At 42.7% G+C, this 57,671-nt stretch carries 56 protein-coding genes and 1 pseudogene (1 of these 57 running past the window's edge); 28 read left to right on the top strand and 29 right to left on the bottom strand.

Going from position 1 to position 57,671, the window contains the following annotated elements:
- On the bottom strand, window positions 1-15 hold the 5' portion of the coding sequence (locus GSY63_RS01550) for a glycoside hydrolase family 130 protein (protein WP_166584058.1). It extends 1,149 nt beyond the left edge of the window; only the first 15 of its 1,164 coding nucleotides appear in the window; it begins with the start codon at window positions 13-15; its stop codon lies off the left edge, out of view.
- Between the two features lie 144 nt (window positions 16-159).
- The gene (locus GSY63_RS01545; protein ID WP_166584057.1) at window positions 160-1,023 is read right to left on the bottom strand and encodes an ROK family protein; all 864 of its coding nucleotides are present in this window, start codon (window positions 1,021-1,023) and stop codon (window positions 160-162) included.
- A gap of 325 nt (window positions 1,024-1,348) precedes the next feature.
- Here GSY63_RS01545 and GSY63_RS01540 point away from each other — a divergent pair, with 325 nt between their 5' ends.
- The gene (locus GSY63_RS01540) at window positions 1,349-2,371 is read left to right on the top strand and encodes a LacI family DNA-binding transcriptional regulator (protein ID WP_166584056.1); all 1,023 of its coding nucleotides are present in this window, start codon (window positions 1,349-1,351) and stop codon (window positions 2,369-2,371) included.
- 91 nt (window positions 2,372-2,462) lie between these two features.
- On the opposite strand, the gene GSY63_RS01535 is transcribed toward GSY63_RS01540, so the two are convergent.
- Window positions 2,463-2,897, bottom strand: coding sequence for a hypothetical protein (locus GSY63_RS01535; RefSeq protein ID WP_166584055.1), 435 nt, complete (start codon window positions 2,895-2,897; stop codon window positions 2,463-2,465).
- Window positions 2,898-3,058: 161 nt separating this feature from the next.
- Window positions 3,059-4,192: a S1/P1 nuclease gene (locus GSY63_RS01530; protein WP_166584054.1), complete on the bottom strand. Its 1,134-nt coding sequence runs from the start codon at window positions 4,190-4,192 to the stop codon at window positions 3,059-3,061.
- Window positions 4,193-4,285: 93 nt separating this feature from the next.
- Between GSY63_RS01530 and GSY63_RS01525 the strand changes: the two genes are divergently transcribed.
- Window positions 4,286-4,564, top strand: a complete 279-nt coding sequence (locus GSY63_RS01525) for a hypothetical protein (protein WP_166584053.1) — start codon at window positions 4,286-4,288, stop codon at window positions 4,562-4,564.
- 131 nt (window positions 4,565-4,695) lie between these two features.
- On the opposite strand, the gene GSY63_RS01520 is transcribed toward GSY63_RS01525, so the two are convergent.
- The 3 genes from GSY63_RS01520 to GSY63_RS01510 form a co-directional block, all read right to left on the bottom strand.
- The gene (locus GSY63_RS01520) at window positions 4,696-6,855 is read right to left on the bottom strand and encodes a hypothetical protein (protein ID WP_166584052.1); all 2,160 of its coding nucleotides are present in this window, start codon (window positions 6,853-6,855) and stop codon (window positions 4,696-4,698) included.
- A gap of 443 nt (window positions 6,856-7,298) precedes the next feature.
- Entirely contained in the window at window positions 7,299-7,862 is a 564-nt protein-coding gene (locus GSY63_RS01515) for a hypothetical protein (RefSeq protein WP_166584051.1), read from the bottom strand.
- 1 nt (window position 7,863) lies between these two features.
- The gene (locus GSY63_RS01510; protein WP_166584050.1) at window positions 7,864-9,303 is read right to left on the bottom strand and encodes a hypothetical protein; all 1,440 of its coding nucleotides are present in this window, start codon (window positions 9,301-9,303) and stop codon (window positions 7,864-7,866) included.
- Window positions 9,304-9,591: 288 nt separating this feature from the next.
- Between GSY63_RS01510 and GSY63_RS01505 the strand changes: the two genes are divergently transcribed.
- On the top strand, window positions 9,592-10,476 hold the full coding sequence (locus GSY63_RS01505; RefSeq protein WP_166584049.1) for a glycogen-binding domain-containing protein: 885 nt from the start codon (window positions 9,592-9,594) through the stop codon (window positions 10,474-10,476).
- A gap of 109 nt (window positions 10,477-10,585) precedes the next feature.
- Here GSY63_RS01505 and GSY63_RS01500 read toward each other — a convergent pair whose 3' ends face one another.
- Together GSY63_RS01500 and GSY63_RS01495 are read right to left on the bottom strand one after the other, a co-directional pair.
- The gene (locus GSY63_RS01500) at window positions 10,586-10,825 is read right to left on the bottom strand and encodes a hypothetical protein (protein WP_166584048.1); all 240 of its coding nucleotides are present in this window, start codon (window positions 10,823-10,825) and stop codon (window positions 10,586-10,588) included.
- 500 nt (window positions 10,826-11,325) lie between these two features.
- Window positions 11,326-11,916: an ATP-binding cassette domain-containing protein gene (locus GSY63_RS01495; protein ID WP_166584047.1), complete on the bottom strand. Its 591-nt coding sequence runs from the start codon at window positions 11,914-11,916 to the stop codon at window positions 11,326-11,328.
- Window positions 11,917-12,577: 661 nt separating this feature from the next.
- Between GSY63_RS01495 and GSY63_RS01490 the strand changes: the two genes are divergently transcribed.
- Entirely contained in the window at window positions 12,578-14,356 is a 1,779-nt protein-coding gene (locus GSY63_RS01490) for a carboxypeptidase-like regulatory domain-containing protein (RefSeq protein ID WP_166584046.1), read from the top strand.
- A gap of 300 nt (window positions 14,357-14,656) precedes the next feature.
- Here the strand turns inward: GSY63_RS01490 and GSY63_RS01485 are convergent, their stop codons facing one another.
- The 3 genes from GSY63_RS01485 to GSY63_RS01475 form a co-directional block, all read right to left on the bottom strand.
- On the bottom strand, window positions 14,657-15,235 hold the full coding sequence (locus tag GSY63_RS01485) for an LLM class oxidoreductase (RefSeq protein WP_166584045.1): 579 nt from the start codon (window positions 15,233-15,235) through the stop codon (window positions 14,657-14,659).
- Window positions 15,236-15,802: 567 nt separating this feature from the next.
- The gene (locus tag GSY63_RS01480; protein WP_166584044.1) at window positions 15,803-16,573 is read right to left on the bottom strand and encodes a DNA-formamidopyrimidine glycosylase family protein; all 771 of its coding nucleotides are present in this window, start codon (window positions 16,571-16,573) and stop codon (window positions 15,803-15,805) included.
- Window positions 16,574-16,585: 12 nt separating this feature from the next.
- Window positions 16,586-16,834 (bottom strand): hypothetical protein, encoded by a 249-nt coding sequence (locus GSY63_RS01475; protein WP_166584043.1) that lies wholly within the window; start codon window positions 16,832-16,834, stop codon window positions 16,586-16,588.
- A gap of 51 nt (window positions 16,835-16,885) precedes the next feature.
- On the opposite strand from GSY63_RS01475, the gene GSY63_RS01470 reads away from it, so the two are divergent.
- Window positions 16,886-17,776, top strand: coding sequence for a DUF72 domain-containing protein (locus tag GSY63_RS01470; RefSeq protein ID WP_166584042.1), 891 nt, complete (start codon window positions 16,886-16,888; stop codon window positions 17,774-17,776).
- Window positions 17,777-18,097: 321 nt separating this feature from the next.
- Here GSY63_RS01470 and GSY63_RS01465 read toward each other — a convergent pair whose 3' ends face one another.
- Window positions 18,098-18,451: a hypothetical protein gene (locus GSY63_RS01465; RefSeq protein WP_166584041.1), complete on the bottom strand. Its 354-nt coding sequence runs from the start codon at window positions 18,449-18,451 to the stop codon at window positions 18,098-18,100.
- A 186-nt stretch (window positions 18,452-18,637) separates the two neighbouring features.
- On the opposite strand from GSY63_RS01465, the gene GSY63_RS01460 reads away from it, so the two are divergent.
- The 5 genes from GSY63_RS01460 (at window position 18,638) to GSY63_RS01440 (ending at window position 21,956) form a co-directional block, all read left to right on the top strand.
- Entirely contained in the window at window positions 18,638-19,105 is a 468-nt protein-coding gene (locus tag GSY63_RS01460; protein WP_166584040.1) for a low affinity iron permease family protein, read from the top strand.
- Entirely contained in the window at window positions 19,105-20,310 is a 1,206-nt protein-coding gene (locus GSY63_RS01455) for a DUF2252 domain-containing protein (RefSeq protein ID WP_166584039.1), read from the top strand. The genes GSY63_RS01460 and GSY63_RS01455 overlap by 1 nt, the downstream gene beginning before the upstream one ends.
- Entirely contained in the window at window positions 20,297-20,806 is a 510-nt protein-coding gene (locus tag GSY63_RS01450) for an inorganic diphosphatase (RefSeq protein WP_166584038.1), read from the top strand. Before GSY63_RS01455 ends, GSY63_RS01450 begins: the two co-directional genes overlap by 14 nt.
- A 69-nt stretch (window positions 20,807-20,875) precedes the next feature.
- On the top strand, window positions 20,876-21,361 hold the full coding sequence (locus GSY63_RS01445) for a DUF421 domain-containing protein (RefSeq protein ID WP_166584037.1): 486 nt from the start codon (window positions 20,876-20,878) through the stop codon (window positions 21,359-21,361).
- 52 nt (window positions 21,362-21,413) lie between these two features.
- On the top strand, window positions 21,414-21,956 hold the full coding sequence (locus GSY63_RS01440; protein WP_166584036.1) for a YciE/YciF ferroxidase family protein: 543 nt from the start codon (window positions 21,414-21,416) through the stop codon (window positions 21,954-21,956).
- Window positions 21,957-22,118: 162 nt separating this feature from the next.
- On the opposite strand, the gene GSY63_RS01435 is transcribed toward GSY63_RS01440, so the two are convergent.
- Window positions 22,119-22,514: a response regulator gene (locus GSY63_RS01435; RefSeq protein WP_166584035.1), complete on the bottom strand. Its 396-nt coding sequence runs from the start codon at window positions 22,512-22,514 to the stop codon at window positions 22,119-22,121.
- Window positions 22,515-22,828: 314 nt separating this feature from the next.
- Here GSY63_RS01435 and GSY63_RS01430 point away from each other — a divergent pair, with 314 nt between their 5' ends.
- The 4 genes from GSY63_RS01430 (at window position 22,829) to GSY63_RS01415 (ending at window position 25,305) form a co-directional block, all read left to right on the top strand.
- Window positions 22,829-23,137 carry a hypothetical protein gene (locus tag GSY63_RS01430; protein ID WP_166584034.1) on the top strand — a complete coding sequence of 103 codons (309 nt, stop codon included), beginning with the start codon at window positions 22,829-22,831 and terminating at the stop codon, window positions 23,135-23,137.
- Between the two features lie 437 nt (window positions 23,138-23,574).
- Window positions 23,575-24,105, top strand: a complete 531-nt coding sequence (locus tag GSY63_RS01425; RefSeq protein ID WP_243749125.1) for a DUF1003 domain-containing protein — start codon at window positions 23,575-23,577, stop codon at window positions 24,103-24,105.
- Window positions 24,054-24,551, top strand: a complete 498-nt coding sequence (locus GSY63_RS01420) for a (2Fe-2S)-binding protein (protein ID WP_243749124.1) — start codon at window positions 24,054-24,056, stop codon at window positions 24,549-24,551. The genes GSY63_RS01425 and GSY63_RS01420 overlap by 52 nt, the downstream gene beginning before the upstream one ends.
- A 22-nt stretch (window positions 24,552-24,573) precedes the next feature.
- The gene (locus tag GSY63_RS01415) at window positions 24,574-25,305 is read left to right on the top strand and encodes a DUF72 domain-containing protein (protein ID WP_166584032.1); all 732 of its coding nucleotides are present in this window, start codon (window positions 24,574-24,576) and stop codon (window positions 25,303-25,305) included.
- A 248-nt stretch (window positions 25,306-25,553) separates the two neighbouring features.
- On the opposite strand, the gene GSY63_RS01410 is transcribed toward GSY63_RS01415, so the two are convergent.
- Window positions 25,554-25,709 carry a lmo0937 family membrane protein gene (locus GSY63_RS01410; protein WP_166584031.1) on the bottom strand — a complete coding sequence of 52 codons (156 nt, stop codon included), beginning with the start codon at window positions 25,707-25,709 and terminating at the stop codon, window positions 25,554-25,556.
- A 177-nt stretch (window positions 25,710-25,886) separates the two neighbouring features.
- Window positions 25,887-26,000: pseudogene (locus GSY63_RS01405) on the bottom strand (ATP-binding protein); the annotation flags it as partial.
- 187 nt (window positions 26,001-26,187) lie between these two features.
- Here GSY63_RS01405 and GSY63_RS01400 point away from each other — a divergent pair.
- A complete protein-coding gene (locus GSY63_RS01400; protein ID WP_166584030.1) occupies window positions 26,188-26,397 on the top strand; it encodes a DUF2188 domain-containing protein in 210 nt (69 codons plus the stop codon).
- Window positions 26,398-26,463: 66 nt separating this feature from the next.
- Window positions 26,464-26,712 (top strand): hypothetical protein, encoded by a 249-nt coding sequence (locus GSY63_RS01395; RefSeq protein ID WP_166584029.1) that lies wholly within the window; start codon window positions 26,464-26,466, stop codon window positions 26,710-26,712.
- A gap of 122 nt (window positions 26,713-26,834) precedes the next feature.
- On the opposite strand, the gene GSY63_RS01390 is transcribed toward GSY63_RS01395, so the two are convergent.
- Together GSY63_RS01390 and GSY63_RS24655 are read right to left on the bottom strand one after the other, a co-directional pair.
- Window positions 26,835-27,446, bottom strand: coding sequence for an alpha-ketoglutarate-dependent dioxygenase AlkB family protein (locus GSY63_RS01390; RefSeq protein ID WP_166584028.1), 612 nt, complete (start codon window positions 27,444-27,446; stop codon window positions 26,835-26,837).
- Window positions 27,447-27,455: 9 nt separating this feature from the next.
- Window positions 27,456-27,596, bottom strand: a complete 141-nt coding sequence (locus GSY63_RS24655) for a hypothetical protein (protein WP_208094419.1) — start codon at window positions 27,594-27,596, stop codon at window positions 27,456-27,458.
- 209 nt (window positions 27,597-27,805) lie between these two features.
- On the opposite strand from GSY63_RS24655, the gene GSY63_RS01380 reads away from it, so the two are divergent.
- From GSY63_RS01380 to GSY63_RS01355, 6 genes are all read left to right on the top strand, one after another.
- The gene (locus tag GSY63_RS01380) at window positions 27,806-28,102 is read left to right on the top strand and encodes a hypothetical protein (protein ID WP_166584026.1); all 297 of its coding nucleotides are present in this window, start codon (window positions 27,806-27,808) and stop codon (window positions 28,100-28,102) included.
- Between the two features lie 10 nt (window positions 28,103-28,112).
- Window positions 28,113-28,838: an ImuA family protein gene (locus GSY63_RS01375; RefSeq protein ID WP_208094417.1), complete on the top strand. Its 726-nt coding sequence runs from the start codon at window positions 28,113-28,115 to the stop codon at window positions 28,836-28,838.
- Window positions 28,831-30,333, top strand: coding sequence for a Y-family DNA polymerase (locus GSY63_RS01370; RefSeq protein ID WP_166584024.1), 1,503 nt, complete (start codon window positions 28,831-28,833; stop codon window positions 30,331-30,333). The genes GSY63_RS01375 and GSY63_RS01370 overlap by 8 nt, the downstream gene beginning before the upstream one ends.
- Entirely contained in the window at window positions 30,330-33,539 is a 3,210-nt protein-coding gene (locus GSY63_RS01365) for an error-prone DNA polymerase (RefSeq protein WP_166584023.1), read from the top strand. Before GSY63_RS01370 ends, GSY63_RS01365 begins: the two co-directional genes overlap by 4 nt.
- Window positions 33,540-33,647: 108 nt before the next feature.
- Complete coding sequence (locus GSY63_RS01360) at window positions 33,648-34,634, top strand: hypothetical protein (protein ID WP_166584022.1); 987 nt, start codon at window positions 33,648-33,650, stop codon at window positions 34,632-34,634.
- 10 nt (window positions 34,635-34,644) lie between these two features.
- On the top strand, window positions 34,645-35,673 hold the full coding sequence (locus GSY63_RS01355) for a hypothetical protein (RefSeq protein ID WP_166584021.1): 1,029 nt from the start codon (window positions 34,645-34,647) through the stop codon (window positions 35,671-35,673).
- A gap of 186 nt (window positions 35,674-35,859) precedes the next feature.
- Here the strand turns inward: GSY63_RS01355 and GSY63_RS01350 are convergent, their stop codons facing one another.
- From GSY63_RS01350 to GSY63_RS01325, 7 genes are all read right to left on the bottom strand, one after another.
- Entirely contained in the window at window positions 35,860-36,783 is a 924-nt protein-coding gene (locus GSY63_RS01350; RefSeq protein WP_166584020.1) for an SOS response-associated peptidase, read from the bottom strand.
- Entirely contained in the window at window positions 36,756-37,031 is a 276-nt protein-coding gene (locus GSY63_RS01345) for a hypothetical protein (protein ID WP_166584019.1), read from the bottom strand. Before GSY63_RS01345 ends, GSY63_RS01350 begins: the two co-directional genes overlap by 28 nt.
- Window positions 37,032-37,171: 140 nt before the next feature.
- Complete coding sequence (locus tag GSY63_RS01340) at window positions 37,172-38,800, bottom strand: NHL repeat-containing protein (protein WP_166584018.1); 1,629 nt, start codon at window positions 38,798-38,800, stop codon at window positions 37,172-37,174.
- A gap of 475 nt (window positions 38,801-39,275) precedes the next feature.
- A complete protein-coding gene (locus GSY63_RS24650) occupies window positions 39,276-39,554 on the bottom strand; it encodes a hypothetical protein (protein WP_208094415.1) in 279 nt (92 codons plus the stop codon).
- Window positions 39,555-40,323: 769 nt separating this feature from the next.
- Window positions 40,324-40,539 (bottom strand): hypothetical protein, encoded by a 216-nt coding sequence (locus tag GSY63_RS01335; RefSeq protein ID WP_166584017.1) that lies wholly within the window; start codon window positions 40,537-40,539, stop codon window positions 40,324-40,326.
- A 226-nt stretch (window positions 40,540-40,765) separates the two neighbouring features.
- The gene (locus GSY63_RS24755; protein WP_262887322.1) at window positions 40,766-41,008 is read right to left on the bottom strand and encodes a helix-turn-helix domain-containing protein; all 243 of its coding nucleotides are present in this window, start codon (window positions 41,006-41,008) and stop codon (window positions 40,766-40,768) included.
- Between the two features lie 453 nt (window positions 41,009-41,461).
- The gene (locus GSY63_RS01325) at window positions 41,462-42,475 is read right to left on the bottom strand and encodes a mechanosensitive ion channel domain-containing protein (protein ID WP_166584015.1); all 1,014 of its coding nucleotides are present in this window, start codon (window positions 42,473-42,475) and stop codon (window positions 41,462-41,464) included.
- A 72-nt stretch (window positions 42,476-42,547) separates the two neighbouring features.
- On the opposite strand from GSY63_RS01325, the gene GSY63_RS01320 reads away from it, so the two are divergent.
- Together GSY63_RS01320 and GSY63_RS01315 are read left to right on the top strand one after the other, a co-directional pair.
- Window positions 42,548-42,913: an antibiotic biosynthesis monooxygenase gene (locus GSY63_RS01320; protein ID WP_317168526.1), complete on the top strand. Its 366-nt coding sequence runs from the start codon at window positions 42,548-42,550 to the stop codon at window positions 42,911-42,913.
- 185 nt (window positions 42,914-43,098) lie between these two features.
- Entirely contained in the window at window positions 43,099-43,752 is a 654-nt protein-coding gene (locus tag GSY63_RS01315) for a TMEM175 family protein (protein ID WP_166584062.1), read from the top strand.
- Between the two features lie 188 nt (window positions 43,753-43,940).
- Here GSY63_RS01315 and GSY63_RS01310 read toward each other — a convergent pair whose 3' ends face one another.
- Window positions 43,941-45,128, bottom strand: coding sequence for a glutathione-independent formaldehyde dehydrogenase (locus GSY63_RS01310; RefSeq protein ID WP_166584014.1), 1,188 nt, complete (start codon window positions 45,126-45,128; stop codon window positions 43,941-43,943).
- A 1,888-nt stretch (window positions 45,129-47,016) separates the two neighbouring features.
- Between GSY63_RS01310 and GSY63_RS01305 the strand changes: the two genes are divergently transcribed.
- The 3 genes from GSY63_RS01305 to GSY63_RS01295 all read left to right on the top strand — a co-directional run bounded on the left by GSY63_RS01305 (window position 47,017) and on the right by GSY63_RS01295 (window position 50,414).
- Window positions 47,017-48,192 carry a hypothetical protein gene (locus GSY63_RS01305; RefSeq protein WP_166584013.1) on the top strand — a complete coding sequence of 392 codons (1,176 nt, stop codon included), beginning with the start codon at window positions 47,017-47,019 and terminating at the stop codon, window positions 48,190-48,192.
- Between the two features lie 92 nt (window positions 48,193-48,284).
- Window positions 48,285-49,136, top strand: a complete 852-nt coding sequence (locus tag GSY63_RS01300) for a hypothetical protein (protein ID WP_166584012.1) — start codon at window positions 48,285-48,287, stop codon at window positions 49,134-49,136.
- A 42-nt stretch (window positions 49,137-49,178) separates the two neighbouring features.
- The gene (locus tag GSY63_RS01295; RefSeq protein ID WP_166584011.1) at window positions 49,179-50,414 is read left to right on the top strand and encodes a hypothetical protein; all 1,236 of its coding nucleotides are present in this window, start codon (window positions 49,179-49,181) and stop codon (window positions 50,412-50,414) included.
- Between the two features lie 13 nt (window positions 50,415-50,427).
- On the opposite strand, the gene GSY63_RS01290 is transcribed toward GSY63_RS01295, so the two are convergent.
- Window positions 50,428-52,956 (bottom strand): S8 family peptidase, encoded by a 2,529-nt coding sequence (locus GSY63_RS01290; protein WP_166584010.1) that lies wholly within the window; start codon window positions 52,954-52,956, stop codon window positions 50,428-50,430.
- Entirely contained in the window at window positions 52,957-53,934 is a 978-nt protein-coding gene (locus GSY63_RS01285) for an AAA family ATPase (protein WP_166584009.1), read from the bottom strand. It abuts the gene before it with no gap.
- 296 nt (window positions 53,935-54,230) lie between these two features.
- Here GSY63_RS01285 and GSY63_RS01280 point away from each other — a divergent pair, with 296 nt between their 5' ends.
- Window positions 54,231-56,015 carry an NERD domain-containing protein gene (locus GSY63_RS01280; RefSeq protein WP_166584008.1) on the top strand — a complete coding sequence of 595 codons (1,785 nt, stop codon included), beginning with the start codon at window positions 54,231-54,233 and terminating at the stop codon, window positions 56,013-56,015.
- A gap of 562 nt (window positions 56,016-56,577) precedes the next feature.
- On the opposite strand, the gene GSY63_RS01275 is transcribed toward GSY63_RS01280, so the two are convergent.
- Window positions 56,578-57,177 (bottom strand): hypothetical protein, encoded by a 600-nt coding sequence (locus tag GSY63_RS01275; RefSeq protein WP_166584007.1) that lies wholly within the window; start codon window positions 57,175-57,177, stop codon window positions 56,578-56,580.
- Window positions 57,178-57,671 lie beyond the last annotated feature (494 nt).

Below are 57,671 nucleotides of genomic sequence, written 5' to 3'. Positions count from 1 at the left end.
TCGAATGGTATTCATTAAGATGTATTTTAGGTTTATATAGAAGCACCGGTAATTATTGGCTGCAAAACCGGTTTTATATTGTTGACAATATTAATTAATAAAACCGGTTTTGCAAACTATTTAAAAAGTTTTTTTTGACTATCCCAATCAAACGGCTTGTTATCTCACAATTGCAGCCGCGCCAATCAATGGCGCATATTCGCCTAATTCAGAAAGCGATAACGATATTGAATTGATGTTTTTAGCTAAACGGGGCAAGAAAAATCGCGAAGCTTTGGCAATACTTCCGCAAAGCAGCAACGCTTCCGGTTCCAATTGAAAAACCGGTTTTTGAATAAATTCAGCAAGATTATCTGCAAATTCATAAAAAATTCCCCTGGCCAATTCGCTTTTTTCTGCCAGACCGGCCAATTCCTTTACGCCATCGGTCAGGTTTTTACCAGTTAACTGCAGATAACGTTTATGAAACCAACGTGTAGAAAAATAATCATCGGCAATACTTTCCCGAAAAGGATTGCTACCCAGGTTTAAATCCAGCACATTTTTTTCATCAGCGAAGGCCGAACCGAAGCCGGTGCCCAGGGTTATGCCGATTAATCGCCTGTAATTTTTACCAGCACCGGCCAACACCTCCCCTGCTATGGTTGATTCTGCGTCATTCCGGAAATAAATCGAGCTCGTTTTGATAGCCAGGGCTTCGGCTAAATAATTTTTGATATTGATACCAAATATCGATTCGTACTTGCTCAGGCCTTTAATGTAGGAAATGCCGTTAACGTAATCAAATGGCCCCGGCATCGCAATAGCCAACCCGGAATTAGCTAATCGGCTCTGCTTTGCGGCACGCAGGGCATTTTGCCATACATCCATTATTTCATACGCGCTTCCATTACTGTTGACTTCCATGCGTACAAAACTCTCTGCCAAAACGAATTTAGTTTCTGTATCATAGAGCCCTGCGGTGATGTGAGAACCGCCGATATCGGCAGTCAGAATGTAGCTGGATGTAAGATCAACTGGCATAAGTACCCTGATTTTGAGGATAGCGCATCGCCTGCATCCGGCGCTTTCTGAACCCGGTGCGAAAAATTGCTGATTAACTATCGGTAAATAATTGGTTTATAACACGCTGCAAATGGTTTCTTGGAATTTATTTGCAAACCTGTTTACAATAATAATTAATAAAACCGGTTTTGCAAATTCAAATAATTACATTTGAAGCATAAGTTTTTTAAAGAGCAGGTAGCCCGACTATAGACTTAAATAATTGTTTAGCGGCTTTAAACAACCAAATAGATTAAATTTGCTATTTAGCACAGTTCGTAAAGCCAACCAACACCTTAAATAAATGAAGAAGAGACTATCCATAAACGATATCGCCAGTCAACTTAATGTTGCGAAATCAACGGTGTCGTTTATTTTAAATGGTAAAGCTAAAGAGAAACGGATAAGTAACGAGCTTACCGAGCGCGTGCTAAAGTTCATTGAAGAAAACGGTTATCAACCTAACCAACTTGCCAAAAGCCTGAGCACCGGCAAAACAAAGATGATATGCCTGTTAGTAGAGAAAATATCTGATTACTTCTTCTCCCACATCGCTTACCATTTAGAGGCCCTTGCCTATAAAAACGGTTACAAAATAATTTACTGCAGTACGGAGAATGACCCCGAAAAGACGAAGGAACTGATCAACCTCTTGCGTGCACGCCATGTTGATGGCTATATCATCACCCCGCCTAATGGGATCGAAGCGGAAATCAAAGCACTAGTAAACGACAATTTGCCTGTGGTATTATTTGACCGTTTCCTGCCTGGTACGCCCACTGATTATGTTGGGCTCGACAATTATAACGGCACATTTGAAGCCGTGGAGTTTTTGATCAGTACTGCCGCAAAAAAAATTGCGCTGGTTACTTTGGATTCCCAACAAACGCAAATGCTGGAGAGGCGCGACGGCTATCTTGCTGCTTTAAGGAGGCACCATATCGATCCCTTTATCCTGGAGATTCCTTTTGAGAATGACGTCGACACCACGGTATCGCAATCGCTTGACTTTATCAAAAGCAATCCCGATTTACAAGCTATCGTGTTTGCCACCAACTACCTGGCGCTAAGCGGCATCAAAGCCATTACAGAAGCCGGTTTACATATACCCTCAGATATTTCTGTCATTGCATTTGATGACCACGATGTCTTCAAAATTTTCAACCCATCGATCAGTGCGATCGCGCAGCCACTTGATGAAATGGCTGAACAGTTATTCAAGATACTTTTGGACAAACTGGAGAACAAAGTCCGTTTAAAAGATCTTCATAAAGTAATCATTCAACCGGACCTTATTTTACGGAAATCCACCAAGACCAGGACCTGAATAAGGTCCGGTCATTCAGGTAACTGCGACCTGACCCGCTAACGGATCTTTATTTTATCTTGAACCTTGACCTTTTCTTTAAGGTTTATCTTTAGGCACAGGAAGGCAACTCATCAGGATTGATAACAAGCCTGTGATGACGACCGCTATAAGTCAAATACTGTTCCTGCTCCGTTTTGGAAAGCTCCCGATATAAAAAATCTCTTAAAAGTTCATTGCGCTTCGGTGGCCTGGTATCATAAAACCATTCGATCAGATCAAGTCTGGTCACCCCTTCCGGCCATTCCCTAAAATCATAAGATTCCAGGAAGTGCAGAAATTCATATCGCATAGCGATGATCGAAGAAGGCACGACGACGTTATTCACGATTTTAAAAAAGACAATCTTCCCATTTAACTCGCTTTGGCCAAAGCCCGCTTCCTTAAACCATCGGTAAAGGTTCGCTTGTTGTTCTTCCGAATTGATCGCGACCTTACCATTTGCTGATAAGGTCACAAAGTTATTTATTGAATACTGTTTTTCCATTTAAAAGCCCCATCCGGAAACGCTATCGCTAAAATAGGAACGCCAGATTAACTTGACCTAATTGTTGAAAAGTTAACCTAATGTGGAAATCATCATTGTGCAAATACGAGATTGCTTTCTTTGGCAAAAAACAGGATTTGGATTTTCCATGAACAGCGCTTTTATTTACCGTCGGATTCAGCCGATGGCAAGATCGAAATCTTTGCAACTTCCGTTACCACAATCTCAGGCTTGCCCTTATAGTCAATCACTTTACCCTCAACACTAATGTACTTGCCGGTCAATTCCTTAGCCAGGCTTTTGGATTCCCCTCTTAACATAACGGTAAGCAATTGATTAGGATATTCCCCACCCAGATTGACCAACACAAAGCTACCCATATCACGTCTGCCTGATACTTCACCTTTGGTAACAACAGTTTCGTTAAGATGCTTGCTGATATCTTTAAGCTCAATATACCGTGCTATTTGATCCTTGTCTTTAGAAGTTGAGTCTATCGCGTTAGCTTTTAAAGAAGCTACCTCAACATTTTTAAACAGCTCGTTTAGCAAACCGGCTAATCTAATGCCTGCTTGCTCTATACGTTCGTCAACAATACCGATGTGTGTTTGATAGTATTCTTCACCCAGCTTGCTGCCAGGTTTAGCTTCAGCGTAAAGTCTGGTGGCGATCTGATAACTTTCCCATATCCATTGCATTAAGCTGTCAGACTGCCACTGTTTGATTTGGTCAGGGGTAGCCTGGTCGAGCTGCGCTACCATTTCAGATGATTTCAAACCCTGCTTGTCTATCAGCCTGGAATCCCAGAGGGAATGCAGGTTTGTTCCTTTATCTTCAAACCGGACCTGAATCTTGTTACCGCCCAGGTCTTCTTTGCGGGATACATGAAAAGGCTGGTGGAGGTCACCTACAAAATGCACGATAAACTTTAAGGCTTTCTGTTTATCCTCATGTGATGTCATCACACTTTTAAGAATAGCCTCATTAGCAAGGATCGCTTTGTAAACGTTATCCTGCGGTTGACTTATCACCTCCTGTTCAAACTGGGAACGGGTTAAACCCAAGGGGGCGTTAATGAAGTGTTCCGGAAATGTTTTGTCATCCCTGATCTCATCCGCCCAACTGGCTATATCACCTATAGATTGATTGCCTAACAATGTTTTAACAGCTTCCTGGGCTTGAGGCGTTAAATGCTTCTCTGCAATTAAAGCGACCGTTTGATGACCAACATATCCCCAGGATACTAATATAACAGCGCATAGGGCGAACACGAACGATAACAAATATTTCTTCATGCGGCGAAGTTAAACGATTGATGTTACCTCTGTGTAAACATCTGATGCAAACATTATTTGGCGGCATAGCGCAGCGTGTCAAGCCAAACTCACATGACAGCCATGGGCACCTATTTCATTAAAGTGTTCATTGCCATATCAACTATATCTCTCACATTAATGCTAAGAATTGCCGACTCTAAATCTAACAACAGTGATAGCAATGTTATCGTAAGATTAGATGACCTCACTCCGATACTTTACGGAATACCTTCGGAGCGCCTGGAAAAGAATCACGGTAAAAGTCAAGGTATTTTCTTATCGGTGCTGCTTGATGGTAGATATTCCGTTATATCTATGCTATCCTGGTCGAGCTCTGTCTTAAGCAGTTGATATACCGCGCTGTAAAAATCTATATCAATCCGCCTCCAACTGGCCCAGCCGATTTCAGATTTTGTTGAAGTTGGTGTATGATAAAGAACGTATTCTGTTTGTTTTAAATCGTTTTTAACCAAGGCAAAATCCTAATGTTTGTACTTGGCGATCTGATCAGCTCTTTCGGAATTAAAGGCATAAATGCGAAATCTGTCTTTATTTAAATGTTTTAATTGCTGTTGCGCACCAGGTGGGAGGTCATTAAAGAACCTAAGAAATTGGCCTTGTACCGTCTCAATATATAATCGGTTTACGTTTGACGTATTTTTAAAAAAATTCTCCAGAGATTCTTTGCTGTTCAGATTTTCCAGAAAAGCAATTCCGCAAACAGTATAAACGTTCATATTTCGATACAACTCAAGAAAATATTCAAACTCGATGTGATCATTTTCACGGTAACGAAAGAAAAGTTTCTTTTCATAAAAACGATTCAGGCGTCCTATCAAAGTAAAATATTCCAATATGGTGCGGTTTTCGAGTTTGCAATTTTCAATACTGTTAGGAATGTCAAGAATTACCCTCTCTTTCGGACCAACCTCCACCTTGATGTCAAATTGATCTTCGTCTCTGGTCTGTAAGCGCGCTTCAAATTCTTTTTTGAGGTATACAAGTACTTCATTCTGGCGTTTAAATGGCACTCTTTTTTTAAACTCCCCACGACGAAGATCAATCGAAATTTCTTCTTTCGTAAAGATGGCATTCATCCATTTCACGATAAATTCACCTGCTTCCTGTTGACTACTACCCGTGTATATTTTCCAAAACTCGATGCGCTTGTAATAATTAATATTGTCGATTCCGAGGGTCAATTCAGTAGTCGCCGCACTGACAGTTTTATCCTCCGTTTCGGTGGAGTCCTTCCTAGAGCTATATAAACGGGCGAAAAGCCATTTGACTTTACCATCAAATCCCAAGCCGCGTTCCAACACCTTTTCATGTTTAGATGCAATTTGAACAGTATCTTCCAACTTTATTTTTGGCGGACTAAACACATTTTCAGGAGTTAACGCCCGTACTTCTCTTCTTCTTAATCGAAAAAGCAAGACGGAATCGCTATTCAATTGATTGATTACACTTTCAAATAGACGCAGGATACCAATCTTCATCAGGCGAATCTGTAATAGTAAGAAAAGAATCAATCCAGAAAACAGGCCGTCCGCCAAAAAACAGTATCCCAGCCTGAGTGAGGTTACCCATTGGAACGGTAACCTGCCCAGTATTGAGTTGTCTGGAATACTAGCCTTTCTAGATAACGTAAAGGGACTTGGGCAAGTAAATTCCTTGCCATTATCATAGAATAAGTCTAGACATGCAAAAAATCTTATTTTAGGATTCAAATTAGGAACTGTGAAGGAACAGACAAAAGTTCGATCCAGCACCGTTGTCGTTGTTGTTGAAATATCATTGTATAATCCCGTTAATCCGTATAACGCATCATAATACCTGTCTGCTCGTCGATAGTGTAGCGGAAATTTTCGACTAAACGCTGCTTTATACCACGGTCGTTCTGGAACAACCAGTCCACTGAATGTATTGTTGTAATACGCGGGGTAGACGGCCATGCTATAATTCATATTACTTGATTGCTCTTTCGATGGAGCTTGGCTTGCGATAAAGAATCGATGAATCTTGATGTAGGGAGCAACTAATATAAAATCACGATAATTTTTAGCCAAAATGCGATGCATCAAACTATCGCTGTAATTTTCAAACGAATTTCGGGAAGTATCCCTGTATTTGAGTAAAAACGGGAAACTGGCCTGGATATAGTCAACATATGCATTAAACACCCGGTCGCTAAACTGATCGGGCGGGTTCATCTTATTTAATAATTGCCCTCTGTTGTAATTAACCTGATCAATGTTGTCAACATCTCGCGTGATCTGCCATCGACCATTGTAATTCTTCACCACGGAATCCAACTTATTTTTATATTTCGAAAGTGTATCGATATTGTAAGCCTGCTCCAAAAAGCCGTCAAACCATTCCTTAAAATTGTCGTCAAGTAAAATACCCGTAAAATCTTCTATGTCTTTATAAGCGGTCTGTACATATTCAGGATAATGTTCAGCCACCTTGATTTCCCTATTGGCGTTGGACTGCCATGCCTGATTTAAGCCTATAACCTTATTATGCACATTCGTTCGATAGGTTTCAAATTCGACCGCAAAACAAAACACACCCGCCAATATCGAGAGTACGATACAAATTTTGATATAACGGGATGAAATGAGTGAACCGTTTACCATGATTCGCAGGTTAGGTATTGTTGATCCTCCCTTATTCTAACCTTTAACCCGCCTAATTTAATGACTGTATCAATGGCAGCTTTCCAGTTCGAACTTTGTAAGCATATCTAATATAAACTATAAAATACTGATTACCAAACTTATAATAGGGAAGCCGCTTTTTAAAGGCAACGTTTAACGAAAGAACCAAAGAAATAAATTAGTGTTCTAATCTTTTGGTCGATATCGATATCATTCAAAATATGGGAACAGATTGAAATAAGCAGTATTTTGAAAGCGACTTTTCATTTACAAAGTTTACGTCTGAAGAAAATTTAGAATTATGTTTCAAAAAAACTGTGCAAAAGAATGTGTAATTTTCGAACAATTAACACTGCAACCATGTTCGAGGATGACTCTTTTTATGATTTCAATCGATCATCTAATCGTTATCCAGAGAAAAACTATTGTACCTGTTTAAGTTTATAAAAGTAAATAATGTATGATTTAGTGATGAAATTGAAGGTCGTGTAAGCAGGTGCCCCAATGCCCGGAATTTTGTCTTGATTAAAGGTGGCAGTTATTTCGCTTTTTATCCTGTCTTCAATCTTTTCAAAGATGCGCGGAGTTATAGTAGAGGTCTGCTGAGTTGAAAATGTGACATCAAGTACGCTACCATCTTGTTTAAAATTTATGATCAGGCCTACGTAATTCTGAGGGTTAGCGGCTAATCGCTGAAGAACCGAAGGCTCAATTTCTTCCTTAAAAATATTGTTTAAAGCGGTATTGTTTATTTTCACGCCCAAGAGTACCGGATCAACATAATCGAGCCGATTGCTTTTCATGCGCTGCCCACTTGTTTTATTTTGAGTATTCGCAATAGATACAAGGGGGTTGTTTGACGGAAAATCTCTTGTCTTGACAATATAGGTGTGATTGACACCTTGAACTGTTCCAGTCGAATAAATTTGCTGAGCGTGCGTGGTGGTGGCTATAGCTATAAATAGAATGGTTAATATCGTTTTCATTTTACGGGCATTTTGAAAGATTAGTGACTTCTAACAGAGCGGTTGGTTTAAGCGAATTATCGACAACGCCATGATGGCTACTTCCGGTTCCATATTGATTATTGTAAGCATTTACCAGGCTGAAATAGGAGGCCTCATCCTGAGGAGTTGGCATAATATCACTCATTGTTTTTGGGTAACCTGTGTTGTTTGCGGTTATCCTATCCAGAAATGCTCTATATCTATCCTGATCTTCACTGCTGGCTAAATGCAGCGCATCGTAAGCATGATCTGTCATGTCGCGGAGCAAGGCAGCCTCGAATTCAACATTCGCATGCGATGCATTTGTGCCGTAATAATCGAACTGCACCTGGTGAAAGAGCTCTTCTTGCAAAGTACCCGCATAGAAAACTAAATTTTGGTTCCAAACCAAATTACCTGGTGTGGATTGCGCGATAGCTGATGGATCTGACATTGCTCCTATACAAACATTGATTTCTTTCCCCTCTATTTTGACAGTCAGCGCCTGCTGTAAACAATTGCCCGTTGTCAAATAGTTATAAGTTGATTGAAAGTCCGCTATCTGTTGTACGGACAGACCATTACAAAGGTTAAACTTAACCTTGGGTGGCTCTACCGTGCAAGGATCTCCCGCAGCAAGAATCAGCTTATTATTTTTAATACTTGAACCCTGGTGAATGCATCCCGGACTGTCCCCACCATCTCCCGGGCTTCCTGGGCCACCGCCGCCGCCGCACAATGTTTTAACAGAAAGAATGCCAATTTTGTCACGTGAAGCAATAACGCCACCGCAGGTACATGTACTTCCCAAATAGGTCGACGTCGCAGTACCATCCGTATAGTTTACATTAAGCCACCAATCGGTACAGACATCATTGACTTGCTTGCCCGAGCTGAGAATCGCCTTAGGAGCGCTACTTGTTTTTTTATAGATTTTGGAGTAAGATTTGAGCTTGCCGGAAACGTAACTGGTGCTTTCTATAAAGTCCCCGCTGATAGTAAATTTGGAAAGGTCTCCTTCATAACTAAAGCTCATATTAATATTGGCAAATCCCTTTATTAACTCTTCTTTATGTTGATCAAATTCTTTGGCTGATGCAAGTACCTCTAGTAAATAGCCTTGCGATTTATCTGACTGGGCTTCAACTATCAAAAACCTGCAGATTTTTTTTGGGCTATAGTTTTCATCAGAGCCGGTAACGGGTACTGCATAATAATATAAATTGCTATCCCCGGCCAGTGTAAGTGCTTCAGCCCATTTAATATGGCTTGTTAATTCGCCGACGTGAGTAGAATCTTTTTGAAGCGCCAGCCAATTTCTTATTTCAACGCCTGCATTATCCGTATGTAAATGAGTTGAGGTAGAAGAGTCCTTTTTACAACTGAAGATTGTCAGGAAAAGAACTATTAGCCACAGACGTGGTTTGAAAAAACAATTCATAGTGACAGGTTTGGTTATCGCAATATAATTAATTATTTGCCAATATCAATACCTCGCATAAACACCCTTACTTAAAATAATCCTTAAAAGTCAAGTTTGTTCGCAATGATTTTGCAACTTCACCAGTTTTTTGAATCTCTTAAATTCTCACAACACCGTGCTAAATACTTTGCCAACACTTTCCTATTTCGCGGCCGAGATTCATGGATTTAATTTGGTAACTTCAACGTAGCTTTAATTAGAGTTGAGACCAGTTTGTGCAAAGCTTTACTTTAAATCTAAATAATCATGGCTAATAATTTTGCAACACTAAAGGCTTATTTGAGTCAATATCTTAAACCGGAGAGCGTAGAAGTAAATGCTGGCCCTTTAAAATTCAAATTCCAGGAAGGGCTGAAAAAGGATGCTATAGAAGTAATCAATAGCCTAAAATCGAAAAATGTACTCTTCGCAAGTATGAATAACGAGATTTGGGAATACGTTTTTCTCTCGCTCAAAAACATTCAAACCGAAATTATCACCTTAAATAATGGCGTCAAGTACAGAGGCTCAAATGAATTATCAGAAGCTTTGGACTTTATGATAGAAGCAATAGCGTTATATCGTCAAGCCTACGAAACAAACTATATTTTTTTCATGCGGGCACCGAACAGGCTAAATCTCGGGGGGCCACATCTTGAACGTAATTGGCCTTCTTTAGGAATTGCTGCAAAAGACTTACTAGCATTACGTCAATTGCTTTATCATTCAATCAAACAAATAAGCGATTTTGCAGACAGCGGCGAAGTTAGTGAATGGTTACCTCCGGAGACCCATATGGCTAAGTTTTGGGTTAATTATGCTGACGGCAGGAGGCTTTGTGAAAAATGTGGATTTAACCTCTATTACAGTCCTACGGAGGAATGTCCGTATTGTTTCGAGGGAACTACATTTAAACTCCAGTGGTTTGGTGCCAGTGAAATCATGATTTCAGGAACTTTTAACAACTGGAATAAAAATGAATGGAAAATGGGTCAACACCCTTACGGCCAATGGGCTTATCAAAAAAAACTTGATCCCGGAAAATATTTATATAAATTTATCATAGATGGCGTGTGGACCCTTGATCCTGAGAATAAAAAAATTGAAACTGATGAGCAGGGTAATAGCAATTCAATATTGATTGTTGATTAGGTTTTATAACACTGTTAATGGCTCAATCTATCAAACGAAAAGATAATTGTTATAAATATTTGATCCGCAACCGCCATTCGCTATTCGTCGACAGTTATATTGGATCTAGCTATCTAACTGAACTTAAAAGCTTTTGCATTAAGCTTTTATTAGAGAGAATAGCTATACCTTGCCCCATCATACCGCTCGTAACCTTTAAATGAAAATTTATTGAAGTTTCAAATTGACTATCAAACGCGATTAGGCCAACATATAACGAATCATTGGCGGGATTATCTGACACTTTAATCAACGTTCCGTTGAGATAACCAAAATCTTTAAATGGATAGGCATCCAGTTGAACGAACACAGGAATTCCAATTTTTAATTTTGTAAAAAAAGTTTGATTGAACCGCATTTCTCCGAGTAATTGAGAAACAGGTTCTGATGGACTTTTCCTATGGTAAAGATAATAGGATTGAGTAAACTCCTTAATTATGATGCGTCCAAATAATTTTTCAGGAAGCTTTATACGCGTGGAAAAAAATAAAAAATAGCCAGAAAACTATCAAAATCCACCACCTGAATAACCAGTGTGGTGCTTTTGAAATAATAGCTTGGACACTTTCGGCGTATTCGGTATGACTAAAACTTTTTTTTTCATTGAGTTTTAAGCTAAGACCTCTAGTTGTGATCTTAACAAGTTAAAATAAATTCCCTTTTGCGAAATTAACATTTCATGAGTTCCAATTTCGGCAATTTCTCCTCTTTCGATGACTACAATTTGATCTGCGTTTTTTACGGTACTAAGACGATGTGCAACGACTACGACTGTCTTATCCTTAAAAACGTCATTGATATTTTTCAAAATTAAGAGCTCATTGAAAGAATCCATCGCATTGGTCGCTTCATCAAAAAACAAGTACTCCGGTTTTTATAAATAGCTCTTGCAATTAAAAGGCGTTGTTTTTGGCCTTGGCTTAACCCATTTCCTTCCAATCCAATTTTTGTATATAATCCTAACGGGGGTGAATTGATAAAATCATCAAGTCTGGCCATTTCGATCGCATTCCATAATTCCTTCAAATCAGGATTATCTTCTCCAGGTGCGATGTTGTTTATCACCGTATCTGAAAAAATAAATCCTTCTTGCATAACAACTCCGCACTTCTTTCTCCATATAGTAGGAAGAATTTGATTTATTGTCACGTCATCAATTTTAATTTCACCTTTAGTGGCTGAGTAAAAACCCAGAAGTAGCTTAAGTACAGTAGTTTTTCCACTGCCGCTCATGCCAACTATAGCAGTTGTCTCTTTGGCTGGAATCGTTAGATTAATATTTGATAAGACATCGTTATTTCCTGCGCCCGGGTATTTGAAACAAATGTTCTTTAGCGTTAAGTCACTACATGGCGCAATTGTTCTAAAATATTGGGCTGATGGTGACTCCTCGCCCTCCATCTCATGTATTTCATTTAATCGATTCAATCATACGCAGGCATCTTGGTCCGCAATTCATTGTATCTAATTGCAAATAAAATGGTAAAGGTTTCAAAGGCTGTTATTTAGGTTTTCTAAAGATCTGGAAGATTATTCTCTTCATGCTAATTTAAAACATAGGGGTCATATATTTATATATATTAATAAATTCCTATATTTAAAATAATGTTATAGAATATAATCATTTTCCGTTGCAAACGACCTGGAGATACTAATAATTGGCCTAAACCCCTCAATATGTTGACCGTCAAAAATTTCTCTTTGTTATTTACTATCGTTAACCTTCAGATTTGTAGTTTAGTGAGAGGTCCCATCGAGGATATTTTTAGTGCTTTAAAGCGATTTACCGAAAATTTTTTCCCAAGAAAAGGTTTACCTGCATTTAGACAAACCATATTATATTGCTGGTGATACAATTTGGTTTAAGGCGTATGTAATAAATGCGGAGAAGAATGAGTTGACTGAGCGAAGTAAAGTGCTATATGTTGACCTATTCAATGACAAAGGTTCTTTAGAGAAGTCCATTATATTACCCGTTCAGTCTGGCCTTTCGTGGGGTAACCTCGCTTTATCTCCACGCTTACAAAAGGGCAATTATCAAATAAAGGCTTACACCAAATGGATGAGAAACTTTGAAAAAGACTTTTATTTTCACAAATCCATTTTTGTTGGCAGCACGGTAACTGTTAAACAAAATTCTGTTTCGGACCAACAACAAATAAACTCGAACACATTCGTTAAATTTCTTCCGGAAGGAGGAAATCTTGTCCCGGGAGTAGTAAACCGAGAGGCTTTCCGTGCAGTCGGCCCCAATGGAACCGGTACGATTATCAAAGGTATTGTCAAAGATGAAAACAATAAAATAGTCGCAGAGATCAAAACAGAACACTTAGGGATGGGATCATTTTTGCTTAAACCAGAACCTAACAGGTCCTACCATTCGATGGTCACAACGCTTCACGGTGAAATAAAAGACATTCCGATCCCATTGTCCAGTCCAAACGATTTGGCGTTACTATGCGACAACTCAGATGCTAATTATTTAAAGATATCACTCGCCTCTAGAAAATCGGCGTATCCAGTTGTTATTATTGCTCAATCAAACGGGTTGATTTTCTATGCAGTACAAGATCAACTTTCAAATGGGGCACTAACTGGCATTATTCCCAAAAGAAGACTTCCAACAGGAATTGTCCAACTCACAGTATTCTCTATAAATAATCAACCACTAGCGGAAAGACTGGTATTTATAAACAACGATGGTCTTAATATTGGCATAAAAACAGACAAGCTTGCCTATACTTTAGATGATAAGGTTAAAATCTCAATTGATGTTTCGGATTACAACTTTAAACCTGCGATCGGTAGCTTTTCGATATCCGTTACCAATAAAAGCCTCCTCCCCTTTAATGACGACACCGAAGAAACCATATTTTCCAACCTTTTGCTTACTTCTGACTTAAAAGGGTTTGTTGCGGAACCGAGTTATTATTTCGCCGATACTACAAATTTAAGAAGGGCGAATCTCGATCTTTTAATGCTAACACAAGGCTGGCGACGTTTTGACTGGAAGAAAACGATTGCCAATTCTTTTACAAAATTGAGTTTCGAACCAGAAAAAGACTTAAAAGTGAGCGGAACAGTAATCGGATTGGATGGCACTCCTATAAAAGCCGCACAAGTTACCATAGTTTCCATAACGGGAAGCCCATTGTTTCTGACTACATCTACTAATGATTTGGGTCACTTTGAGTTTAGTAAATTAGATTTTATTGATAGTGCGAAGTTTGTTGTGAGAGCCGTCTATTTGCCGAACAAAAACAAAGTTAAAGTCATCCTGGACGGCGACGAACAATTCGAAAATAGATACGGAATCGGCAATACCTTGTCGCCTGATTCAATATCAAGTACGGCTCTAGAAAAATCATACAGCAAACGCGAAGCGGATACAGGATGGAATGTAAAAAATTCGCCGATGTTGAAGGAAATTGTTATCAAAGGCAAAACAATGAAAGCCCAAAATTCTGCGAACCTTAATGGTGCTGGAAATGCTGATGCGGTTATTGGAGGTGAAAGGCTTAAAAAATATCGCACACTAGCAGAAGGCATAATTTATAATCTGCCATCAGGCTTTGGCGAGAGTCACGGGGCTTTTTATTCGACGAGAGGAGCTGGCTCTGTGCAAGTAGTTCTGGACGGGATATACGCCGACCAGTCTGAGTTATATCGTCTAAACCCCGCAGATGTAGAATCAGTGGAGATAATTAAAGCTGGATCGCTAGCTTATGTTTATGGAGAAAAAGGTAATGGCGGTCTGTTCATTGTTACAACTAAACAAAGAAAGAGCGGCGACGCGCCATCTAAGAATGTTCCCGCACCCAATACAGTTATTTTTACCTAATCTGGCTATGAGTTGGTAAAAGAATTTTATACCCCTCCCCGTCTATCAAAGGGCATCGCAAATGGTAACTATGAAGAAACTATTTACTGGCACCCTCAAATATTATCAGATAATAACGGACATGCGTTTTTTGAGTTTAACACCTTCAGTTCACCAGGCGTTTATCATATCGTTATAGAAGGAATTAGTAGTGACGGTATGTTAGGCCGAAAAGCTTTAGACCTTAAGATACAATAGACCTTATAGTGATGCATTCAATTAAACACGCTATCTAAAAGGCGATAACAGGTCATTCTAGACTCATGATCTGTGATTAAATCCTGAAACATAATCTCGTCCACCTTTCCGATCCCTTTTTAATTTTTTCTGAATTAAACTGATAATTTGCCCTGGGGTGCCGGCGAGTATTTGGGGAAAGCCGTTCTTTAATGAATTGTTAGTTTTAACCGTTGGTATGCTACCAAGCAATGCAATTGCATCTTCCGGATATAGAAGGTTGATAAAATTACTTTCAAGAATTTGTCGATACATTAAATGAACAGGCGCCAGCAACCTTCTGACCTGCTCATCAGTCTCTGCACAGATGATTCTAAAACACAAGGTGATTTCCTGCCGCGCATCATCACCGCGAAATTTCGGCTTTTTAAATTCTTTTCTATAGATTTTAATTGCCTTTTCAGTTATTACCGGATGAAAGAAATCAGCAAATACGTATGGTAAACCTTGTCGAGCTGCTGACTCAGCACTCGATAATGTTGATCCTAATACGTATAGCCCCAAAGGCTTTTTATTTCTAAATAGATGAATGTCTGAAAACGCTGAATTTTCTGAAAATCCGTTGTCGATCCAGTTGGATATTTCTATCAATTTGGTTTCCATATCACTTTGGGTTAATTGATCCCTGTTTGGCTGTAATGCGACACCACAGAATGCCCGCTGCTAAACAGGATATTATCAGTCGACTTTTTATTTACTTTGTTTTTAGATAAATAATTGATAAATGTAATTCAAGTCAGAAATAGAAAGAGTACCGACAAGAATACCAAGATATTAAAAACGGCAAAAGCGGGTTAAAAATCAGTAAATCACGATAAAGATTCGAATCCTGTTGAGCGCACAGATTAGACAAATTCTACAACTTGAAACCCCTTGAGTCAACGATTTAAGGGGTTTTTCATTAATGATCCCTCACCAACCTTCTTTAAAGTCAAGGAGGCTGTTTTCTATTCGACTACCTGTATTTTGTTCGTAATTTAGGTGACGCAAAATCGTTTAATAAATTAAAACACAGATTAGTTGAACTAAATTGTGGAAATGCTTTAGGTCCAGAATTACGCTGATATATTCTGTTTTTCTTAATTAACAAACCTCTCGCACTCGCCGCAAAAGGGTTATGCTCTACCTTTATATTGTTTGTTTCTCTATGACAAACATTCACAAATGAGGTTATTCAAATAGCTCCTGGCCTTTCGTGTAATAAGTTTTTCGCGCTGCGATTTCTGCTACCAAAATATCTTCGCCATTAGGTGTCACCTTGTGTTTAGGGAGGTGGACCTGCAGAAAATCACGTTCCTTCTCCGTAATGGTATCCGGGAAATTTTGCCGGATATGTGCTTCCGCTTCGGTTAAAACTTTTTTGACAGAATTCGTCAGCACCGTAATTTTTTCTTCAGGAATCTTAGCAGCTATGGAAAAAGGGGAAAGTTTCGCCGCGTAAAGGATTTCGTCTACATAGGCATTGCCGATCCCCTGAACTACCTTGCCGTCGGTTAGCACTGTTTTGATCGGGCGACTGATTTTCTTCAGCGCGGTTTGCAGGTAATCGTTCTTCAAATCCATGGCATCAGGAACTATTGATATCTCGGGGTCAAGGGCCAGCATTACGGATTTCTGCCAGTCCGTAATGGCAAGACCGGTACCATCCGAAAACAGGAGTTCTGCGATGGTAAACTTGTTCTCGTTGGCACCCTCATACCAGTGCATCGATCCGTAAAGCATCAGGTGTAGCCCTAAAATGTGCCCGGCAAATTCAAAATACAATTGTTTTCCCACCCGGTTGATAGACTTCAGTTGTTGTCCTTCAAGCGCTTCTTTAAAGGCGGCTTCCGGTTCTTTGAGTTTTCGCGGAACCAGAATGCGAATGTTGCTGAGCGTTTTGCCGGCAAGGCGTTTAGCTAGGTTACTTGCGAATATATTCAGATCGGGTATCTCGGGCATAAAGTTTCGTTGTTATTGGTAGTAGCTTTCTATTTTGAAACCGATTTCAGCAATCGTCTCGTCGGGAAGGATTACACCGGACGCCTGCATCCAATTCCAATCGTCATTATGTGCGAGCGAGGCTGTCCATTTCCCGTCGAAAAGTACGTCATAATGATTGTCCTGCATGATTGCCTCACAATAGATCAATTGGTTGCCGTATTCCAGGCCAAAACCTATAACTGGATGTTGCTCCTCCTCCATCTTTACAAAATAAAACATTTAAACTAAGGATTTGTGCTGCAGAAATTTCTTAATCTTTAATTTTACCAGATGCAATTTGGACATATTAACGACGCACTGGGAGATATCAACTTTTCACTGGCCCCTGATACGGCCGGGACAAAGCGTACATTGGCAACTGCTAATCAGGGTCGTGAACTGAAAGTATATGTAGGCGCGTCTAAATGGATCGAAAAAGGTTGGATGGGCAAAATATATCCAGAGAAAACGCCTGCCAAAGCGTTGCTTCCTATCTACAGCAAAAATTTCAATACTATTGAATTTGGTCCCTCCTTCTATACCATCTACACCGCAGATCAGCTTTCCAAGTGGGTACAGCAAGTGGCGGAGGTGCCCAATTTCAAGTTTTGCCCCAAGTTCCCGCAGAACATCACCCATATCCGCAGGCTCGCAAATGCAGAAGAACAAACGGCCAGATTCTATCAGAGCCTAACTGCTTTCGGAAACCATCTCGGTCCCTTACTGCTGCAGTTGGGCGAAAACTTCTCCCCTAAAAGCTTTCCGCAGCTTAAAGCTTACCTGGAAGCGTTACCGACTTCTATTAAGGTCGGCGTTGAAGTGCGTCACAGGGACTGGTTTGGCAATCCGTCAAATCGTAAGGATCTTTTTGAATTGCTTCGCAAACACGATATAGGGACAATAATATCTGATACCGCTGGAAGAAGGGATTGTGTCCATATGGAACTGACCACAACTGAAGCCATTATACGCTTTGTCGGGAACGATCTGGCGCCGAGTGATTACACCCGGATGGACGAGTGGGTGGAAAGGCTAAAGGCCTGGAAAAGCATGGGACTGAGTACGGTGTGGTTCTTTATGCACCAGAACAACGAAAAGTTTGTACCGGAAGCCTGTAACTATTTGATTAGAAGACTTAACGACGCTTTAGGCACCACCATTTCAGGGCCGATATTTCTATAACTGCAAAGAGTGCATTATAATAGCTTTCAATGAACAATGCTAGGTAGGCTTGCTTTGATGCTTTGCGCAAACAGCAGCGCTAAGGAATAGAAGCTGATAAGGAATTGCAAAGCTCGAAATGGATTCAAAGTTTTTTCTAATGCGCTATCATCCTACTTTAAGCATAACAGATTCGCAACTTAGCGGTAATGTAAATGAGCGAAGCTACCTGTTTCTTTTTCATTTCGGTTGGGAAACAAAATCCGCTCTAATACGATTGGATGTAATATTCTTTTAAATCGAAATAATACAACCGTCTGTAGGCCGGCCAATTTTAAAATCTCATAAATCTTGAGCTGTTAAGTTCTTTCCTACAATCGCATCCACTGAGTTTATCCCGCTGACAAAAACTAACATAAACATAATTAAAGACGCAGATACCTGAATCTTGACGGTTTCAATGTCTATGTATTTTCCAGTTTTGATGCAGAAAATTTCTCTTTTCAATAATGCCACCCTGGATTCTTTTCTTTCATCAGTCGTTAAGTCGTTAATAACAAAAAGTGGAGCGACAGGTGTTGCAATCTCGATTGCCTGTTCAATAATGCTGATGATTTCATTCCTGTCTGCGCTATGCTGCACTTTATTTTTCAGTACATACAGCTGTTGAACTAATTTTTCTTGCTCGGTTGCCATTGGTCAGATGTTTTCCGGAAATATCCGTTCGAAATCGTGGTTATCAAATTATAAAACCATGAAATTGGATAATGGTTTACAAGTAGAAATGAAAAACTTTTCGTTTCTAATCGAAAAGTTAAACAATATCTAAAGAACTTCCTTAGAAGGTGATTAAGTAAGGTGTCCTGAAATTAGATGGAAAGAATGAAAAAGAAAAAAAGTTATTTTGAAAATTTCGCCAATTGGGCAACCATTGCCACCGGCAGTTCAGCAGCATTTATCATTGCCGCTGTCACAGTGATTATTTGGGCTGTCAGCGGTCCGCTCTTTGGCTATTCGCAAACCTGGCAACTGGTGATCAACACGGGAACGACCATTGTTACGTTTCTGATGGTTTTCCTGATTCAGAAATCACAAAATAAAGACTCGAAGGCTGTTCACCTCAAGCTCAATGAACTGCTCGCTTCGCATGAAGGAAGCAGCAACCGCATGGTTAATATCGAGGACCTGACGGAGGCAGAACTAGACCAGCTGTGTAAGTTTTATATACGATTGTCAGACCTATCGGAAAAAGATGGGGACCTGACCAAAACGCATTCTATTGATGCAGCAGAGGAAAATCAGAAAAGCAAAGCGGGAAGGTACCATCGAATTCATAACCTCGTCAAGTAATGGAACCACTTTTAACACGTTTAAAAAACTTTAATAAAGGATTGTTGGGTGATAAAGTGCAGCTTAAATATGAAGCCATGGCCGAAAATGCTTTCCGCTTTTTCCGCGGTACCTGTCATCTGTTTTATGAAGATCTCGCTGCAGCCGCTCCGCTTCCTTTGTCACCACTGGCCTGGATTTGTGGCGACTTACATATCGAGAACTTTGGCAGTTACAAAGGGGATAATACACTTGTGTATTTTGACTTAAACGATTTCGACGAAGCTTTATTGGCGCCGGCGAGTTACGAGACCGTAAGAACAGTAACCAGTATTTTCATCGCTTTCGACAACTTGGGTTTCGAAGACGAAAAAGCGTTTAATATGGCTCAACTGTTTCTTAGAACGTACTCCGCAACATTAGCCAAAGGCAAGGCTGTGAGTATTGATCCCCGGACGGCCAAGGGGATCGTTTGTGATTTTCTGAGGGCCGCCAGCCGGAGTACTTACAAGGATCTTCTTAAAAAACGAACGGTCGGCAAACGTAAAAGCATCAGGCTTTCAATGGAAGATGAGCGGCACTTTAAATTAAATAAACCCCTACGCAAGGAACTCAATGCCCATATACGGGATTGGATAAAAACCAGTAGCGATGGACCCTATCATTATGAAGTCATTGGTTCGGTGTTTCGGCTTGCCGGGACCGGAAGTATCGGATTGAAGCGTTATCTGTTTCTGCTGAAAAGTACAAACACCAAGAACCATTTCCTGCTCATAGATATGAAACAGGCTCGCGCGTCTTCGGCGCAACCCTATGTTCCCGTGCAACAATTGCATTGGGACGCGGAAGCCCAAAGAGTGATCAGTGTTCAACAGCGGATGCAAAATGTGCCGGCAGCTTTGCTCAGTACGACAGAGTTTCAGGGCGATTCATATATTATTCAGGAGCTGCAACCAGTGAAGGACAGTATTAACTTCAAATTGTTAAAAGATTACCGGGATATGTACCAGGTCATCGACGACATGGCAGCACTTACGGCATCGGCCCAGTTGAGGAGTGGAGGGATGCAAGGCTCAGGGACGATCGACGAGCTCATGGCTTTCGGTACTGATCAGGGCTGGCAGGAAGCGGTGATCAGGTATGCGCAACTTTACGCCTTAACCGTCAACAATTATTACAGAGAGTTTCTAAAAGATTATAAAAACGGAAAGTATGGAACATCATGATATCGTCGCGGTGATGGTTGAAAGCCCGAAAGGCTTTCGTCAAAAATTTGACTACGATGAAAAGGAAGAGCGCGTTCGACTAAAAAAGGTCTTGCCTGCTGGATTAATTTTTCCATTTGATTTCGGAATAATCCCTGGCACGAAAGGGGAAGACGGCTCCCCGTTAGAGATCATCATAGTGGATGAGCATGCTACTTTTCCAGGATGCCTCGTGGACTGCCGTATCGTGGGCGCAATTGTATGCGAGCAAACGGAGGATGACGGAAGAATAATGCGGGACGACTGTTTCCTTGGTGTTCCGCTTGTCTCGCAGCTATTTTCGGAAGTCAACAATTTGACAGATTTACCGAAAGAGATAATCGATGAACTAGAGCATTTTTTAAACAATTACAATGACCAGGCGGGCAAACACTTCAGGATCACAGCCAGACTGGATGCGCCGGAAGCTGTCCAGCTGGTAAACATTCGGAAAAAAGATGATAGACCGGATGACTGAACAAAAGCGACTGTTAAATCAAACAATTTAAAGGCGACCATCGCCCGGTAAAGATCAAAACGCTACATTATGTACACATTACTGCTACTTTTTGGCGAGGGTGAAAAACTAAACGCTCTCCAGATGAGCTGCCGGGGAATTATGATGTTCCTGGTCATGCTCCTATTGATTCGCATTTCAGGCAGACGCTCATTTGGCGTACGAGCATCGCTTGATAACATTATCGCCATATCCCTCGGGGCTATCATGAGCCGGGCGGTGGTAGGGGCTTCTCCTTTTGTCCCTGTTGTGGTCTGCTGTTTCGTGATCGTGCTCCTGCACCGTGTTACCAGTCGGCTGATCGCGGTCAGCAAAAGACTTAGCCGCATCGTAGAAGGTGAAAAGATCTTGTTGTACGAGGATGGCCTGTTCTTGCAGGAGCACATGAAAAAGGCGCTGGTGTGCGAAGAAGACATTATGCAAGGTGTGCGTGAATCTGCCCTCACCGAAAATATGGAGCAAATCAAAAAAGTTTACATGGAGCGCAACGGCAAGATCAGCGCTATCAAAAAATAATTTTGTGGAATGGAAATTGCATGATTAGGATACATCATTAAAATCAAAGACTATGAAAACTAAAACAAGCAAAAACACGGCCCGCACCGTCGAAGCGGAAAGCGCATTAAGAGAATTGTTCATCGACGAGATCAAGGATATTTATTGGGCCGAGAAGCATCTGGCATCTGCTTTACCCAAAATGATCAAAGGTGCGACTTCAGAAGACCTCAAGACAACAATTACGAATCACCTAGAAGAAACCAAGAACCATGTTAACCGGTTGGAAAGCGTTTTTGCCTCCATTGGTGAAAAAGCAAGCGCCAAAAAATGCTTAGCCATGGAAGGCCTGTTGAAAGAAGCGACCGAACTTTTGGAAGATACTGACAAAGGTACTGAAGTACGGGATGTTGCCATCATTTCAGCTGCACAGAAAGTCGAGCATTACGAGATCGCTTCTTACGGAACCCTGCGCACTTTAGCCGGGACGTTAGGTTTTAGTGAAGCTCAAAGCCTGCTTGATGAAACCTTAGCCGAAGAAAAAAACGCGGATTCTTTATTGACCCAGGTAGCAGAGAACTATGTAAATCAAGCTGCAGCAGCAGAACTTGAATAATTACTATTTAAATACCTGTTAAAGGGCTACATAAATGTAGCCCTTTGATATTTTAACCAACAGATACTTGATTTTATAGATCAGAACTTACGAGGGATAGTAAATAATATCTTATAGTTCTTCCCGGTCAGCCTCCGTGCCAACGTTATCCAAGGGGTCGTTTTAGTAAAAATCAAATTTACTAATGCCGTCCAATATTACGGGTTTCGTCAGGTATCCATGAACAAACTTGTACTTTGCGGCGTTAGCTATATCGTTCTTATCTACCGATGACGATATGATATACACATTCATGTGTTTGATAAGATAAGGAGCTAAACGACTATAATCATCCAGGAAATGCCAGCCGTCGTAACCCTTCATATACAAGTCGACAAATATGACATCAGGCAGCATACTCGGGTTACACCTATGTTCAGTCAAAAATTTAATTGCAGACCGCCCATCAAGATAGTGATCTACATGATCGAAAAGCCGATATGCGCGCTGCCTGAATTCTAATATATCATGATCAATTTGGCTGTCATCGATATACAATAATGTTTTTTGAATATGCACTGGTCAGGTTATCTTTTTGGATTTTCAAATCAATTTATAAATAGAACTGCATGTTACTACATATTTTAAATCATAAAAACTAAAATATACCCAGAAAGTTTGGCAATGATACATCAATCCTCAAATCGCAATGTAAAACCTTTAGCAACGAATCATCCATGATTTTCCAGGGGGCTGATTTAGGAAGGTAAGATTGCTATTAAGATACAGTTGCCTAAGATGGGCGCCAAATTACCGTTAAAATACCGGGTATCGTATTTTGCATAATTCGAGCGCTAAACTTTAAATTCAGTCCTAACAATTGAACTATTGAGATGATCGCCAAGCAGCAAATATTGATTCAGAAACTGGCAACTTTAAAAAGCAAAATACAGCAAAGTGAAAGTATAGATAAAATCATTGAATACGTGGAAGAAGCTGTCGAGCATGCATTGCCCGTCGAACCAATGGTCGTTACCAGTAAATTCAAAGCCCAGCGCAAAAAAGCTACTAAAATTCAATTATTGCAAATGGAACTACAGGCCGTAAAAAACATGAAGCAGCCTGATTTGGAATACATTCGATTCCAATTTTCTTCGTCCATGATCCTCCTGATTTCAGTCTTCAGCAATGAAGCAAACTAATTGACTGACAAGCGCCGACAAATAGTTATTGCTTGATCGCACCACATTGTTGTAGTAATTAAATATCCTTTCTTTCGACCTATTGTTCAAGCTCCTCTTGATAAGGTAAAATCAACAATTTTCAAAAACTTGTCCATAATTACCAATTCGGTGAGCATAGTTCTACTTTTTTTTAATGATACCCTCATAAGTTCTGCGAAAGCAGAAAGTTAAAAGTCATTGCGGCGCTGTGCTTTCTTGCGAGGCATCCCATTGAGGGTCGTACGCTTTTTTGCTTCTCCCATAATTCAACAGTGCCCGGGTCATTGCTGCTGGGGCGTGATTGGATTGTGCCTGGCAACATAGCGGGCTGACAAAAAGAATCAGCCGGGTCAAAAACTTGAACATGGGGTATTGGGTTTAATAATTAGTTAATTTACTGCAATTATAAGAGAATTATGACAAAGCAAGCGAAACCTCTCAAATCAGAACTGGACTTTACTAAAACGCCCGTGGATAAGGTAACCGTCAAACTGATCGCCTTTTTGGGCAGCGGCAGGTTTCTCGCTGCATGTGTCTTTTTCTTTAGCGTTTGGATTGGATGGAACCTCTTGCCGAACGTCCATCATTTTGATCCTTTCCCTTTTCCATTATTGGAAATGGGCGTCTCCATTTTCGCCATTATCTTATCGGTCACCGTGCTGATCAACCAGAACCGACAGGGAAAGATAGAAAGCATTCAGCGTGATGTGGAATTTGAAGTTAATGTCCGTGCGGAAGAAGAGGTTACCCGGCTATTGACGCTAGTACATGAGATCCATCAAAAACTTGGGCTCAATACGGCTATTGATAATAAGGAACTGGAGGAGATGAAGAGCGATACCGATCTGAAAGCAATGTACCGGTGGATGGCTTGCCTTACATCGGACAAATGCCGATGGCGGCAGAGGGCATTTACTGTGCAACCGGTTATAATGGAAACGGTATGATGTTAGGTAGTATTGCCGGTAAGATCCTCAGTGATGCGGTGCTGGGTGTCAGGAATAAATATAAAGATCTGTTCCGTCCATCACGCGTTAAACCGTTAGATAGTTTCAGTGAATTAGTGAAAGAGAATGCAGATGTGGCTTATCATTTCATAGCCGACCGGTTTGGTATACATGAAAGCGATTCGCTGAAACGGTTAAAGCCCGGTGCTGGAAAGGTAGTCGAGGTAGACGGGAAGAAAATTGCTGCTTATCGTGATGATGCAGGAACGATCCATGCCTTAAGCCCAGTTTGCACGCATGCGGGCTGCATTGTCGGATGGAACAGCGAGGAAAAGAGTTGGGATTGCCCCTGTCATGGCGCGCGGTTTGACATCGACGGAAAAGTGTTAACCGGTCCCGCAACACGCAATCTGGCGAAGATCGAAAATACCGATCCGCAGCACTAGTTCACGTTAAAAAAGCCCTGATATGCCTGGACAATTTTACGGTGGTACAAGTGGAATCAAAATTTCCATGCCTAAAAGGGTTTTTCCTCCGGAGCATGCGGAGAAATCACGGCTCGCCTTTTATGCGCACCATTTAAACAGCCTGGAGGTTAATAGTTCCTTTTATAAATTGCCGCTGGCTAAAACTGTGAGCAAATGGGCTGCTGATGTACCTTTAAATTTTCGTTTTACTTTTAAGCTTTGGAAGGAGATCACGCATCAAAAAAACCTCATTTTTAAAGCTGAGGAGGTGATCAGGTTTTTGCATGTTATCAATATCCCCGCCGAAAAAAGAGGCTGCCTTTTAGTACAATTTCCACCCAGCCTACAAATTGGTGCGCTCGGGCAGCTGGAAGAGCTATTGCAATTATTAAGTACCAGCGATTGGATCGTGGCAGTTGAGTTTCGCCACAACTCCTGGTATAACGATAAGGTGTACGAGTTACTAAACAGTTTTCAAGTTGCTATGGTCATTCAGGATATGCCCAAAGCGCCGTCACCTATGGAAGTAACCTCTGACGAAATAATTTACCTTCGTTTTCACGGACCGGAGGGCAATTACAAAGGAAGCTACTCGGAGGAGTTGCTTTATGAGTATGCAACGTATATCAGGGAATGGTTGCAAGAAGACAAGATGGTGTATTGTTACTTTAATAACACCGCAGGCGACGCGCTAAATAATTTGAATCTTTTGAAACATTATTTAAAATCTTAGCTTCCTCCTGTTGCATTACAATTGTTTTCTAAAGTAAAAACTTAAATCAACTTCCCAAAGGTAATCTAGCTCAGTTGGATCAGTCTTGAGATAATCCAGCATCGACTATGATTATTGTCGATAAAGTTTATTCCCCCTTATTAATGTAGATTAAGCAACCGGACCAAGTCGTTTTGTAGAGTTGTAGGTTACGATAAAATGAAGAAAGCCGCTATGATAGCGGCTTTCTTCATTTTATCTATTTACTATTAAACTACCGTATCTCTTCTTAAAAATCCGAAGACTAAGGAAATAATGGCTAGTACTAATAAAATATGAATTAACCCGCCTACTGAATAAACAAAAGCGCCTAATAACCATCCAATAATCAGGATAACGGCAATGATGTACAAAATTGATCTCATGGTAAATATGTTTAAGTGATTAATATTCGTGATGTTGATCACTTAAACAAATACCTTACCATTTTGCTGTTTCCGATGAATATGCGGTTAACTAAAATTTCTACAAATTATAGTACTTTTTACAGGCCAGTTTTTTGTTTTAAATATTATTTTAACATACATCCATATTAAATAGAATTATAAGGGCTGTCTAAACCAAAAGGTACTCCCGATTCCTAACTGGCTATCTACCCCAATTTCGCCGCCGTGGGTTCTAACGATCTCACAGATGTAAAGTCCAAGCCCTAAACCTGAGTAATGTTTTCCGGAGTATTCTGCGCGCTAATAAGCCCACGGGCCTCAGCGATGCACCCATTACCCGAAGCGGAAAGACCCAAATATTGACCCTAGCATGGTACACCTTTGGCGGAATTATTGCTGGTTCAGTAATGAAAAGCTTACGTGAATTATAACTTTTATTCGTAAAAAAGGAGGAATTATGCCTTGGTATAACGGCGATTATCCGCCATCATATAAGAACCAACCAAAATATCTTCGTGATAAAGCGGTGGAAATCGCCAATGAAGTTTTGAAGACAACCCGTAATGAAGGAGAGGCTATCGCTATCGGCCTGAAACAGGCACGAGTTCATTTTGAGCATCATCCGGATGAAGTACCAGCCATTCAGGAAAACACGAAGAGTGTTTGACCGTTAACGTTTCGGAAATTTCTTTTGACTGCTACTTGAATTTACATTTATATATATTTGAGCTGCATGGACAACGTCATTTATATCCCGGTAAATTTCGAAGAAGAGCGGTTTGAGTTTAAGGGAATCGTACAACGTTTTGGCTATTTCTACAGGATCAGCGTAGATGTTCAGGATCAGATCATTCAATTCGAACAAGATGAAGAAGGAAATTATCGTGCACTTTTAAAAGAAAGCCCAATCGCTTCTCAAATCCCTCCTATAACTAACTCATTAATTGAGGCTATTGCTAAGGTATTAACTTCAATGACCTGATCAACGTTGACGTAGCCGATAAGGTTATAGACATAACACTATTTTCGACGGAGACTGCACTCATCGATCGGTTAGGTAAAAGCGAAAGTATGCGATGGCGGTAGCAAGGGTCTTTTCGAATTTTACATCACAACCCGAAAAGTCAAATTAACCCTTGGCTTCATTGGCTTGACCGATTTTGCGATACGATGCTCCCAATGTTCTTGCAAGCCGCTCTTCATCAATAAAAACGACCCGTGCTCCAAACGAACCGAATATTTTTCATTGTGGTCGGCCTTACGGCGGATATCAAAACTGCGCACTTGTCCGAACGTAACCGAAGCAATAACGGGGTGTTTTCCCAGGATACTTTCCTTATCGCTATGCCAGGCGACGGAATCATTGCCATCCCGGTAATAATTCAGCAAAACGCTGTTAAATTCAACACCGGCCAATGGTTCTATTTTAGCTTTAATGGCCAGCAGTTCCGGCGTCCAGGGAGTTGGATGGGATATCCTGCCGGGCTGGGAGTAATCCGTCCCCAAATCACCATACCAGGCTGTCAGGCGTGGCGTCAGTAACTCCTTGTCATACATTTTTTGTACTGTTTGTTTCCAGGGAGCGGTACCGATAAACGTGTTTAAAAAATGATCTCCTTCAGCCTGGCTAAACAGTCCGGGACTGTATTTTAAAAATTCATCAGGTAGACCCTTACTTTGGCCGGCCTCCGGAAAAAAACATAATTGTTCTACCATCTCGTCTTTTTATAAACCCAGGATTAAATCATCCATTTCTTTGCGGGAGCCTGTAATAAAAGCTGCAAGATCTTCCTGCTCTTCTAAAGTGAGCAAAGTGCCGTCGTATATCCAGTTATCATTTTGGTCAACCAGAATCCTTCCCAGCATACGTTCCTCCAACGCATCATACAAGACATAACCTTCCCCTTTGTCCGGGAAAATACGCACCCACCTTTCGGAGTCAGTCCTCGCGGTTTCGGGTCTTTCTTGAAACAACTTACTTCTCATGAAAACAAATGTGAACAAAAAATTGTAAAAACGATAGTGAAAATGCTAAAAATATTAGCATAACTTTGTAGTCCCCAAACTGATCAAACATGGTACCCTTTAATTTACAAATCGAACTTGGCGCACGGCCGGTGACGTTTTCTGTCGAACAATTGGATCCGCTCGCCGATATGGCAGGTTTTATGCGCTACCAGGTCAGGACATTCCGCGATTGCGCCATCGTTTTTGTGAATGTGGAGGAGGAACAGATGTTGCCGGACGATCTCATCGGTTTCAGCGAGGACGAAGTTTTTACACCTCCCGAAGTCAACGTCATTGCCCAGGCTATCCGGCAGTATCATGACAGCCGCAACTGGAATTCGGATCAAATGGTTTTCGATTTTTAACTATCATAGCATGGCTCCAAGCAAAGAACAACTAATCAGCAAACTTCGGCAGGATATGCTGCGCTGGGAAGGTTTCCGGCCGCCCCTTCCGGGCGCGGGCCATAACCTGGGTCTCGGCCCAATCGCCGCAGCATTCCCCGGCAGCGTGTTCCCTACCGGGGCGATCCATGAATTCATCAGCAGCAGTCCGGAAGATACGGCCGCAAGCGGTGGTTTTATAGTCGGCCTGGTTCAAAAACTATTGAACAATGGTGGCGCCTGCCTTTGGGTCAGCTATACTCGCCGCATATACCCTCCCGCCCTGAAACTCTTCGGGGTTGATCCGGACCGCGTCATTTTTGTGGATGTGCCCTTGCAAAAAGATTTGCTTTGGGTGACCGAGGAAGCGCTCAAATGTGAAGGTGTGGCCGCATTAATTTGTGAAACGCAATCCCTAAACTTTACGGAATCCCAGCGCTTGCAGTTAGCCGTAGAAAAAAGCCAGGTTACCGGCTTTATCCTGCGAAAAGATGTAAAAAAAGCGAATACGACGGCTTGTATGACGCGTTGGCAAATCAGAACCGTGCGCAGCCAGCTAAGGACCGGCATGCCCGGCGTGGGTCACCCTCGCTGGCAGGTCGAACTCTTAAAAGTCAGGAACGGCAAGCCAGGCAGCTGGACTGTAGAATGGAAAAAACAAAGTTTTCAAACAGTTATCATACCGCAAACGATCCAACCATCCCGCCGTTATGCCTAAACGTTTTGCATCCATATGGTTTCGGCATCTGCTCACAGACCAGAAGGCGATCCGCCAGCCTGGGCTGAAAGGGAAAGCCTATGTGTTCGCTGAACCGGACCATGGACGCATGCTCGTTACTGCGCTCAATGAAGAAGCGTATCAATTCGGAGTAACCGAAGGCATGACGGTAGCTGATGCGCGGGTTATCGCACCGGACCTGTTAGTCTTTGATGGTAAACCCGGCCGCAACCTCAAGCTCCTGACCGGCCTTGCGGAATGGTGCCTGCGCTATACGCCACTGGTACAGCTTGACCCGCCGGACGGATTGCTGCTGGATATCACCGGCTGTACGCATTTGAAAGGCGGTGAGCCAGCTTATTTGCGGGAGATCGCTTCCCGCTTGAAAACGGCAGGATATGATGTTCGCATGGCCATCGCCGATACCATCGGCGCTGCCTGGGGTATGGCGCGCTGCGCAAGCTCGGGGTTGATCGTGCCCGAAGGTACGCACCGGAATGCGCTCATGCCCCTACCCCCTTCTGCCCTACGTTTACCTATCGATATTTTACTCAAATTGCAAAACCTGGGCCTGCACCAGATCAGTAGCTTTATCTATATGCCCAACGCTGTGCTGCGCCGGCGATTTGGCAAGAACATGGTGCTGCGTTTACAGCAAGCCCTGGGCCAGGAAGTCGAGTATCTATTTCCCATCAAAGAACCCCTGCCCTATAGCGAACGCCTGGAATGTCTGGAACCCATCTCCACGCGTCCGGTGATTGAGATCGCGCTGCATAGGCTCCTTGAAAAATTAGGCAAGCGACTTTACGGTGAGGGATTGGGCGTAAGGTCCGCCATGCTGACCTGGTACCGGATGGACGGAAAAAATGGCAACATCACTATAGGCACCAACCACGCCAGTAACCGGAAAGAACACCTGTTCAAATTGTTTTTCAGCAAATTGGACACCATTGCGCCCGGACTGGGGATTGAATTATTTGTTTTGGATGCCCTTAAAACGGAAGCCACTACTGATAAGCAAAGTGAGCTGTGGTCCGCGAAAGGCGGAACGGATAATGAAGAAGTGGCAGAACTACTGGACCGGCTCGCCGGCCGGATCGGCGCTGTCCATATCCATCGTTACCTACCCGGTGAACATTACTGGCCGGAACGGACGCCGAAACGGGATACAGATCTTAAAAAGGCACCTGCAAGCGAATGGCGAACGGACAAACCCCGCCCCATGCAGCTGCTGGACCGTCCGGAACCTATTGAAGCCATGGCGCTGACACCCGATTACCCACCGAGGATGTTTATCTGGAGGGGCGAGCAGCATATTGTCGTTGCGGCCGACGGGCCCGAGCGTATCGAACGGGAATGGTGGCTCGAACCAGGTGAGCACCGGGATTATTACATCGCCGAAGATGAAGCGGGACGGCGCTACTGGCTTTTCCGCTCGGGGCACTATAGCGCATCTAACCAGCAGCACTGGTATTTACACGGGTTTTTCGCATGAGTTACATCGAACTACAGGTCACAACGAACTTCAGCTTCCGGCGTGGCGGCAGCCATCCGGAGGAACTCGTCGATCAGGCGGCGGATCTGGGCTACGATGCCATCGGGATCACCGACCGTAACACGTTCGCCGGCATCGTCCGTGCGTACCAGGTAGCTAAAGACCGGAACATCCGGCTCATCCCGGGTGTTCGGCTTGATCTGTTGGACGGGCCAAGCCTGCTGGCCTACCCCACTGACAAGCATGCCTATGCCCGGCTATCCGCCCTGCTGACATTAGGGAATCTCCGGGCCGAAAAAGAAAAATGCTATGTCTCCAAGCGGGATGTTTATGAGCATGCAGAGGGCAGCTATTTCATCCTGATACCTCCAGACCGGATTACGCCCGATTTTGAGTTTGAACTGGTATTCCAGCACCAGGCGAAAGAATACCGGCAAAACCTGCCGAACCTTTATCTGGCGGCAACCAAATATTATACCGGTGACGACGCCAAGCGCCTATTCCTGTTATCCGAACTCGGCATCCCGATGGTAGCTACCAACGACGTCCATTATCATCATGTTTCCAGGCGGGAACTGCAGGATGTATTAACCTGCGTACGGGAGAAGTGCACCATATTTAACGCCGGTTACAAGCTCAACCAGAATGCAGAACGGCATTTAAAGGAGAAAGCAGAAATGGAGCGCCTTTTCCGGGCTTTCCCGGAAGCCATTTCGAATGCCTGGGCAATTGCCGATGCCTGCCGGTTCGACCTGAAATCCTTGAAATATCAATATCCCAATGAACTGACGACGGATGGGCGCACCCCGATGCAGCAACTGGAATACCTGACCTGGAAAGGAGCTCATGCATTTTACGGTAACGACGTTCCCGAAAAGGTGAGCAAGGCAATTAATGAAGAACTGGAAATCATCGCCGATACGGATACGCCCAACTACTTTTTGACCGTCGAAGATTATGTGAGCTGGGCCCGAAATCAGCATATCCTGTGTCAGGGCCGGGGCTCTGCTGCTAACTCCGCCGTTTGCTTTGTACTGGGAATTACCTCGGTCGCACCGGACAAATCCAATTTACTATTCGCCCGTTTCCTCTCCAAGGAACGCAACGAGCCGCCGGATATCGACGTTGACTTCGAACATGAGCGGCGCGAAGAAGTGATCCAATACGTCTATAACCGCTTCGGCCGCGACCGCGCCGCAATCCTCCCGACAGTATTCATGCTGCATTATAAGGGGGCTGTCAATGATGTTGGCCGGGCCATGGGACTTTCTGTCGATGTAGTCAAACAATTATCGGATGCGTTTGGCAGCCTTTCTGATGATGAACTGACCGCAGAACAGCTCGGCGCTTTGGGCCTCAACCGTCAAGATCCGCACCTGCTGAAAGTGATTGAACTGACCTCCCAGCTCATAGGCTTTCCACGACAGCTTGGACAACACACGGGAGGCTTTGTGATTACGGATGGCAAGTTAAGCGACCTCTGCCCGATCTTTCACGCCCGTATGGAGAACCGTACCAATATCGAATGGAACAAAGATGATATCGATGCACTGGGTTTTATGAAAGTGGATATCCTGGCCTTGGGCATGCTGACCTGTATTCGTAAAGCTTTTGACCTCGTGCAAAACCATTATGGTATTACGCTCACTTTAGCCAATATTCCGCAGGACGATCCCAAGGTTTATGAAATGATCACCGCTGCCGACACACTCGGTGTTTTCCAGATCGAGAGCCGCGCACAAATGTCCATGCTCCCCCGGATGAAGCCCACTTGTTTTTATGACCTGGTGATCGAAGTGGCTATTGTACGGCCTGGGCCGATCCAAGGCGATATGGTGCACCCCTATATCCGGCGAAGAAATGGTGAAGAAGCGGTAGATTATCCATCCGATGAAATCCGGTCGATTCTCGAGCGCACCCTGGGGGTTCCCCTATTCCAGGAACAGGCGATGGAACTTGCGATTGTAGCCGCGGGTTTCACGCCCGGAGAGGCCGATCTGCTTCGCCGGACTATGGCCACCTTTAAGTTTAACGGGATGGTGAGCAAGTTCGAGCATAAACTGATTAGTGGCATGACTTCGAGAGGCTATAGTGAAGATTATGCCCGGCGAATATTTAAGCAGCTCGAAGGGTTTGGAAGTTATGGATTCCCCGAAAGCCACGCAGCAAGCTTTGCCCTGCTGGTCTACGTTTCTTGCTGGTTGAAATTTTATTACCCGGAGGTGTTCGCCGCGGCATTACTCAACAGTCAGCCCATGGGATTTTACCAACCCGCCCAAATTGTGCGCAATGCACGGGAACACGGCGTCCAGATGCTACCTATTGATGTGAACCGATCGCAGTGGGACAATACGCTGGAAGCCAGGCAAGGAAACTATTTTGCGATGCGTTTAGGCTTCCGCGAAATTGATGGCATCCGCCAGGAAGAAATGGAAAAACTGGTGGCGGGCAGGATCAGACCTTACAATGCACCTCATGAAATCTGCGACGCTGGGGTAAGCGTTGCCACGATGGAAAAACTGGCGAATGCCGATGCTTTCCGTTCGATGGACATGGACCGAAGGCGTGCACTCTGGGAAGTTGCCGCTCTCCACGACCGCCCAGTGCAACTCATGCAGGGGCAGCCGTCAGAAAGCCTTTATGAACCGGAAGTGGACCTGCCATCGTTACGGCTTTCCGAACATGTGGTGCAGGATTATGCGACCACCGGCCTTTCGATCAAGGGGCACCCGGTCAGTTTTATCCGGAATACATTGGAATTGCTGCATATCAAAACTGCCAAAGCCGCCAACCAAACGGAAAATAAAAAGATCATTAAAACGGCAGGCTTGATTCTCGTCCGTCAGCGTCCAGGGACGGCGAAGGGCGTATGTTTTATTACACTGGAGGATGAAACGGGTACTACTAACCTGGTCGTATTCCCTAAGCTTTTTGATAGGTACCGAAAAGAAATCCTGCATGCCAGGTTATTGATGGTAGAGGGCGTGGTCGAGCAAACCGAAGTCACACACATCATTGTTCGGCGGGTTTTTGATATCACTAAATTGCTGGGCGACCTGACGGTGATCCGAAACGAACAGCAGCCGGTACTAACCTTATCACGTGCAGATGAAAAAGCGTCGCCGTTCATACCCATAGATAAACCGTTGAAGAGCCAGCAACCACAGCCGGGAGATTATCTGGACAAAGGCAGGAATTTTAAATAAACACCTGCCAAACCGCACTTAACATTTGTTTACACTTTGCTAATCAAGTGGTCAACTCGCTAACTTTTACCAAACGGCAAAATTAACTTTAGGTTAAAATCTAAGCCAATGAACCGCTACCACTTTGTCTTTCTGATCGTATGCATGATCTCCAGTTCCTGTAAAAAGGATAATTCATCCCACAAAAGCCCGGACAGTCAGGCACCAACCCCGGCAAATGCTGCATTTGTTCCAATAAGTTTTACCGTCCCCCAGTTTAGCACCACAACAAAGCCTCTTGGTTCAGTCAAAACGACAAATGCCTTAAGGGACCAGATCAAATATCTCTACTATGTGGTTTATAAAGGTAATATCTCCGACAAGAATTATGGGCTAACTCCCTTTCGCCAAATCGTTCAGCAGGCTGCCGATGCAGACTTTGGAACCATAACTGATTCATTACCACCGGGGCACTACGGAATCTATTTTGTAGGCTCGCAGGCCGCAGGCCGGATTTACGGCGCACACATAACCTATACGGATGAAACGAACAAATACAACCCGGTATTTACCTTCGACAGCAATACTTTTAGTGAGAATACCTTTTACAAGAAGCTGGATACCACCATCAATGCGAAAGTCAATCAGTCCGTATCTCTAACCCGCATTGTTGGAAAGGTTATCATTCATATCACGGATACCATTCCATCTAATGCTGCGAAATTCAGGCTGAATTTCGAAAATTTTCCTCCCGGACTTGATTTAACTTACGGTGAAGGCCTGTACGATGACAACGGGCATCCAACCGCTTCTTTGCTATATGACATCCCTGCAGCAAGCCTGGGCAAGCGCGATGTTGAAGTCAGCGCGGCTGCCTGGCGATATAGTTACACGGAAATTAGTTTGGACTGCCTCGATAAAAATGACCATGTGATTGTCCACAATATTATGCCAAGAGCCCAGTTCGATCGATATATCTCTATTGATTCAAACAAGCAATATGTGTTTACCGGAGAGCTGTTCGCCAAATCTACTCCTTTCACGGTAACGATCAATGACCAGTGGAATGCCCCGCTTTATGGAAGTTATAGTTTAATACCATCCAGCAAACGATAGTCCATGCCTTATGAAATCGATCAGACCTAACTTAACCTTTACCACCATGATGAAAAAGTATATCCTTTTGCCACTTCTTGCTGTGTGTTTGTACGCCTGCAAAAAGACCGGCACAGATTCCCCCGGTCAACCTGAAAAATCAGGAAGTAAACAGATAAATGCCTTAACCTTTAAGGTGTCGGGTTTCACCGTTTCTGATCAGCTTATTACTAATGGTATTAATAAAAAGACTTTGGCTACGAGTGACCAGGTGAAGTTTTTGCATTACCTGGTTTACAAGGGAAAAATAAATGACGTAGACGTCGGTGAGAAACCTTACCATGAAATCATTCAATCGTCGACCGACGCTGATTTTGGTTCTTTCAAAGACTCTATACCAAATGGGAACTATCAGATACTTGTTTTGGGCACCCAAACATTGGGAACTATTACCGCGGACTATAGAGATGCAACGGGATCTCAGGGGCGGGTTGATCCGCTTTGGACATTTAATACCCCGTTAAAAGAGTGCACCTTCTATGCGAGATTAGATACAACGATTGTTGGGCCGATATCAAAAAATATAGTATTAAACCGTGTTGTAGGTAAGGTAACAATCAATGTTAATGATCCGATTCCAAGCAACGCCAGTAAGATGGTTCTGAATATTGAAAATTACCCGCCGGGATTTAGTTTGTTCGATGGTACAGGAAGAGAGCATGGACATGAAACGGACCCTTACGCAAGTGCTGTATTCACGTTCCCGTTGACCACGTCCGACATCGGAAAACAAAATTACCAAGTTAGTGCGGTTGTATGGCCTTTTTACTATTGGGGTATTATACTGGAATGTTTAGATAAGAATGGGAATGTATTAGCCACCAAAACAATGCCGAAAACATTGTATGACATTTACACCCCGATTAAAGCTAACACTCAATATTTTTATTCAGGTTCACTTTTTGGCAATTCCGGCGCCTTTAACGTATCAGTAAACGGAGACTGGGATAGTAGCGTAAACACACCGTTCAGCCTGTCCTTTATCAAGGGGCATCAATAATAGGAAATGAATGAACATCATTCGTCGAGGTATCACATCCTGTGATACCCTTTTTGATTCGCTGCCTTCTATATTCGAACGGATACCTATGCAGTTTTTAGCATTGCATTTAATCCGGATCGGCAGCGGCTGTTAAGCCCGCAAGCCACAACAGAAGGCTTGCCGGACAAAGGCTTGAAATCAAGTTTAGCTAAAGAGATCACTTTGACCACTCCTTGCTGGAGCAATGTACGTTTTCTCAGGTTGCCAGGGTCTTCCACCTTGTCCTCCAACCAGCACCGGTTCCAAATCGGCTGGCCAGTGGTTAAATGTTAAATCCTCCGAATCTAAAAAGGTCATATCCAGTGACGCTAACTCCGGGTAATCTTTGGGTGTAGCCTCTTGGGCAGTCCGGTAATCCGTATCAATGGTACAAAATTCCAGCATGCGGGACGGGATCTGGGTACGGGCAATCTGGGATAGCCGCTCTTCTGTCGGCTTTTCCAGTAACCATTCATAAGCCAGGTCATCAGGCAATATCGTCGGCATCCGTAACTTACTGTTATGGATCTGTTTCATCAGCGCGTTGGCACCGGTAATACCAATAGCCACGGTCATTACGAATTCGCTGGTTTCGGGGTCCAGCCATTCGTTGTATAAACCCGGCATATAAAAATATTCCCGGTCTTTCAAGCCGATTTGGTACGGATACTTGATCGTTTCTTTTAGTTCCTGCCCCTTTTTACCAATTTTTGGAACATGCCGTGATTCTACGATTCCTGTTGATAAAACCAGGCATCGGCGGTTCTTGGCGGCATCGGCCCACATAGAACGCTTACCATCCTCTTTGACAAAAAGGTTCTCCGATTTGAAGTTTAGGGTAGTGTATTTGGCACGAAAAATATTGGCCTCTGATCGCGTTTTCACAAAGCCTGGCACATAGCCCCACTCCGCCTGCACGATTTCGAAATTCTTCCCATCTGCCGATGGGACTAAGATTGCGCAAGGCGCATAATTAAAACCGTTGTGAACGCCGACGTTCAGAAAATTGTAGCGGCGAACCTCTTTTTCCAGATTTTTCAGACGGATAAACTCTGTCCGGGTTACCTTTTGTCCGTTGTAATAGCACATAACTTTGCCTGTTTTCTAATGAATGTCGCAACAAGCCTGCCAACCTCTTCTGCCAGTTCCTGCCGCCCTTCGGGTAAAGAAGTCCAGAATTTCCGGTCTTCCGAATCATGGGCAACGGTGATGACTAAAGGTTTCAAAGTTGGTTGAGAAAATTGAATATGAAACACACGGCCGCTGGGTAAGCGGTGTTCAACAACACCAGCTGCCAGTCCGCGATAATCAATTTCAAATCCCTGGAGTGCTGCCATATTAAAGTTACAAGTTATATTGGCAAACACAAATATACTAATTATATTAGCAACACCTTGAATTAATGACAAAATAACTCGATTATGATCCAGATTCGTTTCATCTAGTGATCGCTACAAGAGCGTCTTCATTCGTTAGATCAGGGGACAATCTTGTAAACCTTTTCGCCCGTATTCAGATAGATATTGCCTGAGCCATCGGTGGTCATTCCGTAGATGGCTTCACCGTAAGGGTTTAACGAGGTGTTAAAAGCGTTGCCATTTTCGATTTTAAACAAGCCACCGTTGCTGGCAACAAGAATGTTATTGGAGACATCCATGGCCATGCCTGCGGTGCCTGGGCCGCCTATGTAGGTATAGTTAGGTATATGAACCGGCACGGTACTTACGTAACCATCTGGCGTAATTCTCCTGAGCAGACCAAGCGAAGCGACATCCAATACATAAAGATTCCCGGTACTGGCATCGCACATCATGCTGTAAATGTCCAGAAAGCCGGCCGCAGTTCCCTGACCGTCTTTGAATCCACTGGTATAACCCGTTCCCACCGGGCTGTTGCTGCCGGCCAAGGTAGTTACCAGACCACTGGCAGCTATTTTACGGATCACCAAGGCATCGGTTACATAAAGGTCGCCAGTTTTAGCGTTACGTACAATGTGGGTTGGTGACCTGAACTTAGCGTTTATGCCTTGCCCGTCAACAATACCGTTGGTACTTCCGGCAAAAACGCTTACCGTACCGGTGGACGTTATCTTAAAAATTTTTGAACTAACTTCAGTAGGGCGGTATAAAGGCATATTGTGATTACCAACGTCAGGTAAAGTAGTGTAATCGTCACCCGAAGCCACATATACGTTTCCTTTGGCATCGGCGACACAATCGCCTAAAATCACGTTGCTATCACCTATCGTGGCCAAAGTACTTATCGTGCCGGCGGGTGTAACTTTAACCAGTTTGTTTTTTACCGTGCCATATATATTGCCGGCGTCGTCCAACGAAATGCTTTTCAGCAGGGTGCTGGGCGATGACGTAAAAGTCGAATGAAGAATGTCTATGTCAGTACCGTAGGCTACTGTTTTACCGTACGATGTTACTACCAGTTTCCCGTTGCTGGCATTTGCGGGTATGGTTATATTTAAAGCAACACCCGCATTAATCTTTCTGTCAACACTGGTATAAATGTTACCGAACACTTGCGCGCCGCCCGTGCTGCCCTCGTAATCTATAACTTTCACAGAATTTACGGTTGCTTTAACGCCATTGATAGTAACAGCATTTTCACTAAGAACAGGACTGAAAAGCGCACCGGTTATCACCAGGCTACTGTTACGCATACCTGCGTTGGCACTGAGTGTCGAAATTGTAGGTTGAAGTTGCTCAACTTTAAACGGATTAGTGTAAACGGTGCTATTACCGTCCATCACAATTGTAAGTTTAGATTCGGTTGCAACAATAGCATCGGGTATAGTTACATCAAAATGAAGCGAGTCGCCTGCAATAGCAGGAGCAGCCACATCATTGAAGAGCACCTTATAGTTTTGGAATTTTTTATTAAAGTTAGTCCCGGCTATCGTCAATGAATATACAGGCTTGCCCAGCTCATTGAAGGCGTAATGCTGTCGAATAGCTGATACAACGGGCTTGCCAATTGAATTGGGTTTATCTTCCAGCGTTTCTGGTGCGCTTTTATCTTTTTTACAGCCCGGTACGGCAGTAACGATCATCAGAAACAAAAATAAGCCGCCAAACAGCGTAAAAATTCTTTTCATATTAGATTATAAAAATAAGCATAAATTGATAATTAAACTCGTTGATTTCCAGCAACCGGGAATTAAATAAATAAACCGGATGCTTCTAAAATGATGATTGCAAGCTTTGATCAGGCGGGCTGGAAAAACTGAAAGGGTGCAGTATAATATCCCGTCTGCTCAGCTTTTTCTAAATGAGTGAAATTCTTTAGAATGCCTTAAAGGCGCCGATTGATCGGAGCCAAACATCCACCGCTTCCAACGAATATTTTTACTCTGTTCAAATAGGCAAAGTGGCTGTTAAACAAAACTTGAAAATGGTTGTATCGCCAGATAGCACAACAGATGTCTTTAGCAATCTCAAAAACCGGCTGGGCGGATAACCATATCGTTTCTTGAAAGCAAAAGATAATTGCGATAGATCTTCAACATACAATACCTTTCATAAAATTGATGATTGATGTTAAATCAGTTTTAGTGGCTGACATCAGTTGGGTTAATACATCTTGACTGAAACAGCCTGGGAGACGGGATTAAATGCCATGACTGTTTTAAGTTCGACCCCGTGCCTTTCACAAACTCTTTCTAAAATTGAAATACATTCTATTGGGCGATTATGCGATGAGGCGAGTTCTACAGTAGGTAGTTCCTCACAATCGGCATCTAAATAATACCAATCTCCGCTAAATCCATTAAATTCTATCATTATGGATTTTACCAGCTGATACTTTTGTTGAGATACTGGCTTAACAGTGTATGTGAGGCTTATTGGCATGTTAATTTGCATATTCTAACATACTAAGTATGTGAATGTTTCTGATGAAAAAAATCTCAATGCTCTTGTATCTGCTTTTTTTAGCATGACTTTGTATGGCAATTTTAATCTAATATCAATGTATGATCGTTTTTACATAAGTTAAAATAGAAATAGATGACCATATGAGATCCCCTCAGTTTCGCTGTATATCCTAACCAATTTAATGTATTAAGATTACACCAGTTGTAGCTTTCGACGTGGTTGAGGGACGATTTGTTGTTAGGCCTGTTTTATAACGTATATCCATTAATTTATTTTACTTTTGAACCCATGGTCTAAGGACCTATTGTGATAAGGTTTAGGTTGAATCCCCCGAGCAGCGAGTGTTAGGGGGATTCTTATATGGCGTAGGACTGATAAAAAAGGATAATTATGTTTAGCTGTCGATCATTTACTTGACCATTTGCAAAATATCTTTGCAGTTATGTTCAATATCTCGTCAAAAGCCTCTCATTCAGACTAGGTTAAAGCCTTTCATGGTAGTGACTTGGCAATGTTAATATTTACATCCTCCTATTTTGTGTGAGCCGACCCTGTTTTAAATCGCGGCAGCGTTGTGTCGAATTTGGTGAGCATTTACTGCGTGATCGTCTGAAAATATAACCTGCTGATCGATGCAGATGGAATACATTTTGCGGAAATGATATTTTCATGGATTCGGTAAAGTATCAATTGCAAATACATTTAAAATTTAGCAATATAGAAAGATGCCTTTACAGCAGTTGACTCAATGATAATGAGCGTCAATTTTTTGGAAAATGGACTGCAAAACTTCTCCCGGCATAGTATCGCCCGAAACCTGTTCCCACTCTTCGTTGTAGGCCACCTCGGCAATGACCTGACCTTTGTAAGCAATCCCAAATTTACTTTCCATAGGAATGATGGTGAAGCTGACTGGCTGGCCGTTAAGGTCAGTTTCCAAAATAATGTTGTTCTCGTCCATAGTATTACTACGCGTCGGATTTCGGTTTGTTTGGGCCAAACTGTAGGATGAGGTCAGGTTTGGTGATGTAGAAAGAATTTACTTATGCTCAAGATGCGCATATCGAGGTTTGAAGGACTCCTGTTGTTGGCTTAGCATTTTCATAGACACTGCAGGCGACATTGTTACACAGGCCTAACCCGACCAACAAAATCGAAAATCTGTTGGTCTGGTAGATTTTCTGGCATTAATAATTTTTAATCACTACCATAGATTTGATACGCCCCAGCGCAATCGTGTCTATCGCGTCGATCTCCAATACTTCTGAAATCTGAAACAGCCTTTCTAACGAGATTTTAGAATAGCCCAACTCCATCTTACTGTAGCAATTTTGAGAAATCTGCAATTTATATGCCATGTAAAATTGAGTTAGACCTTTGTCTTCCCTGCATTTCCTAATGTGGTCTGCAACTGCTTGCCTATTGAACATAACCAATGTGATATAAATGAACATACGCTCTATTTATATCCTCGGTTTTCAGTTTACAATTCCGAAAAAAGTACTAGGACTTTTCACGAAAGAGGGCATCCTTAATGGCACGTTAGTTCAACTTCAACGGCGGTGGTATTCAAAGTTATTGGGAGTTAATAAAGGAGGCATGCCGGAAATCGATTATCAAAATTTATTGTGAATTAATCCCAATCTCTTAAAACCATTCCACGCACAAATTTGGTCAAAACCTGGGTTCGGCAAAGATTTAGTTCCTGATTTTCTAATTTGGCCAATGGATAACACCTATACAGCGGTCGAAATTGAAACCCCTCAGGTCCGCCGCTGGGGAATTGGATATTGTGATCTGTACTATCACGGTTTATACAGACCAGGGTTAGCAACTATGTAAAAATTGGATCGGCTGAAAAGTTCTAGACGATTAGCAGCGCTTTAACTTCCTTCCGGTACGAAGGCAACTTTTTCCGGATTGGCATTCAGCTCAGCGATGACCGCTTTCACGATATCACTCCGCATCTGGGAGGATTGCTTGGGATTAACGATATAAATGAGCAGCACCTCGACCCAATTGTTCTCGTGGATCCGGAAGTTGACAAACGGAAATTCTTTGATCTCGATATCTTCCACCGGTGTCTCGGATATCTGGTCGCGCATATCTTGGACGTGAGCTTTTGTTTCTGCGTCCAGTTGGCCCAGGCACACCTTGCGTACGGTTTTCTCTACCCATTCCAGGTCACTTTTGAACGTGATATAAAAAGACACCTCGTTCCAGACCAACGGAAACTTTTGCCAGGAATAATTATAGACCTGGTTTTGGAAGATCAAACTATTGGGGAACCGGATCAACCGTCCGCTGGGCAGGTCGCTGGTCATCAGACCACCGCGGAATTCCCAAAGCGTCGTATCCAGGAAATTGATCTCCACGACGTCACCATTGAAACTACTGACTTGTATACGGTCCCCTACTTTAAAAGGTCCCCGCAATACGATGTAGAACCAACCGATCAAAGAAGCAATCGGAGTTTGCAAAGCGAATCCGAGCAACAGAGAGATCAGGCCCAGTGATACGGCAGCTGTGTACCAGTTGGCATTTAAAAAAGAAATAAAAATAAAAATGATCACTACGAAAGTAACCAGGCGGGTAAACTGGATCAGGTTGTATAAAAGGCCTTTTTCCAGGGATCCTTTGGCAATCTGGCTCTGCACGAAGCGCGAAACGATCATCAGGCCAAAACTACAGGCCCCGGCAAAGAGGATGTTGTCGATGAGCTGGTGATAGCTGCCGAGGAATCTGAACACATCAAGGCGGATGACAAAGGTCATGGCGATACAGCAGATTGCGCAGATTAAATACCAGCTGATCTTCGTTTTTTTTATATCCTCATTATGCAGTTTTTTGATGGTTTCCCTTTGTTCCGGGGTCGGTTCCTGATCTTTGATTTCCATAAGACGGCGAGGCTGACATTGTAAATATGAGCTAAATACGAAAATGGAGCGGAGCAGGATTTATCCTTAATCGTGGCACCATTCGTGTGGCAATATTATGGCGGTATATTGCCGCCAATAAACCTCCTTTTAAACTTTAATCAAATGGAAAATTTAGCGTTACTGGCTCGCTTTGAGGCTAAACCAGGTAAAGAACAGCAAGTTGCTGACTTCCTTAAAAGCGCTTTGCCTTTGGCGGAAGCTGAGCCCGGAACCATCCGCTGGTATGCACTTCAGATCGGACCTTCGACCTTTGGCATATTCGATACGTTTACCGATGATGCCGGCCGGGACGCTCACCTCGGCGGTGAGATCGCCAAAGCATTAATGGCTAGCGCAGAGGAACTACTCGTTTCTACACCGGTGATCGACAAAGTAAAAATACTGGCCTTTAAGTGATCGCTAATTACAAAAGCCAGCGGTGACCAAAGGCCGTCATTCGACAGCCACCGCCAATATCACAATACCGGATAAGATTAGAAGGGATAATTCCGGTGATCCCGGTAAATTATCAGGTTCAAACAGTAAAGGGTCGTTGTGATCAATGGCCATGATCAACGACCCTTTATTTTAAGGTACAAAGCATTTATTTCAATAAGGTTCTCATATACAATCACCGACCAACAGACAGGCTTGAGTATTTTAGCGATGCTGTTTTAGCGATTGCGGAAACATTCCTCGCTACAGAACTGCCTAAACCAGCTGGCGGAACTGATCTGCTAGCAGCGATCTTTAAGAACTGGCCTCATTATGCTGCATTCGCCGCATCTTTTTTGTTTATATGCGTTGCCTGGTCTAACCATCATAACATGTTCATTTATATCAAACGTACAGATCAGTACCTGCTCATATTGCATATTTTGTTTTTAATGTTTGTTACGCTCCAGTCTTTTAGTACAGGATTATTGGCACGGCATGTTGGCAGACCAGACGAACGAACGGCGGCATTAATTTATCATACGACATTAGTCTTAATGACATTATTTTATAATTGCGTGTGGTGGTATGCGACTAGAAAAAAAGGACTTTTAGAAGAAGACACAGATCCCAGGCTTATCAAATTGCTGACAAAAGAATATGCCATTGCACCTGCGCTACATTTAGCTGCCTTAATTACTGCTATTTGCAATGTGCCTTTAAGTATTATTCCTATTGTGTTGTTATCCATCTATTTTGCGCTACCTCGGTTCAGTGAAAGGAAGATTAAGGAAAAGAATCGGGCGATTAAGCTTAATTAAGTAATTAGATGATCGTAGCCAAGGTTGGGATCGATCAGGACTTTGAAATTCATATATTAACATCATGGGTGCGCTAAAGGAAAAGGCTGTATCCCACTTTGAAGTCCATTTATTAAGTCGAATAGAAGGAAAAAGCCTGTATCGTAACTTACAGGCTTTCCCATTTTATAAACCGCTGATTTTTATCGTTATGCAGTTAGCGCCTCTCGTTCTTCTGCCTGTGGTTTTGTGGCGCCTTGCTTACCCGGTTTTAAGATCACCTTGGTCCAGCCTTTGTCGCGTGCATCAAAATGCTTGTAACCATCCGGTGCATCATCCAACGAAAGTTCATGAGAAATAATGACCGATGGTTTGGCTTTACCTGAAGAGATCAAACCGCACAGCTGACGATTATAAGCCTTAACGTTAGCCTGGCCAGTGGCAATGCTTTGTCCCTTCAACCAAAAATTACCAAAGTCAAAATCCATATGGCCTTTTTTTGCCAGAGGATCTTCTGCCTTTGGGTCTGGAGCAACAAAGACCCCGACCACGCCAATGGATCCTGTGAACTTAACGGCTTGCACAAGTTCGTTCATGATTATATTGTTATGTTCATGCCCGTGCTTGTCACAACACTGATAACCTACGCATTCGCAGCCTCGGTCAGCGCCAACACCATCGGTCAATTCAAGGACCTGGTCAACTGCTGGCGCTTTTGAAAAGTCGATCGGTATGCCACCCAACTCTTCGGCTAGTTTTAATCTGTCCGGATGATCATCTACCACCATTATTTTGTTCGCACCTTTTATGCCCGCTGAGATGGTTGCCATTAAACCCACCGGTCCGGCTCCATATATAACCACGTTATCGCCAGGCTTAACGCCCGCCAACTGGGTGGCATGAAAACCGGTAGGGAAAATATCAGATAGCAATACATAATCATTTTCCTTCTCTTGGGCATCTTCAGGCAGTTTTAAACAGTTGAAGTCGCCATATGGCACCCGCAGGTATTCAGCCTGCCCTCCGTCATATGGGCCCATTCCGGCAAACCCATAAGCAGCACCTGCAAAGCCAGGGTTCATCGTCAGACAAAAGGCAGTGAGCCCATTTTCGCAATTCTTACAATGACCACACCCGATATTAAATGGCATGCACACCATATCACCGACTTTGATGTTAACTACCGCATTACCGACTTCTATGACCTCGCCAAGATTTTCATGCCCGAAGATGCGTCCTTCTTCCATGTCGGTTCGCCCTTCGTACATATGCAGATCAGAACCACAGATATTGGTCGTTGTGATCCTGACCAGTACGTCAGTGGGTTGTTCAATTTTTGGATCGGGCACCTCTGATACTCTTACGTCTTTGGCTCCATAATAAACTAATGCTTTCATAAAACTTTCGATTAAGTGAATAATTTTGTTCAGAAAGCCAAAATGGCTCAAAGGCTATTCCTATAAAGCCACTAAAAGATTAAATACAACAATCCTACAGAAGTTTACTTAATTTAACCATAGGTTAAAGTAGTTTTTTTAAATCATTTAATTTGTACAGCAGTGGCATGATTAGTGTGCCCATTAAAGATTGATCAGGATTCGCTATCTGATGACTGAAAGTGTATGTGTTTCCTTAAAAAAAAACTGACAATAATCGTACTAAGATTGTGGAGTGAAGTTTCGTTGCGATAATTTGGATCCCCCGTCTGATTTAGGCATTTGAAAAGATATGATATGATCTTGAAAGACCAGTGAGGGCGTAAATTTCAATCCAGTGCTATAGTAAAAGCTGGCACATGATGAAATAGAGACCTGGTGAACAGGCAAGATTTCAATAAAAACTGCTTAAAACAACCTTTAGAAATATCCTGGGCGAATTTATAAAATGCCCACTATATCCTTTATAAGCTTGATGCAATGCTGCCCAGATCCGCCAGTTGATAAAAGAAGGTAAGATTGCTTATTTTTCATTCCGCTGGGTAATAGAGAAGTTAACGGTCACTGATGACGTAGCGGTAACCATGGGTTAGGAAGAGAACCAGCCAGAGAAAGCAACAGATAATTCGGAAGGACGGTTACCCGCCGCCACACTAACGTTTGGCTAAAAGGAAAAAGCGGGTGGCGGATCATCGCACGGCACGCCACTGTTGTTAATGTGAAGGAGCGCAATTTCAATTAAAGAATATGTGTCAACACAATACTTAATTATATCAACAAAAAAAAGCACTGCATAATGCCGTTATAGCACTTATTGTACAGCTACTGGGTAGTTGTAAAAAAGATCAAATTATGCAGATAAGTATCCGGCCGGCAGCTAAGTAACTTTTCGGAGTGGATATAAACGACTAAATCTGTTAAACCATAACTACCTATCTTTCATTTTCCAACCAAGCCGGGCTCGAACCGTTTCTCGTAGATATTTATAATATTTTCAATTATTTAACTGTACTGGCAAACGAAAGCTCTCAATAACAAAAAAATGCCATCTAAATTTAATTGATGGCATTTGCTCCCCACGTTGTGCGTTTTGACCAAAATTTCATCGATCAATTACGCGTTTTAAACAAACTGGGGCAGAAATCAAAACCATAGTGGTGAAATATTCGAACCACAATAAAATAGATATCTTAACTGCTCTTTTTTAGATCGCTTGAAGATACGGGTACTTATTGAAAAACAGGTCGATTCTACCGACTAAAAGTGGGATTAATAAGAAGCAATTTTTCGAAATGTCCGCACACGAAGATCACTGGCAAAGCAGGTGATCTTCGTGTAATTTTGGTGTATATACGAAAGGCCGCGCAAGGTATTTTCTTTTCAGCCAGGAACGTCGCAGACCAAAGCCGGAGACTTGTAAATGCTCGATCGGTTATTCGCCAATACGGTTCTAAAGTAGCTAACTCAATAACCACGAAAATCAATAATGCTGGCACCTGTTCCGACCTGTTTAATCACATTCCAATAATCTGCTGATTTAGCTTTGTCGGATCGTTGTCCTACCGCGCATAAAAGATTAATAGGTTGACTATCTCATAACTGTTTACAACTTGATGAACGCCATCCCGCTGCATGTTGAATAATATTTTAGATTGCTTAGCACGCTGTCCCGTCCCGGCTGCTTGATAAGGACGGTAGGTTCATCAAAGGTCAGATCGACTTTATTGGATGCGCCGTCTGCCTCGCCCACAAGTTCGAACTCGAACTGAGTTCCCGCCAGGAAGCGGGAATGCCCAAAGCTCTTATAACATGCTAAAAAACTATATTTATACCACTAAAATCAAATCAATTGACAAAAGAAGAATTTTTAAGAATTTTAATTGAGAACAAAGGAAGTTCGGAGTTACATGCGACTGCCATTTTCCCAATGGATGACAGCTTTGAAACGAAAATGCCTCTGATTAATATTTTAAGTCTTGATGAGAGTAAAATCAGTGAACAAGGAAAGTTAGTGTTGGAATTATTGGAAAACGATGTTGACGATAATTATCACAAAGATTTTATAAGATTTAAATGGAAATTATGGGCACTAACGATCATACAGGATCTTTTTCCCGGAACAATCTATAGCGATTTTTCGCATGATACCTACAACGCACGTTTTTATTTTTACTATGAAAGCTTACACCTGATCAGGGAATTCTTTTATGTAGGGTTGAATAATTTCTTAAAGGCTGCTGATCATTTGTTACGAACGATCCTGGAGTTTAATATCAGGCAATGTTACTTTAATCAAAAATGTGATGATACAAGTTCCTACAAATCGGTTTCAGACTATTTGGAAAAAGGATATTGTCCATCTAATCAATCAATGCTCAATTCATTCTTACCCAATAATACAACAGGTAAGGCGACGAAGGTGAATATTCAGCAATTGATAAAAAAATTATCTAACTCTTCCTCACACGCCTTTGACCCAGATGATTCAAGCCGGTATCATGGGAAACTACATTTTGAATATACTCCGGATTCATTGGTATTTTGGATGAAAATGGATTATGTACTAACACCGATTCTGTGGTCTTATTATTTGATGTATCCGATGGCTTTTCAGCCCAAAGATATTTTGAAAAAGTTTGGGTTTAATTATCCAACAGGTGCATTCATATCCAAGGAGCATTTTCACATTTTTAAAAATTCTTTACAACCGGACGATTATCAAATATTTCAGCAACACAGTAACGCTCAGCAGATAGTAGCCGATCTTGAAGCATTTTATGAATCACAGGAAACCTTAAGTGACGAACAGATTAAAGCTACTTGGTCAGTTGATGACGGTGAACTTCCTGAAAAGCTTAATTGGGGATTTATGCACACCGTTGCCAGACTGAGAGCAATAAAAGAAATATTAGCAAATCACTGTACCTTAACAACACGCGACGATGAGGAAATGCCTGACGATTTTCTTGAAAAGCATTCAAGCCTGGTATTTTGGCAAAAGAATTATACTAAAATAAAAAGTTAACACATGCCTGTTTATAATATGGAAATTACATTCGTCCTGCGCAGATAGATTGCGTAATAAGCGAATATCTTAGCGCTTTGTAAACTAATACTATGCTAAAATTTAATGAACGCTGGCGATTTGACAGTCCGGGAGAAATTCCGCGAGGAGTTGATGAGCAATTTTTCCAAATCATCAATAAGCTGGCAAAAGATGAGCAGTTGGTATTTGAGAAGTTTAAACGAGCCTTTGCTTCGGCGTCTGGACAATCGACGTCTACTAGCTCTAGTTCAAGCTGGGCATCCTCTGACCTGATGGGCTACATGGACGAAGCAAGCAACAACGCGCCATTATATATAGAAGCCTTCTATGACGGCTGGTCCAGCCTTGGGAGCGATCGTCCAGGTGTAAACATCGAAGTGATCAACAAGATCTTGGCCAAAGCGAACTCCCGTTATCAAATTAAGGACGGAGAGCTGATCTTTGACGGTCCTGAGTTAATCCCTTCACCTGATATTCCAAAGACCTTATTGGAGGAGGCAAGAAACACCATTGATGCATCTTTGACGGAAGCGGAAAGGTTATTCCAGGAAGGCCGCTATCGTCCCGCTGTTCTGGAAACTTTATGGTTACTCGAAACTATCGTAACCGTATTCGACAAAATGGAGGTCGAAGGTCATAAAATTGAAGGAAAATATTTCAATAAGATCATTGAAAAACTTGCGGAAAAAACGAGTCAGGCTACTTTGAAACAGGTCATCGATTGGGTGCGAAAATTACATGGCTATCTATCTGCTCCCGCAGGTGGAGGTATCAGACATGGCACTCATTTAGCGGAAGGCGTAGCAGTTACCCCCAATGAGGCCAGGCTTTATTACAACCTCTCAAAGTCCTACATTACTTACTTTCTCGGGGAATATGAAGCTTTAAAAAACACTTCAAACGAAGATGACCTTCCTTTTTGAAAGATTGATCGTTGCATATGTCATTAAGGTACTTAGATAGATATGAAGATTTTTGAGAGTGAAGCCCGCATGCAACATTGGCTCAGCAACAGATTTGCTAAAGGGGAGAGTTTATCGGAAATGATCACCAATTTCGATGCGTTCAAAGAAAACGCTTGCAAAAAAACCGGCCACATGATTACAGATAAATTGAACGATACTTATTTGTACTGCCTAGAGTCCTTTGTAATAAATGAAGTAATCACGGAAAACCAGGACATCTCCCTTGATCCAAAAGACAGGTTGTGCCCTGACTTTTTGGTTTACGCCCCGGAAACGCAAAGCGTTATTATCATTGAGTTAAAAAACATTCATGGGCCCACTCGCCAGGCAGGTACAGAAATCGGCGCTTACGCCGCTGAAGTACGAACATATCTGCCTTTTATAGCTGAGGGCGATGTCATTAACGTAATCATATCGAATGAGTGGCCAACGTTATTGCGGCATTATGCTTTCAATGAGATATTTTGGTTGCAAAAGAAACTGATCTGTTTAGAGCCGGTGCAAACCGACGATGGTGTGCAACTTCGCATAGTCGATTTAAACGCATCTTTTCATACCAGCATTCAGCCTTCCATCAGTTCGCGGCAATTAGGCGGGTATCAGCTTTGTCTTTATGATGACGAATTATACAAAGGTGGCGATTATTACCGGACAGCTGCTTATGAGACGCAAATGAGGATAGCATTACAGGCGATGGCTAACCGGGGTAATGCTTTAGGATCACATGGCTTTGCTTTCTTGTGGCGGCATTGTTTTCGGGTTGGACTCGCTCCTTATAATATTACCATCATCAATATAGCGCCATTCCAGTCATTGGTGAACTTGTTTAAAGACAAGGACTTTAAGCCAAATGAGGCGACTGTTCAATTTATCGATGTTTTACGTGAACATGATCCTGAGGGCCACGGGTACGCGCTGGAAGACATCAAAAATTATGGGCAAAAATTCATCGAAGATTTTTGCAGTCCACAGACGGAAGGTTTTGATCGTTGGGAAAATTTGAAGCCTGCTATATTTGATCAAACAGATGCGCTTGCATTTGTCGGCTGGGGTATTTTTGGAGAATTGTTCTTTGATCGGTTGGCGGTAGAGTTTAAAAATGGCATATATGATTGTGACAGCACCAATCCGCTTTTAGCCATTAGTTTACTTAACGAAATAATTATAGAAGATCACGCAAGACTTGATTTTAGCGCTTTCGAAGATGATGAAATCGATGACGACGAACTTTTTTAACGGAGGGCAACAATTAAACAGCAGCGGCAATTGCAATTTGATTCAGTACCGGTGTAACAATGTCAATATTAACATCCGGTGTTTCAACAGTAACTACTAAACTATAGCGTACAATCGTATTTTCTTTGTGTAGTTTTTTGCGCGAGCGATACCAACCTGGCTTAGGAAAAACGGCAATCTTGTTGCGGACAGACATATCAGCACCAGACATTGTAATAAAATCTTTTTTGACAGAACCACGGTATCTAACCCTCTTGATAGACCAGGTTTCGTCAGTATTATCTACCCGATCATCGTCCAGTTCTGCTGCTGCTGATATACGTCGTTTGAACTGATCTAAATCTTCCCGCTCTTTGATGACAGCAAACTCTAACGCATGAGAATGGTAATGAAAGTTGTTTACGTAACGTTTGTTTTTACTGCCAGGGTTCGGTTCTATAAAATAAGAGAGCGTTATTTTAAGCGTAACATCTGTCGCAAATAACTCGCCAGCCAGGATATCAGCAGGCCAAGGCAATTCAAACAAATGATATTCTTTACTTTTCCCGGTACTTCCATCCAGATAATAGGGCTGTATCTCCCGTTCGGCTATTAGTGTTAAACTGTTGTTTGCGCTATATAACGCATTTTCCAATATTGGGACGCCGTAGCCAACTGTTCTGAGCAACACTTTTCGCTCATTTTCGTTAAGGCTGGAAAAAGGCCTGTTATTAAGCATCGTATTCGTCCATTCGGCGGAATGGATCATTAATGCTCTGATCGTTTCCGGCCAAAATTCCGGATACGCAGTTCTCAGCTCAGCTGCCATCTTCGCGGCAAGTGCAGCAGCTCCGCTGGTATCTCCGAACGGCAGGAACGTAAATTGAGGATAGTCACCATCCGTTGTCACCATTTTAAGTGCGTGATGATCGGAAACAGAAAACCCATCTGTGCTCGCATTACCACCCTCCATTACAATATCAGGCTTTAAAGGCCATTGATGCTCCCAGGTAGTTGACGTCGTATTACTTGGTGCCATGTCACCGTTTGGTGCAAGGTGAATATAGCCTGTAGCCGCATCGATCCGGTCCTTTCTTGTATAACTGCCCACCGTGATCACATTATAAGCCTGAGCCGGGTCATGAATAGATTCCAACAAATTCACCGTAGGATAATCGTCATGATTGATCATTACCGCATTGCCGCCGCTTGCGATAATTAATTGCGGCGCGATTGGGTCGAGAGCGGAACCAAAAGCTATTTTATCGATCGCTGCTGACCAAGCGGAAGGACGGCCCCGGAATGACAGATTTTTATCTGTTATTGTCAGACAAAAAACCCTGGGGTTATGAGGCCGGTCAACCAAAGGTGAACTGGCGGCAAATTCTGTGATAGCACCATAAAGCTCCGGGTCGTTAGGGTCACCGGAATGTATTATTTTAAAAGACTCCAGCCCATGTAAAATTCTTATAGTTGATGGGTCGGCTAAGGCATCAACCAGATCACCATACAACGCTAAACCCGCAACCCCGGTGCCGTGCCCACCATTCGGCCAATTGTCCCCGGTTCCCCATGAATCGGGTTTATAAGAGTACAGTCGTTCGTCCGGTAAAAAACTACCGATGAGTGGATGGTTATTATTTACACCGCTGTCCAATAAACATACCAATACAGAATTTTCATCTACATGGTTTTCCGTTCGGTTGGTCAAATCATTTACCCAATCTAAGTCGTCCTGAAAATCAGCATCTCTATGACAAATAAAGTCGGCTGTTTCCTGAGGTTTCCTCAATTCGGAGAGATTGTCCAATAACAATATTGACTGCGCCAATTGTTGCGCGGTCCCTTTGATCAGCCTTACGCGATGTTCCGCAAACAATAGTTCAGACTCACCGATTTGAACGCCAGCGACGCGCAGGTTTTCTAATACCCGCCGCATACGGAAATCGTCATTCGCTGTTTTTCTAAACCAGGCCTCCCACCACACATCTTCATTTTCGTCGGGAAATGGATACTCTGGTTCATCCGTCCAAAATGACTTGAGCGTCGCCGTTTGGATATCTTCTATATTACTAAATAGCTTATAATACCTCGGATGCCCGGTATCTTGGCCGCGATATTGACCGTTTCTGTTAATATAATCGGTAACCTTTGTAATAAACGTACCAATCCCTCCCTGGGTCAACATCATTGTCACGTGATAGCGAAATCTTGGATTCTCTTCTACATCTTCCCGCTCTTCTCTGATATTCAGGATCTGAAAATCGGGATCGTCGCGGTCCTGCTCTAATGCGCCGAAATCCATAAAGTAGCCCCATTGAGATGTAAACTCGACATAGATCACATTGTCCCTTAAAATATCAGCAGCCAGTTCCACATCTGCGGGAATATCGAATTGTTGCCTTATGGCGTTTAACTGATTTAAAATGCGGTTGCCGTGTTGATTGCGGTTTCTTTGGGCGAGCGGCATCGCCGGAGGGAAGGCGTTTCTTGGATATTGGTAGTCAAGCCTTGCGGCATATCCAACTAATTTAATATGTTTCCTTGGATTTTGCCGGGCCATTTAGATGTGTTTTTTAGCTAATGCCCGCTCTAAATCCGATAAGTTGACTTTTAATGACCCTGTCAGGATCATTTCTTTAATTGCGTCCTCGCAAGCTTTAATAATATCCGAATAATTAAGACCATCAGCTTGCTTAGCAAGACTTTTGAAATTCACCTTTTGAGCAAAAGAATAACCTTGCGTCGCTTTTTTTAAGGCTAAAACAATCTGTTCAGCATTGGGCAATGGATAGTTTACTACGTCGTCAAATCTCCTGAATAACGCCTTGTCGAGGCTTTCAGGTAAATTGGTTGCAGCTATGATAATACTGTTGCTTTGGTCTTTTTCTATATTGATCAAAAAACTATTTAAAACCCGTTTGATTTCACCGACATCCTGTCCTTTATCGCGCTGGGATCCGATCGAGTCGAATTCATCGAAGAGATAAACCGCACGATGGTCTTCCATTGCGTCGAATATCATCCGCAGTTTAACAATGGATTCGCCCATATATTTAGACATCAACCCATCCAAACGGATGATATAAACAGAGAGGCCCAATTCACCGGCAATTGCTTGCGCAGTCATTGTTTTTCCTGTTCCCGGCATCCCGGTTAGCAGTAATTTTCGCTTAGGCGATAAATTATGTTTTCGAAGCACTTCCCATTTCTGCTGTTCATTGATCAGCTTGTCCAGGGACTCTTTTACAACAGGTGACAAGACCATGTCTTTTAAATTGATACGCGGCTTAAATACCTCGATCAATTCTTTCAATTCCCGTTTAGGTCCGGATAATGAAACTGTTTTTGGAGTTTCCAGAAAAGCCACCGACTTTTCTTTACGGGCGCGCTCGATCAGGTCTTTAAGTTCCTGTGCGACATTCGCATGTCCTTGACGAGCCTCAGAGGCAGCAATCTGCATGGCAGTCGTGAAGAAACGATGTTCGTCATCTTCTGCGTAAGATTTTATCAGGCTTTTTATTTGATCTGCTGCGGCCATTCTGCAAAAATACGCTTTTATGCTGGTGATTAGGTTTTATAACGTTATAAGACAGCCTAAAATATAAAATATCACGATATTAATAAAAAATAAATCGCAATTAAAATACGGTGATACTCATCCATTATTAATCGTCCGATTAAAGGTAAGCAACCGGCGCCAATTGAACTTGTCTAATTATCAACATATTAACTTTCGCTCTGCGAAGGGGGTATTTTATCTACTACAGCAAATTTTAAAGTTTCGCAATTTCAGTTAGCAAACATCATATCTAAGCTATCTTTACATCAACCCATATGAATATCCAAACCGAAGACCAAGCAACTACACTCGCCAATCGGCTCAAAGAACTGATCCGCCGTTTTGAACACCGCAGCTTCACCGCGCACATCGGCCACATGGGCAATGCACATATCCGGCAGGGCAGTGAGCAGGTTAAACTCCATTCCCCCGTCCGGCAGATCATGTACCTGATGAGTCTATACCATGCCACCGCTCTTGGGGGCAAAGAAAGATATACAGCGACCAGCAAAGAGCACAGCGAGATCATTCGGTTATTAAATGAAATAGAAGAAGGCTATGGCTACGAGGCCGCCGTTTCCGGACGGAGCGACCTGACACAGGTTGATTACGACCGGCTGATCGTCACCAAAGGCACTTTTTTGAACTATTACCTGAATGCCCCGCTAAGCTATTATGAACAGGATGTGGAACGAATCCAACGCACGTTTGAACATTTTGAGCCGTACATTACCGAGCAAACAGGCCTGCAAATCAAGGATTACCTCGATTTCTTCACCCTCATGAGTAACCTGGAAAGCGCAAGGGTAAGCCAATATATCAACCATAACTATGACAATGATCCCATACTTAAATCTATTCGTGCCGGCAGTGATCCGAAAGACCTAAGCATCGATCAGAAGATTCAGCTGATGGAGCTTGCAGAAAAAGCGGTTTACGATATGGGCATCCCGCTCAGCGATATCTACCAAGCCATCGGCGAAGAAAAAGCAAAACAGCTGCTTGCTTTTTTCACGCTTCTGCGCGAGGAAGCACCGGAATATCTTTACTACACCGACCCCTGCGCCTATCTGCGCAAGCCAGTGATCATGATGGATGGTCATCACGTCCTGATGGTCTATTCCAAACAACTAATCAATGCCATTTACGAGTTCCTTTACGCGCTTTGCTCCGAACCTGATACGCCCGGCCGTAAAGTGTCAGAACGAAGAGACGAGTATCTGGAACATAAAACCGCCGATGTTTTCCGCGACTTTTTCGGCCCTGCTGCAACCATCTACACTTCTTATAAGATTAATACCAGCGAAAAAGAGGGCAATGAGAAAGACCTGCTGGTGCTTCACGGAAGCAACGCTTATATCATCGAATGTAAAGCGCATAAATACCGGGAACCCATGCGGGACGAGTCAAAAGCCTATGAAAGGATCAAAGACGATTTCCGGAAATCCATAGGCAAGGGCTACAGTCAGGCTAAAGAAGTGGAGGACCTGCTCATCGGGGATCAGTCATTCCAACTGTATAACAAAAACAAACAGGTAATTGCCACACTCCACCCTGAAGATTACGACGAAGTGTTTACAATCGCCGTCACCCAAGAACGCTTCGGGCAGATTCAGTGCGACCTTGGTTACCTGCTTGATATCGGCGAAGACAGCAACTACCCCTGGTCTGTGGCCATCAATGACCTCGAAACATTCCTCATCACCTTAAAAAGAAAAGCCCGGTATGCCGAAGAATTTGAGACCTTTTTACTCGCCAGGGAACGACTGCAAGGCCGGGTCATGTGTTACGATGAACTCGAACTTTGCGCGTATTTCCTCTTCGACCGGGAAAACTTTGTCAAAAACTGTAACCGTTCCGAACTACTTTTCTCCAGCCCGGATATGAACAAGTTCTTTGACCTCCTGTATAACGTCGGGTTCGGCTTTAGGGACGAAATCAACCTCGCTGAAAAACTGAAACGGCGGGACTTTCACGCAGCTTCAGTCATCAAATACCACAAGCTGAAACCAGCGGAACGGGTCATCGAATTTCAAAAACAGCGAAGTACTGGCAAATAGCTTGTATTTTCGTGAAATGCAACAATAAGGAACCGCTATGAAGTACTAAAATATCAGGCATCTGATTATATAACTCATGCATAAGCTTACCAAGATGGTTTGATGAAGGATAACTGAACATTGTCAATTAATTTAATGAGCCAACTAATTTTATACTGGTGCAAACCGCGCCGCGTTTTCGTTTGCAATGCAAAACGGTAGAGAAATCTTTAATCGATTATCCGTTGGATATTTTCACCCGAGTATCCGTAGGTCGTTTATCTAAAGTTTAAGTAATTCGTTTTAATTACTCCTCATCGCCGTTCGCGATCAACTTGATTTTGTGTTCAAAAAATTAAAATGTTCATGATTCATGAACAAGCCAACTATATGAACATTCATATTTTATAATTATCAAAGAAAAGGCTATGCCAAAAGGTTTAATATGCCCTTCGATGAGAACTGATAGCGCTGTTCTGACACCAGTCGCTTGAATTATTAGCCGAAACACTAAATAAATATTTCGTAATGCCTGCCTAAATGACATTTTCTTTTCAGACAGGAAAAAGAAGTATAAGCCTGTTCAAAATAGGCTTAGTTGCACCATACCTAATTGAGCTTTTTCTATATCGCGAAGCGTTGCCAATATGATAGGCTGTTTGTCATTAGTGGTGTCGGTGCTGCCGATCTTTTTCGTCATCATGGCTTTTAACTCATTGAGTGCAAAACTAAGCGCATCTTCACGACTTTTAAATTGTTTGCCGTAGACAGATAAGCAATAACCACCGCCCGCTGTTCCGAAGCTGTAATGGAGGGCGTAGGTCCATAAGCCATTGCGGCCATGGCCGAGATCGATTTGGCTGTAATTACCGTAACGGCTGGTATCGCCAAATCTCAACTCTTCTTTATCCAAAAATACCGGGCGTGTGAACCAGCCGTACTTGTCAAAGCTGATTTCGGTAAATCCGAATTCGAGCCCTTTGCGGTATGCATGCACATTCATGGTGATAACCCGGAATGAATCGCCAAAGCCGGAGAACCAGTCGAGCTCTTTTTGATTGTTAGTTTCGATAGCGGTTAACATTTCTCTAAATATGCCGGCTTCGTAGGGCATTAAATGGTTCTCGGCGATGTAATCGGTGATTTGAGTTTTTGATCCGAGGTTTAATTCAAGGGTTTGCATAACATTACATTTTAATTTTTTAATGCAAGGGTGATCAAAGCCGGATGCGGGGTTGTCAAGGGCCCGGCCGGTGCGGGGTTTATGAACCCTTGACGGCCCCGCAGCGGGCTTTACCTTTGCGGTTAAAAAATTGAAATGGTGTGAAACCTGTTGCGAACGGTGCAATTAACAACCGTACGATTGCGGCTAATAGCAAGTGCCTGGCTGCTGGGTGCGCGGGAAACTAAATGGAGTTGGAACGCAGCAGCGCGGAGCTGGAAACGGAATGAAATTTAGCCTGCGGCCCGGCGCACCCAGCGGGCTGGCTCTTGCGGTGCGGCCTGACGGTTTGGTGAACGGAAGTGAACCTGACCGGCGGCATGGCCGAAGCAGCGATTGCAGCGGCATGTGTGACTTGTTGTCCGTGAGTAAAGTAAGCGGACATTACAAAAATGTTCTTTGTAATAACTGATTATCTGGTGAATGGGAACACCATTCCATCTATTTGAACAGAT

Origin of the sequence: Mucilaginibacter agri, assembly GCF_009928685.1 — a bacterium.
Lineage (GTDB): Bacteria > Bacteroidota > Bacteroidia > Sphingobacteriales > Sphingobacteriaceae > Mucilaginibacter > Mucilaginibacter agri.
Note: the sequence above shows the minus strand (reverse complement) of the source record. Positions and strands in the feature narration are given on the sequence as shown.

Coding starts and splice junctions, on each gene's coding strand:
- GSY63_RS01545 (WP_166584057.1), bottom strand. CDS start 1,023: ATGCCAGTTGATCTTACATCCAGCTACATTCTGACTGCCGATATCGGC.
- GSY63_RS01540 (WP_166584056.1), top strand. CDS start 1,349: ATGAAGAAGAGACTATCCATAAACGATATCGCCAGTCAACTTAATGTT.
- GSY63_RS01535 (WP_166584055.1), bottom strand. CDS start 2,897: ATGGAAAAACAGTATTCAATAAATAACTTTGTGACCTTATCAGCAAAT.
- GSY63_RS01530 (WP_166584054.1), bottom strand. CDS start 4,192: ATGAAGAAATATTTGTTATCGTTCGTGTTCGCCCTATGCGCTGTTATA.
- GSY63_RS01525 (WP_166584053.1), top strand. CDS start 4,286: ATGACAGCCATGGGCACCTATTTCATTAAAGTGTTCATTGCCATATCA.
- GSY63_RS01520 (WP_166584052.1), bottom strand. CDS start 6,855: ATGGTAAACGGTTCACTCATTTCATCCCGTTATATCAAAATTTGTATC.
- GSY63_RS01515 (WP_166584051.1), bottom strand. CDS start 7,862: ATGAAAACGATATTAACCATTCTATTTATAGCTATAGCCACCACCACG.
- GSY63_RS01510 (WP_166584050.1), bottom strand. CDS start 9,303: ATGAATTGTTTTTTCAAACCACGTCTGTGGCTAATAGTTCTTTTCCTG.
- GSY63_RS01505 (WP_166584049.1), top strand. CDS start 9,592: ATGGCTAATAATTTTGCAACACTAAAGGCTTATTTGAGTCAATATCTT.
- GSY63_RS01495 (WP_166584047.1), bottom strand. CDS start 11,916: ATGGAGGGCGAGGAGTCACCATCAGCCCAATATTTTAGAACAATTGCG.
- GSY63_RS01490 (WP_166584046.1), top strand. CDS start 12,578: ATGAGAAACTTTGAAAAAGACTTTTATTTTCACAAATCCATTTTTGTT.
- GSY63_RS01485 (WP_166584045.1), bottom strand. CDS start 15,235: ATGGAAACCAAATTGATAGAAATATCCAACTGGATCGACAACGGATTT.
- GSY63_RS01480 (WP_166584044.1), bottom strand. CDS start 16,573: ATGCCCGAGATACCCGATCTGAATATATTCGCAAGTAACCTAGCTAAA.
- GSY63_RS01475 (WP_166584043.1), bottom strand. CDS start 16,834: ATGTTTTATTTTGTAAAGATGGAGGAGGAGCAACATCCAGTTATAGGT.
- GSY63_RS01470 (WP_166584042.1), top strand. CDS start 16,886: ATGCAATTTGGACATATTAACGACGCACTGGGAGATATCAACTTTTCA.
- GSY63_RS01465 (WP_166584041.1), bottom strand. CDS start 18,451: ATGGCAACCGAGCAAGAAAAATTAGTTCAACAGCTGTATGTACTGAAA.
- GSY63_RS01460 (WP_166584040.1), top strand. CDS start 18,638: ATGAAAAAGAAAAAAAGTTATTTTGAAAATTTCGCCAATTGGGCAACC.
- GSY63_RS01455 (WP_166584039.1), top strand. CDS start 19,105: ATGGAACCACTTTTAACACGTTTAAAAAACTTTAATAAAGGATTGTTG.
- GSY63_RS01450 (WP_166584038.1), top strand. CDS start 20,297: ATGGAACATCATGATATCGTCGCGGTGATGGTTGAAAGCCCGAAAGGC.
- GSY63_RS01445 (WP_166584037.1), top strand. CDS start 20,876: ATGTACACATTACTGCTACTTTTTGGCGAGGGTGAAAAACTAAACGCT.
- GSY63_RS01440 (WP_166584036.1), top strand. CDS start 21,414: ATGAAAACTAAAACAAGCAAAAACACGGCCCGCACCGTCGAAGCGGAA.
- GSY63_RS01430 (WP_166584034.1), top strand. CDS start 22,829: ATGATCGCCAAGCAGCAAATATTGATTCAGAAACTGGCAACTTTAAAA.
- GSY63_RS01425 (WP_243749125.1), top strand. CDS start 23,575: ATGACAAAGCAAGCGAAACCTCTCAAATCAGAACTGGACTTTACTAAA.
- GSY63_RS01420 (WP_243749124.1), top strand. CDS start 24,054: ATGGCGGCAGAGGGCATTTACTGTGCAACCGGTTATAATGGAAACGGT.
- GSY63_RS01415 (WP_166584032.1), top strand. CDS start 24,574: ATGCCTGGACAATTTTACGGTGGTACAAGTGGAATCAAAATTTCCATG.
- GSY63_RS01410 (WP_166584031.1), bottom strand. CDS start 25,709: ATGAGATCAATTTTGTACATCATTGCCGTTATCCTGATTATTGGATGG.
- GSY63_RS01400 (WP_166584030.1), top strand. CDS start 26,188: ATGCCTTGGTATAACGGCGATTATCCGCCATCATATAAGAACCAACCA.
- GSY63_RS01395 (WP_166584029.1), top strand. CDS start 26,464: ATGGACAACGTCATTTATATCCCGGTAAATTTCGAAGAAGAGCGGTTT.
- GSY63_RS01390 (WP_166584028.1), bottom strand. CDS start 27,446: ATGGTAGAACAATTATGTTTTTTTCCGGAGGCCGGCCAAAGTAAGGGT.
- GSY63_RS24655 (WP_208094419.1), bottom strand. CDS start 27,596: ATGCTGGGAAGGATTCTGGTTGACCAAAATGATAACTGGATATACGAC.
- GSY63_RS01380 (WP_166584026.1), top strand. CDS start 27,806: ATGGTACCCTTTAATTTACAAATCGAACTTGGCGCACGGCCGGTGACG.
- GSY63_RS01375 (WP_208094417.1), top strand. CDS start 28,113: ATGGCTCCAAGCAAAGAACAACTAATCAGCAAACTTCGGCAGGATATG.
- GSY63_RS01370 (WP_166584024.1), top strand. CDS start 28,831: ATGCCTAAACGTTTTGCATCCATATGGTTTCGGCATCTGCTCACAGAC.
- GSY63_RS01365 (WP_166584023.1), top strand. CDS start 30,330: ATGAGTTACATCGAACTACAGGTCACAACGAACTTCAGCTTCCGGCGT.
- GSY63_RS01360 (WP_166584022.1), top strand. CDS start 33,648: ATGAACCGCTACCACTTTGTCTTTCTGATCGTATGCATGATCTCCAGT.
- GSY63_RS01355 (WP_166584021.1), top strand. CDS start 34,645: ATGAAATCGATCAGACCTAACTTAACCTTTACCACCATGATGAAAAAG.
- GSY63_RS01350 (WP_166584020.1), bottom strand. CDS start 36,783: ATGTGCTATTACAACGGACAAAAGGTAACCCGGACAGAGTTTATCCGT.
- GSY63_RS01345 (WP_166584019.1), bottom strand. CDS start 37,031: ATGGCAGCACTCCAGGGATTTGAAATTGATTATCGCGGACTGGCAGCT.
- GSY63_RS01340 (WP_166584018.1), bottom strand. CDS start 38,800: ATGAAAAGAATTTTTACGCTGTTTGGCGGCTTATTTTTGTTTCTGATG.
- GSY63_RS24650 (WP_208094415.1), bottom strand. CDS start 39,554: ATGCCAATAAGCCTCACATACACTGTTAAGCCAGTATCTCAACAAAAG.
- GSY63_RS01335 (WP_166584017.1), bottom strand. CDS start 40,539: ATGGACGAGAACAACATTATTTTGGAAACTGACCTTAACGGCCAGCCA.
- GSY63_RS24755 (WP_262887322.1), bottom strand. CDS start 41,008: ATGTTCAATAGGCAAGCAGTTGCAGACCACATTAGGAAATGCAGGGAA.
- GSY63_RS01325 (WP_166584015.1), bottom strand. CDS start 42,475: ATGGAAATCAAAGATCAGGAACCGACCCCGGAACAAAGGGAAACCATC.
- GSY63_RS01310 (WP_166584014.1), bottom strand. CDS start 45,128: ATGAAAGCATTAGTTTATTATGGAGCCAAAGACGTAAGAGTATCAGAG.
- GSY63_RS01300 (WP_166584012.1), top strand. CDS start 48,285: ATGCTAAAATTTAATGAACGCTGGCGATTTGACAGTCCGGGAGAAATT.
- GSY63_RS01295 (WP_166584011.1), top strand. CDS start 49,179: ATGAAGATTTTTGAGAGTGAAGCCCGCATGCAACATTGGCTCAGCAAC.
- GSY63_RS01290 (WP_166584010.1), bottom strand. CDS start 52,956: ATGGCCCGGCAAAATCCAAGGAAACATATTAAATTAGTTGGATATGCC.
- GSY63_RS01285 (WP_166584009.1), bottom strand. CDS start 53,934: ATGGCCGCAGCAGATCAAATAAAAAGCCTGATAAAATCTTACGCAGAA.
- GSY63_RS01280 (WP_166584008.1), top strand. CDS start 54,231: ATGAATATCCAAACCGAAGACCAAGCAACTACACTCGCCAATCGGCTC.
- GSY63_RS01275 (WP_166584007.1), bottom strand. CDS start 57,177: ATGCAAACCCTTGAATTAAACCTCGGATCAAAAACTCAAATCACCGAT.